The 57,671-nt window shown below is 57.3% G+C and carries 50 protein-coding genes and 1 tRNA gene (1 of these 51 running past the window's edge); 28 read left to right on the plus strand and 23 right to left on the minus strand.

Features of this window, described 5'->3' with window-relative positions; genetic code table 11:
• Positions 1-366: 366 nt before the first annotated feature.
• Genes purT through ACSSVV_RS16690 form a run of 4 tightly spaced genes read right to left on the minus strand, consistent with a single transcriptional unit; the run spans position 367 to position 2,875 of the window.
• Entirely contained in the window at positions 367-1,569 is a 1,203-nt protein-coding gene (purT, locus tag ACSSVV_RS16675; RefSeq protein WP_454106597.1) for a formate-dependent phosphoribosylglycinamide formyltransferase, read from the minus strand.
• A gap of 1 nt (position 1,570) precedes the next feature.
• Complete coding sequence (locus tag ACSSVV_RS16680) at positions 1,571-1,753, minus strand: DUF1289 domain-containing protein (protein ID WP_011785938.1); 183 nt, start codon at positions 1,751-1,753, stop codon at positions 1,571-1,573.
• The gene (locus tag ACSSVV_RS16685; protein WP_011785939.1) at positions 1,750-2,286 is read right to left on the minus strand and encodes a gamma carbonic anhydrase family protein; all 537 of its coding nucleotides are present in this window, start codon (positions 2,284-2,286) and stop codon (positions 1,750-1,752) included. The genes ACSSVV_RS16680 and ACSSVV_RS16685 overlap by 4 nt, the downstream gene beginning before the upstream one ends.
• A gap of 1 nt (position 2,287) precedes the next feature.
• Positions 2,288-2,875, minus strand: a complete 588-nt coding sequence (locus tag ACSSVV_RS16690; RefSeq protein ID WP_011785940.1) for an NUDIX hydrolase — start codon at positions 2,873-2,875, stop codon at positions 2,288-2,290.
• A 95-nt stretch (positions 2,876-2,970) separates the two neighbouring features.
• Between ACSSVV_RS16690 and ACSSVV_RS16695 the strand changes: the two genes are divergently transcribed.
• Positions 2,971-3,519, plus strand: a complete 549-nt coding sequence (locus ACSSVV_RS16695) for an NUDIX hydrolase (protein WP_011785941.1) — start codon at positions 2,971-2,973, stop codon at positions 3,517-3,519.
• Positions 3,520-3,526: 7 nt separating this feature from the next.
• Here the strand turns inward: ACSSVV_RS16695 and ACSSVV_RS16700 are convergent, their stop codons facing one another.
• Together ACSSVV_RS16700 and purL are read right to left on the minus strand one after the other, a co-directional pair.
• Positions 3,527-3,838, minus strand: a complete 312-nt coding sequence (locus ACSSVV_RS16700; protein WP_454106598.1) for an NGG1p interacting factor NIF3 — start codon at positions 3,836-3,838, stop codon at positions 3,527-3,529.
• 452 nt (positions 3,839-4,290) lie between these two features.
• Complete coding sequence (purL, locus tag ACSSVV_RS16705) at positions 4,291-8,196, minus strand: phosphoribosylformylglycinamidine synthase (protein WP_113880553.1); 3,906 nt, start codon at positions 8,194-8,196, stop codon at positions 4,291-4,293.
• A gap of 270 nt (positions 8,197-8,466) precedes the next feature.
• Between purL and mltF the strand changes: the two genes are divergently transcribed.
• The gene (mltF, locus tag ACSSVV_RS16710) at positions 8,467-9,975 is read left to right on the plus strand and encodes a membrane-bound lytic murein transglycosylase MltF (RefSeq protein ID WP_031210107.1); all 1,509 of its coding nucleotides are present in this window, start codon (positions 8,467-8,469) and stop codon (positions 9,973-9,975) included.
• A 1-nt stretch (position 9,976) separates the two neighbouring features.
• On the opposite strand, the gene ACSSVV_RS16715 is transcribed toward mltF, so the two are convergent.
• Complete coding sequence (locus tag ACSSVV_RS16715; RefSeq protein WP_454106599.1) at positions 9,977-10,453, minus strand: regulatory protein RecX; 477 nt, start codon at positions 10,451-10,453, stop codon at positions 9,977-9,979.
• Positions 10,454-10,607: 154 nt separating this feature from the next.
• Here ACSSVV_RS16715 and ACSSVV_RS16720 point away from each other — a divergent pair, with 154 nt between their 5' ends.
• Entirely contained in the window at positions 10,608-13,055 is a 2,448-nt protein-coding gene (locus ACSSVV_RS16720; RefSeq protein WP_454106600.1) for a DUF349 domain-containing protein, read from the plus strand.
• 4 nt (positions 13,056-13,059) lie between these two features.
• Here the strand turns inward: ACSSVV_RS16720 and ACSSVV_RS16725 are convergent, their stop codons facing one another.
• Positions 13,060-13,323, minus strand: a complete 264-nt coding sequence (locus tag ACSSVV_RS16725) for a late competence development ComFB family protein (protein ID WP_014421950.1) — start codon at positions 13,321-13,323, stop codon at positions 13,060-13,062.
• A gap of 186 nt (positions 13,324-13,509) precedes the next feature.
• Here ACSSVV_RS16725 and ACSSVV_RS16730 point away from each other — a divergent pair, with 186 nt between their 5' ends.
• The 4 genes from ACSSVV_RS16730 to ACSSVV_RS16745 all read left to right on the plus strand — a co-directional run bounded on the left by ACSSVV_RS16730 (position 13,510) and on the right by ACSSVV_RS16745 (position 20,094).
• Positions 13,510-14,718, plus strand: a complete 1,209-nt coding sequence (locus ACSSVV_RS16730) for an acetyl-CoA C-acetyltransferase (RefSeq protein ID WP_014421951.1) — start codon at positions 13,510-13,512, stop codon at positions 14,716-14,718.
• A 29-nt stretch (positions 14,719-14,747) separates the two neighbouring features.
• A complete protein-coding gene (locus tag ACSSVV_RS16735) occupies positions 14,748-16,898 on the plus strand; it encodes a 3-hydroxyacyl-CoA dehydrogenase NAD-binding domain-containing protein (RefSeq protein ID WP_454106601.1) in 2,151 nt (716 codons plus the stop codon).
• Positions 16,899-17,142: 244 nt separating this feature from the next.
• Positions 17,143-19,308 carry a carboxy terminal-processing peptidase gene (locus ACSSVV_RS16740; RefSeq protein WP_454106602.1) on the plus strand — a complete coding sequence of 722 codons (2,166 nt, stop codon included), beginning with the start codon at positions 17,143-17,145 and terminating at the stop codon, positions 19,306-19,308.
• Positions 19,309-19,311: 3 nt separating this feature from the next.
• Positions 19,312-20,094: a helix-turn-helix domain-containing protein gene (locus ACSSVV_RS16745; protein ID WP_014421954.1), complete on the plus strand. Its 783-nt coding sequence runs from the start codon at positions 19,312-19,314 to the stop codon at positions 20,092-20,094.
• Here the strand turns inward: ACSSVV_RS16745 and mtnA are convergent.
• Positions 20,087-21,142: an S-methyl-5-thioribose-1-phosphate isomerase gene (gene mtnA, locus ACSSVV_RS16750; RefSeq protein WP_454106603.1), complete on the minus strand. Its 1,056-nt coding sequence runs from the start codon at positions 21,140-21,142 to the stop codon at positions 20,087-20,089. The genes ACSSVV_RS16745 and mtnA overlap by 8 nt on opposite strands.
• Positions 21,143-21,345: 203 nt before the next feature.
• Here mtnA and ACSSVV_RS16755 point away from each other — a divergent pair, with 203 nt between their 5' ends.
• The 8 genes from ACSSVV_RS16755 (at position 21,346) to rdgC (ending at position 27,186) form a co-directional block, all read left to right on the plus strand.
• A complete protein-coding gene (locus ACSSVV_RS16755; protein WP_369611833.1) occupies positions 21,346-22,674 on the plus strand; it encodes a TRZ/ATZ family hydrolase in 1,329 nt (442 codons plus the stop codon).
• 21 nt (positions 22,675-22,695) lie between these two features.
• Positions 22,696-23,412 (plus strand): bifunctional 2-polyprenyl-6-hydroxyphenol methylase/3-demethylubiquinol 3-O-methyltransferase UbiG, encoded by a 717-nt coding sequence (gene ubiG / locus ACSSVV_RS16760; RefSeq protein ID WP_014421957.1) that lies wholly within the window; start codon positions 22,696-22,698, stop codon positions 23,410-23,412.
• A complete protein-coding gene (gene gph, locus ACSSVV_RS16765) occupies positions 23,387-24,067 on the plus strand; it encodes a phosphoglycolate phosphatase (protein WP_158011885.1) in 681 nt (226 codons plus the stop codon). The genes ubiG and gph overlap by 26 nt, the downstream gene beginning before the upstream one ends.
• A gap of 63 nt (positions 24,068-24,130) precedes the next feature.
• On the plus strand, positions 24,131-24,883 hold the full coding sequence (locus tag ACSSVV_RS16770) for a YciK family oxidoreductase (RefSeq protein ID WP_023008813.1): 753 nt from the start codon (positions 24,131-24,133) through the stop codon (positions 24,881-24,883).
• Complete coding sequence (locus ACSSVV_RS16775; protein ID WP_011785957.1) at positions 24,883-25,116, plus strand: glutaredoxin family protein; 234 nt, start codon at positions 24,883-24,885, stop codon at positions 25,114-25,116. Before ACSSVV_RS16770 ends, ACSSVV_RS16775 begins: the two co-directional genes overlap by 1 nt.
• Positions 25,117-25,128: 12 nt before the next feature.
• Positions 25,129-25,899, plus strand: a complete 771-nt coding sequence (gene yaaA, locus ACSSVV_RS16780) for a peroxide stress protein YaaA (RefSeq protein ID WP_022992895.1) — start codon at positions 25,129-25,131, stop codon at positions 25,897-25,899.
• A 60-nt stretch (positions 25,900-25,959) separates the two neighbouring features.
• Positions 25,960-26,160: a DUF2788 domain-containing protein gene (locus tag ACSSVV_RS16785; protein ID WP_011785959.1), complete on the plus strand. Its 201-nt coding sequence runs from the start codon at positions 25,960-25,962 to the stop codon at positions 26,158-26,160.
• Between the two features lie 99 nt (positions 26,161-26,259).
• Positions 26,260-27,186 carry a recombination-associated protein RdgC gene (rdgC, locus tag ACSSVV_RS16790; RefSeq protein WP_022992894.1) on the plus strand — a complete coding sequence of 309 codons (927 nt, stop codon included), beginning with the start codon at positions 26,260-26,262 and terminating at the stop codon, positions 27,184-27,186.
• 12 nt (positions 27,187-27,198) lie between these two features.
• Here rdgC and ACSSVV_RS16795 read toward each other — a convergent pair whose 3' ends face one another.
• Positions 27,199-29,946 carry a bifunctional acetate--CoA ligase family protein/GNAT family N-acetyltransferase gene (locus ACSSVV_RS16795; protein WP_014421963.1) on the minus strand — a complete coding sequence of 916 codons (2,748 nt, stop codon included), beginning with the start codon at positions 29,944-29,946 and terminating at the stop codon, positions 27,199-27,201.
• Positions 29,947-30,149: 203 nt separating this feature from the next.
• On the opposite strand from ACSSVV_RS16795, the gene ACSSVV_RS16800 reads away from it, so the two are divergent.
• Entirely contained in the window at positions 30,150-31,076 is a 927-nt protein-coding gene (locus tag ACSSVV_RS16800) for a histone deacetylase family protein (protein ID WP_022992893.1), read from the plus strand.
• Positions 31,077-31,098: 22 nt separating this feature from the next.
• Here ACSSVV_RS16800 and ACSSVV_RS16805 read toward each other — a convergent pair whose 3' ends face one another.
• Entirely contained in the window at positions 31,099-32,028 is a 930-nt protein-coding gene (locus tag ACSSVV_RS16805) for a flagellar protein MotY (RefSeq protein WP_011785963.1), read from the minus strand.
• Between the two features lie 158 nt (positions 32,029-32,186).
• Here ACSSVV_RS16805 and pyrC point away from each other — a divergent pair, with 158 nt between their 5' ends.
• Positions 32,187-33,218 (plus strand): dihydroorotase, encoded by a 1,032-nt coding sequence (gene pyrC / locus ACSSVV_RS16810; RefSeq protein WP_454106604.1) that lies wholly within the window; start codon positions 32,187-32,189, stop codon positions 33,216-33,218.
• Between the two features lie 37 nt (positions 33,219-33,255).
• The gene (gene rnt, locus ACSSVV_RS16815; protein WP_454106605.1) at positions 33,256-33,921 is read left to right on the plus strand and encodes a ribonuclease T; all 666 of its coding nucleotides are present in this window, start codon (positions 33,256-33,258) and stop codon (positions 33,919-33,921) included.
• A gap of 60 nt (positions 33,922-33,981) precedes the next feature.
• Here rnt and ACSSVV_RS16820 read toward each other — a convergent pair whose 3' ends face one another.
• The gene (locus ACSSVV_RS16820; protein WP_014421967.1) at positions 33,982-35,967 is read right to left on the minus strand and encodes an SDR family oxidoreductase; all 1,986 of its coding nucleotides are present in this window, start codon (positions 35,965-35,967) and stop codon (positions 33,982-33,984) included.
• A gap of 376 nt (positions 35,968-36,343) precedes the next feature.
• Between ACSSVV_RS16820 and ACSSVV_RS16825 the strand changes: the two genes are divergently transcribed.
• Positions 36,344-36,643: a hypothetical protein gene (locus ACSSVV_RS16825; protein ID WP_011785967.1), complete on the plus strand. Its 300-nt coding sequence runs from the start codon at positions 36,344-36,346 to the stop codon at positions 36,641-36,643.
• Between the two features lie 42 nt (positions 36,644-36,685).
• Complete coding sequence (locus ACSSVV_RS16830) at positions 36,686-39,529, plus strand: insulinase family protein (RefSeq protein ID WP_454106606.1); 2,844 nt, start codon at positions 36,686-36,688, stop codon at positions 39,527-39,529.
• A gap of 69 nt (positions 39,530-39,598) precedes the next feature.
• Here ACSSVV_RS16830 and ACSSVV_RS16835 read toward each other — a convergent pair whose 3' ends face one another.
• On the minus strand, positions 39,599-40,171 hold the full coding sequence (locus ACSSVV_RS16835) for a hypothetical protein (RefSeq protein ID WP_011785969.1): 573 nt from the start codon (positions 40,169-40,171) through the stop codon (positions 39,599-39,601).
• A 193-nt stretch (positions 40,172-40,364) separates the two neighbouring features.
• On the opposite strand from ACSSVV_RS16835, the gene ACSSVV_RS16840 reads away from it, so the two are divergent.
• Positions 40,365-40,441, plus strand: a tRNA-Arg gene (locus ACSSVV_RS16840).
• Between the two features lie 8 nt (positions 40,442-40,449).
• Here ACSSVV_RS16840 and ACSSVV_RS16845 read toward each other — a convergent pair.
• The 3 genes from ACSSVV_RS16845 to ACSSVV_RS16855 form a co-directional block, all read right to left on the minus strand.
• Positions 40,450-41,022 carry a glutathione S-transferase family protein gene (locus tag ACSSVV_RS16845; RefSeq protein WP_022992887.1) on the minus strand — a complete coding sequence of 191 codons (573 nt, stop codon included), beginning with the start codon at positions 41,020-41,022 and terminating at the stop codon, positions 40,450-40,452.
• A gap of 21 nt (positions 41,023-41,043) precedes the next feature.
• Positions 41,044-42,162 carry an alanine dehydrogenase gene (ald, locus tag ACSSVV_RS16850; protein WP_022992886.1) on the minus strand — a complete coding sequence of 373 codons (1,119 nt, stop codon included), beginning with the start codon at positions 42,160-42,162 and terminating at the stop codon, positions 41,044-41,046.
• 68 nt (positions 42,163-42,230) lie between these two features.
• Positions 42,231-43,019, minus strand: a complete 789-nt coding sequence (locus tag ACSSVV_RS16855) for an SDR family oxidoreductase (protein WP_052000825.1) — start codon at positions 43,017-43,019, stop codon at positions 42,231-42,233.
• Between the two features lie 131 nt (positions 43,020-43,150).
• Here ACSSVV_RS16855 and ACSSVV_RS16860 point away from each other — a divergent pair, with 131 nt between their 5' ends.
• Positions 43,151-43,825, plus strand: coding sequence for a spermidine synthase (locus tag ACSSVV_RS16860; RefSeq protein WP_022992884.1), 675 nt, complete (start codon positions 43,151-43,153; stop codon positions 43,823-43,825).
• Between the two features lie 144 nt (positions 43,826-43,969).
• Positions 43,970-44,503, plus strand: coding sequence for a hypothetical protein (locus ACSSVV_RS16865; RefSeq protein ID WP_454106607.1), 534 nt, complete (start codon positions 43,970-43,972; stop codon positions 44,501-44,503).
• Here ACSSVV_RS16865 and ACSSVV_RS16870 read toward each other — a convergent pair.
• A complete protein-coding gene (locus tag ACSSVV_RS16870) occupies positions 44,496-45,539 on the minus strand; it encodes a hypothetical protein (protein WP_454106608.1) in 1,044 nt (347 codons plus the stop codon). The two genes, ACSSVV_RS16865 and ACSSVV_RS16870, sit on opposite strands and share 8 nt — an antisense overlap.
• A 160-nt stretch (positions 45,540-45,699) precedes the next feature.
• On the opposite strand from ACSSVV_RS16870, the gene ACSSVV_RS16875 reads away from it, so the two are divergent.
• Positions 45,700-47,544, plus strand: a complete 1,845-nt coding sequence (locus tag ACSSVV_RS16875) for a diguanylate cyclase domain-containing protein (RefSeq protein ID WP_454106609.1) — start codon at positions 45,700-45,702, stop codon at positions 47,542-47,544.
• Between the two features lie 7 nt (positions 47,545-47,551).
• Here the strand turns inward: ACSSVV_RS16875 and ACSSVV_RS16880 are convergent, their stop codons facing one another.
• From ACSSVV_RS16880 to ACSSVV_RS16895, 4 genes are read right to left on the minus strand one after another with little or no spacing between them, the layout of a single operon-like run.
• Positions 47,552-48,175, minus strand: a complete 624-nt coding sequence (locus ACSSVV_RS16880; protein WP_454106610.1) for a condensin complex protein MksE — start codon at positions 48,173-48,175, stop codon at positions 47,552-47,554.
• Positions 48,168-49,595: a hypothetical protein gene (locus ACSSVV_RS16885; RefSeq protein ID WP_454106611.1), complete on the minus strand. Its 1,428-nt coding sequence runs from the start codon at positions 49,593-49,595 to the stop codon at positions 48,168-48,170. The genes ACSSVV_RS16880 and ACSSVV_RS16885 overlap by 8 nt, the downstream gene beginning before the upstream one ends.
• On the minus strand, positions 49,588-52,530 hold the full coding sequence (locus tag ACSSVV_RS16890) for a hypothetical protein (protein ID WP_454106612.1): 2,943 nt from the start codon (positions 52,528-52,530) through the stop codon (positions 49,588-49,590). The genes ACSSVV_RS16885 and ACSSVV_RS16890 overlap by 8 nt, the downstream gene beginning before the upstream one ends.
• On the minus strand, positions 52,523-53,305 hold the full coding sequence (locus tag ACSSVV_RS16895) for a Wadjet anti-phage system protein JetD domain-containing protein (protein WP_286893146.1): 783 nt from the start codon (positions 53,303-53,305) through the stop codon (positions 52,523-52,525). Before ACSSVV_RS16895 ends, ACSSVV_RS16890 begins: the two co-directional genes overlap by 8 nt.
• 71 nt (positions 53,306-53,376) lie before the next feature.
• On the opposite strand from ACSSVV_RS16895, the gene ACSSVV_RS16900 reads away from it, so the two are divergent.
• Genes ACSSVV_RS16900 through ACSSVV_RS16910 form a run of 3 tightly spaced genes read left to right on the plus strand, consistent with a single transcriptional unit; the run spans position 53,377 to position 54,538 of the window.
• Positions 53,377-53,598, plus strand: coding sequence for a DUF4160 domain-containing protein (locus ACSSVV_RS16900; RefSeq protein ID WP_286893144.1), 222 nt, complete (start codon positions 53,377-53,379; stop codon positions 53,596-53,598).
• Positions 53,599-53,642: 44 nt separating this feature from the next.
• The gene (locus ACSSVV_RS16905; protein WP_014421980.1) at positions 53,643-53,900 is read left to right on the plus strand and encodes a DUF2442 domain-containing protein; all 258 of its coding nucleotides are present in this window, start codon (positions 53,643-53,645) and stop codon (positions 53,898-53,900) included.
• Positions 53,891-54,538 carry an MBL fold metallo-hydrolase gene (locus tag ACSSVV_RS16910; RefSeq protein WP_286893141.1) on the plus strand — a complete coding sequence of 216 codons (648 nt, stop codon included), beginning with the start codon at positions 53,891-53,893 and terminating at the stop codon, positions 54,536-54,538. The genes ACSSVV_RS16905 and ACSSVV_RS16910 overlap by 10 nt, the downstream gene beginning before the upstream one ends.
• 23 nt (positions 54,539-54,561) lie before the next feature.
• Here the strand turns inward: ACSSVV_RS16910 and ACSSVV_RS16915 are convergent, their stop codons facing one another.
• Positions 54,562-56,178, minus strand: a complete 1,617-nt coding sequence (locus tag ACSSVV_RS16915) for a methyl-accepting chemotaxis protein (protein ID WP_288589614.1) — start codon at positions 56,176-56,178, stop codon at positions 54,562-54,564.
• A 264-nt stretch (positions 56,179-56,442) separates the two neighbouring features.
• On the opposite strand from ACSSVV_RS16915, the gene ACSSVV_RS16920 reads away from it, so the two are divergent.
• A complete protein-coding gene (locus ACSSVV_RS16920) occupies positions 56,443-57,099 on the plus strand; it encodes a hypothetical protein (protein ID WP_454106613.1) in 657 nt (218 codons plus the stop codon).
• A 23-nt stretch (positions 57,100-57,122) separates the two neighbouring features.
• Here ACSSVV_RS16920 and ACSSVV_RS16925 read toward each other — a convergent pair whose 3' ends face one another.
• Positions 57,123-57,671, minus strand: the 3' portion of a protein-coding gene (locus ACSSVV_RS16925; RefSeq protein ID WP_286895813.1) for an L-threonylcarbamoyladenylate synthase. It continues 75 nt past the right edge of the window; only the last 549 of its 624 coding nucleotides appear in the window; its start codon lies off the right edge, out of view — the gene reads right to left on this strand; it ends in the stop codon at positions 57,123-57,125.

Consider the following 57,671-nt stretch of genomic DNA (forward strand, 5'->3'; position numbering starts at 1 on the left):
AAATACCTCGGCCAGCGCCCACACGAATTACTTGGTTAACTTTTTAAAGAGCGTTTGAGCTGTTGCTCAATCAAGGCCGCGTATTCTACATCGTTCCGCTGCCCTGTCAACCACTTTTTTCGAAGAATTTTTGAAGCAAATTTTCGAACACTTTCAAGTAGTTGCATCCCTCGTGAACCGGCGTTGTCTGCCGTGTCCCTCAGAAGTGGTGCGCATTCTACAGCCCTCAGGAAAACTGTCAACGCCCATTTTCAATTTATTTTGCCGGGCTTCGGTTTCCACCTATCGAGCTGTTCAGAATACAACCAGAACGACCAAAAATCACCCGGATTTTCACCCCTCACCATGGATTCAGGGATCAGGCTTTCAGAATTCGACCTTTATAGAGCTTGCTGCAGTGCGAGCTTTCTCCCGGGCATCCTCTATGGAGCTACCCAACGCCAGCGCTACCCCCATTCGCCTCCTGCCTTGTAATTCCGGTTTTCCGAACAGGCGTAGCTGGGTTCCCGGTTGTGCCAGGGCTTCTTCCAGGCCGGTATAGGAAACTTCTGCGGAGCTTCCCTCCGGCAGAATGACCGCCGACGCACTGGGACCATTCTGTCGAACAACAGGAACGGGAATACCCAGTATGGCCCTGGCGTGGATAGCAAACTCGGACAGGTCCTGGGATACAAGCGTGACCAGTCCCGTGTCATGAGGGCGAGGTGAGACCTCCGAGAACCAGACGTTCTCACCCTTCACAAACAGCTCAACACCATAGATGCCGTAACCGCCGAGATCTTCCACCACAGCACGGGCGATCTCTTTTGAACGCTGTAATGCCAGGTCATTCATCGGCTGCGGCTGCCAGGATTCGCGATAGTCACCATCTTCCTGCCTGTGACCAATGGGCTCGCAGAAGGTTACCCCCTCTTTATGCCTCACCGTCAGCAAAGTAATCTCATAGTCGAAATCGACAAAGCCTTCGACGATTATCCTGCCCTTTCCTGCTCGGCCTCCGGTTTGTGCGTACTCCCAGGCTCTTTCAATATCCGCTTCGGTCTTTACTGTACTTTGCCCCTTGCCAGACGAACTCATCACTGGTTTTACCACCAAGGGAAGCCCGACTTCCGCAACCGCCTGCAAATATTCTTCCCGCGTACCCGCAAACCGATACGGTGACGTTGGCAACCCGAGCTCTTCCGCAGCCAACCGACGAATACCCTCACGATTCATCGTCAGGCTCACCGCCCGCGCACTGGGTATCACCCGATAACCTTCCTGCTCGAGCTTGACCAACTCCGGGGTGGCAATAGCTTCTATCTCCGGAACAATCAGGTTCGGGCGCTCTTTCTCGATGACGCTCCGCAAAGCCACAGGGTCCAGCATGTCGACAACATGGGAACGATGGGCCACCTGCATTGCCGGTGCATCGGCATATCGATCAATGGCGATCACTTCAACGCCGAAGCGCTGGAGCTCAATCACAACTTCCTTGCCCAATTCCCCGGAACCACAAAAAAGCACCCGGAACGAGTTGCTTTTAAGAGGTGTACCCAATCTGACGCTGGTCTTGGTGTTATCGGTCATCTTATAGAGCTACCTTTTGTTCACGTATTGCCACCAGTTTCAAAACTTCTCGGCGTTCATCGTCTGTCATGCGAGTCCAGTGAAGAATCTCGTCACTGGTACGATGGCACCCTATGCAAACATCGTTCTCGTCTAAGGCGCACACGCTTACGCAGGGTGAGCGCACCCGATCGGCCCTGTTCATTTCTGCTCCGGATCACACGCTTTAAGTTTCTCCAGGTAACGCGTGGCATTCTGAACATAATGCGCCGCACTCATTTCCAACATTTTCTTCTGATTGTCGTTCAGTTCACGCTTGATCTTGCCAGGAGAGCCCACAACCATCGAACCATCCGGTATTTCCATACCTTCAGGAATCAGCGTATTGGCACCAATCAGGCAATGTTTGCCGATCTTTGCCCCATTAAGCACCACCGCATTTATGCCAATCAGTGAATAATCGCCGATATCACATCCGTGCAGCATCACCTTATGACCGACAGTAACACCCCGGCCGATCGTCAAAGGCAGCCCCGGATCGGTGTGCAACACCGATCCATCCTGAACGTTGGATTCAGGACCAACCGTGATGCACTCGTTGTCGCCGCGAATAACCACGTTAAACCAGACGCTACTTTTCTCCAGCAACCGGACATTGCCAATGATAACGGCGTTTTCAGCAACAAACTGACCATCGCCAACTACCTGAGGGCGCTTGTCTTCGAGCTCGTAAAACATATCAGCCTCCTTGAGGGGGTTCGAGCAGATCGATTCCGGCATCGTACACGGCGTTCATAAAGTCGACCAGAACAACCGCGGACAGCCCCCAGATCTGGTAACGCTCCCAGCGATAACAGGGCACATAAAAGGTGTGGTTCAGAAAACTGAGGGCATCGGTGCGCTCCCTCCTGTCTTCCAGAAAGAAGGAAAGCGGTACCCGGAACACGCTTTCTATTTCATAGGGATTGGGCACCACCGGATGATCGCCTGGAACAACCCCTACGTAGGGTGTTACAAGAATGCCGTAGCGTGACATGACCTGGCTTAATGGTGCGATGACGTCCACCTGGTCGGGAGGCAACCCGATTTCTTCATGGGTCTCTCTCAACGCAGTGGCCGCAAGCGACGAATCTTCGGGATCCCGCTTGCCGCCCGGATAAGACACCTGGCCACGATGGGTTTTCAGGTTGGCAGACCTCAGGGTGAAAATCATTTCCGGATTATTTTCATCATCCGTTACCGGCACCAGAATACCGGCTTCCGGATAATCCAGTGCCAGCTGTCGAGGGGCATAATTGGATAATTTTTTAGTTAATAGGTCTCGCACTCGCTACTCCAGTGGCATCCCGATTTTGCATGAGACACAGACAGCCGGGATCGTTAAACTGATCATCAACAGACACTCAGTATACGGGGAAACTAATGAAGTATTGCAGCACATGCGGCCATCCGGTCGAACAACGCATTCCGGAGGGTGACAACAGGCACCGCTACGTATGTGTCAGCTGCGAGACCATACATTACCAGAACCCGAGGATTGTGGCGGGTACAGTTCCGGTCTGGGAAGGCCAGATACTTTTATGCCGGCGCGCGATCGAGCCCCGTTACGGCTATTGGACCCTTCCCGCCGGTTTCATGGAAAATGCCGAGACAACCATTGAGGCTGCAGCGAGGGAAACGCTGGAAGAGGCCCTTGCCGACGTCACCATCGAAGGCCTTTACTCCATCATCGATGTGCCGCATATCAACCAGGTTCACATGTTCTATCGCGCCAGCCTTAAAGACGGGCAATTCGGCGCCGGAGAAGAATCCCTGGAGTCCCGCCTTTTCTCCCCCGGCGAGATCCCATGGGACGAGATATCGTTTCCAACCGTACGCAAAACCCTTGAGCTTTTTCTTATCGATATGGAGACAGAGCGGTTTGGCGTTCACGTCAGTGATATCCGCCACCCAATGGGAAAAAAAGCCTGACCGGCCGTCAAAGATCAACCAGCCGAAAGATCTCATAAGCCGGCTCTTCATAAGGATGTGCTTGCTTCAATGCGGCTAGCGCATCTCCTATGAGGCTGTCGTCGCACACTAACTCCACCTTATATTCCCGCACCGTTTCTAATTGCCCCTGCTGCCCCAGAAACGGATCGCTTCCCGCCAGCGGCCGGAACTGCCCCTGGCCTTCACATTGCCAGGCACAACTGTCGTACTCTCCAATTTTTCCGGCACCAACATCGAACAGTGCCTGCTTGGTTTGTTCCAGATGACTCTCAGGTACGAAGTAGCAAAATTTATACACGGACACCTCCCTGACTGATCAAATATCACCCAGCATTAGAGAATTCAAACTTACTCACAGATTCTGTGGATAACTCTGGGGAAAGTTTTTGGGAATCGTCCCCAAAGCCCCATGAATACTGGACTTCTCTTAAATTGCCGACATTTTCACCCATGATTTTATTTCCTTTATTATCAATAGGTTAAAGGTTTCGCACAAAAACTGAACTTAGTTCTCAATGTTTGCTCACAGAACCGGCCAGGGCGGCACCGGAAATGTGCATAAAGTTGTCTAGTCAAGCCCCGAGACAGCAAATTTACAGACTATTTTAGGGCATCAGGGGTTGAATTTGGGGTTGACATCAAAGGTACCGGCTTAACCAACCTACAATAAAAAAAGCCAGCCTCGACTCTCTTGGAAACAGAGACCGGAGGCTGGCTTTTCACTTCTCTTTTCAGCTGCGATTCAGCGAATCAACCAAACCACTTTCTGGCGTTGCGGAACATGCGCAACCAGGGACCATCTTCTTGCCAGGTATCCGGGCGCCAGGAGTGCTGAACGGCCCGGAACACCCGCTCTGGATGGGGCATCATGATGGTCACGCGACCATCCCGTGTGGTAATACCGGTAATACCAGACTCTGAACCGTTGGGGTTATAGGGGTAACGGGTCGTTTCCCGGCCACGGTTGTCGACATATCGGAGAGCAACCAATTCGTTATCCGACAGCGCCTTGGCTGACGTGCCGGAAGCGAACTCAACCCTCCCCTCACCGTGGGCAACCGCGATCGGCATACGGGAGCCAGTCATGCCATCCAGGAAGGCGGATGGTGAGGAAGTAACCTCAACCATCACCAAGCGCGCTTCGAACTGTTCTGACTGGTTTCGAACAAAGCGGGGCCAGCCCTCACTGCCCGGAATCAGCTCGTGCAGATTGGATAGCATCTGGCAACCATTGCAGACACCAAGGGCAAGGGTATCCTGGCGATTAAAGAACGCAGCAAACTGATCACGCACCCGGTCGTTGAACAGGATGGACTTGGCCCAGCCTTCACCAGCACCCAGCACATCACCGTAGGAGAAACCGCCACAAGCCACCAGACTCTGGAACTTCTCCAGGCTGATGCGACCGGATAGCAGGTCACTCATGTGAACGTCCGTCGCTTCAAAGCCTGCTCGGTCGAAGGCTGCCGCCATCTCAACCTGCCCGTTTACGCCCTGCTCCCGCAACACCGCCACTTTCGGCCGTTTGCCGGTATTGATAAATGGTGCCGCGACGTCTTCATTCAGATCAAAGGTCAGATCAGCACTCAGCCCCGGATCCTCGGCATCGAGCAGGTTCTCGAATTCTTCCCGGGCACAGTCGGCATTGTCGCGAAGAGACTGAATGCGGTAGCTGGTTTCTGCCCAGAGGCGCTGCAGATCTGTGCGCGCCTCATCCAGAACCGGCTCTCCGGCAAACAACAACCGAACCCGATCCTTGTCATTCAGAGTACCAATGACACTGGTGTGATCTCCCAGCCCGGCACCGGAGAATTGCTGGAGAACGAAATCAGTGTCTTCACGGCGCACCTGGATAACCGCACCCAGTTCCTCATTGAAGAGTTCGCGGGCAAATTGGGATTCGTCTTCCGCGAGGCCATCCAGCTTGATATCGACACCGGTTCTGCCAGCAAAGCTCATTTCCGCAAGGGTGACGAACAGACCACCATCGGAACGGTCATGATAGGCCAGCAACTTGCCATCGGCATTGAGGCCCTGAATAACCGCGAAAAATGCCTTGATATCCTCGGGGTCGTCCAGATCCGGCGCCACAGCACCCACCTGACGATAAACCTGCGCCAGCGCAGATCCGCCAAGACGGTTCTGACCAGCGGCCAGGTCAACAAGAATAAGATCCGTTTCACCGGCATCCGTGCGCAGCTGAGGTGTCTGGGTGCGGGCAACGTCGGTCACCGGAGCAAAACCGCTGACGATCAGCGACAGCGGCGCAGTGACGCTCTTCTGCTCGCCATTGTCTTCTTCCCAGGCGGTTTTCATGGACATGGAGTCCTTGCCCACTGGAATGGTAATACCCAGCGCCGGGCACAACTCCATACCCACAGCGCGAACGGTCTCGTAAAGGTTCTCGTCCTCACCCGGATGACCTGCAGCAGCCATCCAGTTGGCGGAAAGCCGGATATCCGACAGCTTTGCGATCGGCGCCGCCGCGAGGTTGGTGATGGTTTCGCCCACAGCCATTCGGCCAGACGCCGGCGCATCAATCACCGCAAGCGGTGTGCGCTCACCCATCGCCATGGCTTCACCGGTGCGCACATCAAAAGATGCTGCGGTTACCGCCACATCACTGACAGGAACCTGCCAGGGGCCCACCATCTGGTCCCGGGCCACCAGCCCGGTGATAGTCCGGTCACCGATGGTAATCAGGAAACTCTTGGAACCAACCGAGGGCAGACGCAGAATCCGCCGAACGGCATCGTGAAGATCAATTTTCGTGGAATCGAAAATCGGCTTGGTAAAGGAGGAACGGCTAACACTGCGATGCATGCGTGGGGGCTTGCCGAAAAGCACTTCCATCGGCAGATCCACGGGCTTGTCGTTGAAGTAGGAATCACCCAGCTCCAGATGATGTTCCTCGGTCGCCTCACCAATCACTGCATACGGGCAGCGCTCGCGACGACACAGAGCATCGAAAAGATCCAGGTTTTCAGGCGCAACCGCCATAACGTAACGTTCCTGAGACTCGTTACACCAGATCTCCAGGGGCGACATGCCCGGTTCGTCACTGGGAATATCCCTAAGCTCAAATTTGCCGCCACGGCCACCGTCCTTGACCAGCTCCGGCATGGCATTGGACAAGCCGCCGGCCCCGACATCGTGAATGAAGCAGATCGGGTTTTTGTCGCCCATCTGCCAGCAACGGTCGATAACTTCCTGGCAACGCCGTTCCATTTCAGGGTTGTCGCGCTGTACCGAAGCGAAATCCAGATTCTCATTACTGGAACCGGAGTCCATGGAAGAGGCTGCGCCCCCGCCAAGGCCAATCAGCATGGACGGACCACCCAGCACGATAAGCTTGGCGCCGACCGGAATATTGCCCTTCTCTACGTCCTGCTCGCGAATGTTGCCCAGACCACCGGCAATCATGATCGGCTTATGATACCCACGGACCTCTTCACCGGCGGCGCCAGGCACCTTCTCTTCAAAGGTCCGGAAGTAACCGGCCAGGTTAGGACGGCCGAATTCGTTGTTAAAGGCCGCCCCACCAATGGGGCCTTCAATCATGATATCCAGGGGAGAGGCAATCCGGTCCGGCTTGCCATAGCCGATTTCCCAGGGTTGCTCGTCGCCGGGAATATTCAGGTTGGAAACGGTGAAACCGGTGAGACCGGCTTTCGGCTTGGAACCACGACCGGTCGCGCCTTCATCCCGGATTTCGCCACCAGAGCCTGTGGCCGCGCCGGAAAAGGGGGCAATCGCAGTCGGGTGGTTGTGGGTTTCCACCTTCATCAGGATATGCACCGGCTCCCGGTTATAGCCGTAGACACCCGTGTCCGGATTCGGGAAGAAGCGACCGGCTTCGCTGCCGGCGATCACCGCGGCGTTGTCCTTGTAGGCCGACAGCACGCCCTCGCTGTTCATCTCGAAGGTATTGCGAATCATCGCGAACAGGGACTTTTCCTGGCCTTCCCCATCGATATCCCAGGACGCGTTGAAAATCTTGTGGCGGCAGTGCTCAGAGTTGGCCTGAGCAAACATCATCAGCTCAACATCCGTCGGATCCCGCTCCAGGCCGACAAAGGATTTGACCAGGTAATCAATCTCATCGTCCGCCAGCGCCAGGCCCAACCGGCCATTTGCTTCCACCAGGGCATCCCGGCCACCAGACAACACCGGTACCCGTCCCAGAGAGCGAGGCTCTTCGTGGCTGAACAGAAGTTCTGCGCCGCCCATCTCGTGGAACACTTTCTGAGTCATACGATCGTGGAGAAGTGCTGCGATCTGCTCGCGCTGCTCCAGGCCAAGTTTCTTGCTGGCCTTTACATAGTAGGCAATGCCGCGCTCAATTCGGCGAATCTGCCGGAGGCCACAATTACGGGCGATATCCGTCGCCTTGCTGGACCATGGCGATAACGTGCCCGGCCTCGGAACCACCAGGAATAAAATCCCATCCGGCTGCTCAACCTGGACACTGGGACCATAGGTAAGCAGGCGATCCAGGATGGCCTGTTCCGAATCGGAAAGGTCGGCATCAAGATCCACAAAGTGCATGAACTCGGCATACACATGTTCTACACCCGGCACCATTTCCTGTATACGGGAATGCAGTTTGCGGGAACGAAAAGGCGAGAGCGCTGGCGCGCCGCGAAGTTCAAGCATGATATCAACCTGTATCGCGCGAATCGGGGGACGTCTGAAAGGCCGCAATGATACTTGAAACCGACTTCAGGTTACAGCGGAAGCTGGCCTCTTTCCGCGGTGTAAAATTGACATTCTTTTGCACAGTTATTAACCAGACCAATTGACCATTTCGCCCTCAGCAGTGATCATTGAGACTATGCATGGAAAGCAAGAAGCATCAAAAAGCAGGAGCATGGGAGCACCTCCCGGACCATCCTGACCATTGAGCGTGTAGCGGAGAGCAGGGATTTGTCACGATTTATCAGCACTTTCCGACGCAGTAGTGCGCAGTTGAGCATTGTATTGGCAGTTCTCCTTGCCACAGGCTGCTCGCAGCCCACAACGCTGCAGGAAATCCGGGAAGAAGGCGTTTTGCACGTCATCACCCGGGTTGCGCCTTCTATCTATTACCAGGATCGGGAACAGGACACCGGCTACGATTACGAGCTGGCCAGACTGTTTGCCGACGAACTCGGGGTTGAACTGCGGGTTCGGGTCGCCGACGATAATTCTGAAATCCTCTCTGTCCTGTCCAGAAACTACGCGCACATCGGTCTGGCCGGCCTGACACAACGGCCCGACTTTGGCGAGCAGTACCGCTCGGTGCCCATAGGTGTCGCCGCGCAATCGGTTATCGTCTATAACAAAGAAGTTCCTGCACCGGAATCACTGGAAGATCTCGCCTCCGAAACCATCCATATGCTGGCCGACAGCAACCATGAGCACCTTGTTGCTGATCCCGGGAACGAGGCTGGCCCCATCATCCAGAAACATCCGGGGCTGGATGCTGCCGGTCTTCTGGCCCGGGTGGAAAGCGGGGAATTCGGCTATGCGGCGGTGGCGTCCAATGAGCTGGATCTGAACCACGTCTTCTTCCCAAAGGTTTACGAAGCGTTCGCACTGAACGAGCCCACTGATCTTGTCTGGCTGTTTCCAACCGCTCAGGACGATACCCTGGTGCAGGCCGCCGAAGCCTTCATGGAAAGGATGAACAACAACGGCACCATGGCCCAGCTCGCGGAACGGTTCTACGGCCACCTGGACAGACTGAATTACGTCGGCGCCCGAACCTTCATGCACCATGTTGAGAACCGCCTGCCCCGCTATCAGTCACTGTTCCAGGATTATGCCGAGGAATCCGGCATGGACTGGCGCCTGCTGGCCGCCATCGGATACCAGGAATCCCACTGGCGCCCCAACGCCGTCTCCCCCACCGGAGTACGCGGTCTGATGATGCTCACCCGCACCACCGCCAATTATATCGGCATTAATAACCGACTGGATGCCGAGGAAAGTATTGAGGGCGGGGCCCGCTATTTCCGGATGGTGCACGGGCGCATCCCGGAACGAATTCCGGAGCCGGATCGCACCTGGTTTGCGCTTGCGTCCTACAACGTCGGCTTTGGACATCTTGAAGATGCCCGACGCCTGGCTGAATCCGCCGGAAAAGACCCGGACCGATGGATGGATGTGAAGGAATTTCTGCCGCTGCTGGCACAGAAAGAGTGGTACACCAAAACCCGGTTCGGGTACGCACGCGGGCACGAACCGGTGGTTTACGTGCAGAATATCCGACGGTATTACGACGTTCTGGTCCGGATTACCGAACCGGACGCACCTTCAGCGCCCGGGCTTGAAGATCAACTGGCCTGGCTTGGCGACAACGAAGCTGGCTCCGATGCCCCGGCCAGCGAGTCTCAGCCGGATCTTCGCGCTGATCTGCCTCCGGAACTACGGTTGATACCGCCGACACTCTGAATCAGTCATCATCCGGTCCCGCGCTCAAGGCATGCTCGGATTGAGATGATGAAAATCCACGCCGGGCCAGAAATCGGGCCTGGCGGAGCTTTTCAGGCAGATCCCCCTGCACATCAGCCAGTCCGAACCGTTTATCACGGGCCCGGACCGCTCTCCGGCACCACTCTTCTTCTGCGACGGACGACAGACACGCCGGAGTCTGATTCACTCCACGCTGCTGCAGTTCGGCCAGTATTCGCAGCGGCCCGTAACCCGTCTCGATGCGTTGGCGGGTATAGATCTCCGCGAACCGGTCGTCATCCAACCAGCCTTCACACTCATACTCATCCAGCACCGGATCAAAAACATCCGGTGGAATCCTGCGCTGCCGCAGCTTGAGCGCCAGTTCATACCGGCTGTGCTCCCGGCGGGCCAGCAGGCGCAGCGCTACCGAACGAGCCTGGTATTCCGGATCGTCATGTTTTTGATCTTTTGCCATACAGGCCCTTTCCGCGATGACTTGCAAAACGATAGACTTAGCGTCCCGGGGCACCCCCGCAAACACACTACCCGAAACAGACACCTGATCGGGCCGGAAGGCGGAGATACTCTGCCGCCACCGCAAACTGGTTGCAATCCCAAGGATACCGTTTATGGCTGCATTCATTCAGAAATTGTTCAAGAACCGCAAAACCCTCTCATCCGTAAGCGACAAGGCATCCGAAAAACAGCAAAGCAACCAGCCAACCGAGGAAGACAACCGACAGCAGTTGCGCCAGCAGCAGGAACGCCAGCTTGACGCCAGCCCTGAACAATCGGAACTCGCGGCTCTGGCAATAGAAGGTGTGACCTCCGCCATTCGATTACAGGCAGCGAGCCAGATTAACCAGGAAGAGCACCTACAGGCGGTGCTGAAACAGGCAAAAGGCCGCGATAAAAGTGTTTACCAGACTGTCAAACAGTCACTTCAAACCCTGAAGGAACAACAGGCCAGCGAAGCGGCCATCCAGCATCGCATCACTGAACTGGTCAGCCAGGCACAGGAGCAGGCCAGAAGCGAAGACACCAAGCTCTACGAGGCCCGACTGAACGCTCTCCAGGACCAGTGGCAAAGCGTTGAAAACAAGGCCAGCGCCGAGCAGACCCAACAATTCCTGCAAGCGGTCCACCAGATTCGTGAACGCCAGAAGCAACTGGATGAGACGCGACAGGAAGAGCAGCGGCACCTCGATCAGAAGCAGCAACGGCAGGAAACACTGGAACTGCTGAAGCAAACCCTGAACCAGCTTAAAGCCGCAGCGCCCTCTGGACTTCCCTCGGAATCTGCCCTCGATGCGTTGCAGAAAACCCAGGAAAACCGATGGCTGGAAGCCACGCGGGACACCCAGGTGGACAAACAGGAGCAGAAGCAATACGAACAGGCCATGCTGGCTCTGCGCAACTACCTTGGTGCGGTGCGGCGCCTGAATCTGGCACGACCACAAATCGGTGAGCTGGAAAGCAACGATATCGACAGCCCTCAGGCTGTCGCAAAAGCACTGCTTCAGGAAGTGGCCTGGCCGCAGGATTTCCCGCTACCCCAGGCCCTTGCAGAACTGCGGGCCCTGGCCGGCAAGCCGCGCGCCCAGCCCACGTCAGACGGAACCCGGGAACAGCAGCAAGCAAATGCGGCCGCTCTCAATACCACACTGCCCAAACTGGAAGCCGCCCTGGAAGCAAAACAGTTCCGTGAATCCCGCCAGCTCCTGAAAACAGCCCAGAACCAGTTTCAGGCGCTTGATGATCGCCACCGCAAGAACGTCCAGGCCAAGATGCAGTTACTTGCCGGCCAGTTCCGGGAACTGAGCGATTGGCAGGGATTCGCCACCGAGCCCAAGCAGGTCTCTCTGTGCGAACAGATGGAATATCTGGCGGAACAACCGATGGAGCCGGAGGCCAAGGCAGAGCGAATCAAAGAACTGCAGAACGAATGGCGAGAACTCGGCGGCTCGTCCGACCGAACCCTCTGGAATCGTTTCAAAGCGGCGTCCGATCAGGCCTATGAGCCCTGCAAAGCCTACTTCGAGGCAAAAGCCGATCTCAAACAGGCCAACCTGCAGAAACGGGAAGCCATCTGTGAGGAACTTGAACGCTTCCTCGCGCAGGCAGACTGGACCAGTATTGACTGGAAAGGTGCCGAACGGATTCATCAGACCGCCCGTCAGGAATGGAAAGCGGCCTGGCCGGTAGACTTCCGGGATAACCGCCAGGTACAGAAGCGGTTTGACGACCTGCTGAAGAACCTGGAGCGGCCCCTGGACGAGGAGCGACAGAAAAACGAGGCCGCCAAACAGGCGATTGTCGAGCGGGCTCAGGCGTTGATTGACCATGAACCTCTTCAGGAGGCCATGGTTCAGGCCAAAGCCCTGCAATCGGAATGGAAGCGTATCGGTATCACCCGCCACCGCGAAGATCGCAAGCTCTGGCAGGCGTTCCGCCAAGCCTGCGACCAGATCTTCGAGCGACGCGATGCCCAGCGGTCTGCACAGCAACAAGCGACCGAGAAGGCTGACGCCGACGCTCGCGCAGTGGTTGCCAAATACCGCGATCTCGGCACAGAGGCTGACGATGCGCTGATCAATGAAGCCAAAACCGAACTCAGGCCGTTAGCCGATATGCCGCTTTCACGACCGGTTCGGGGCGAAGTACAAGACCTTCGTCAGCATCTGACAGAGCTGGGGCAGCGCAAAAAGCTGAAAGCCAGACTGGATAACTGGAAGACTCTGATCAAAGAGCGTGTGAGTGGCGCCCTTGCCCCGGAACAGGTTCCTTCAAACTGGCAGAATCTGGTTAACGGCGCGACCTCTCTTACAGGTAGAGACCTGGTGATCAGGGCGGAGATCGTTGCCGGCCAGGAGACTCCGGACTCAGACCAGGGACGGCGTATGGAAATCCAGGTTCAGCGTCTGGCCGAAGGTCTGGGTGGTGGCGATCAAACCACACCTGAGCAGGAACTGGAAAGGCTGATCGCACTCTGGTGCCTGCACCCGGAGATGAACGACCAGAGCGCAGAACATGCTGGTCGACTGGTTCAGGCTTTGGAAAGCCGCCTGCAGCACTAAAGCATCATTCTCTCTGATGCTGCCTTACAAAATCCCTGGCTTGCCTGACCGCAGCCAGGGATTTTTCTTTCATCTCCTTTAATTCCTCATCGGCAAGGTAGAACATCATATCGATGGTGTGCCGATAGTACCTGGCTGGCAAACGATTCAGAGCCACACACATCACGTCGGTCAGATAATCCGCTGTGTCCGACTCCTCCCGGGTTGCATCGATCGCATCCAGCACCAGCCTTTCGTAGAAATTATCGATAGCATCTCTCAGAGACATGGTTACACCTGCCTGCTTTATAGGATCAATCTTTATTCAAGATAGAAGTCACAAGCGTTTGTGTCATTGTCCCTGAGCAATTTCGCCAATGGGATTGGCAGCGGCTGTCATTACCGGGGACTACACTGAACCGCTATGGTTATCACTCTTTGAAAACAAGCCCGGATAACAATCAGAGGAACAGATATGACCACCGAGGCGTACATTTTCGATGCCGTTCGCACCCCCCGCGGCCGCGGCAAGAAAGATGGTTCACTGCACAGCGTTAAGCCGATCACGCTGCTCACTACCGTGCTCAAGGCTCTGGAAGAGCGTAACCGGCTCGACACTTCTCAGGTAGATGATGTCGTCATGGGCTGCGTCACCGCCGTGGGTGACCAGGGCGCGGATATCGCCAAGACGGCGGCACTGGCCGCTGATTGGGATGAGAAAGTCGCCGGCGTAACCCTGAACCGCTTCTGCGCCTCCGGCCTGGAGGCCGTGAACCTGGCCGCCATGAAAGTGCGCTCCGGGTGGGAAGACATGGTGGTTGCCGGTGGTGTAGAGGCAATGTCGCGCGTACCCATGGGTTCCGATGGAGGTGCCTGGGCGACCGACCCGGAAACCAACCTGCATACAGGTTTCATGCCTCAAGGTATCGGCGCCGACCTGATCGCTACTCTGGAAGGCTTCACTCGTGAAGATGTCGATGGCTTTGCCGTGAAGTCCCAGCAAAAAGCCGCCAACGCCTGGGAAAAGGGTTATTTCGCCAAATCCATCGTGCCGGTTACTGATCAGAACGGCGTGGTCATACTGGACCGGGACGAGCACGTGCGCGGCAACACTACCGTGGAATCCCTGGCAGGCCTCAAGCCCTCGTTCCAGATGATGGGCGAGATGGGCTTTGACGGCGTCGCCCGGGAAAAATACCACTACGTGGAGAAGATCAACCACGTGCACCACGCCGGCAACTCTTCCGGCATTGTCGACGGTGCCACCGCCATGCTGATTGGCAGCGAAGCCAAGGGCAAGGAGCTCGGCCTCAAGCCACGCGCCCGCATCGTTGCCACTGCGGTTACCAGCACAGACCCCACCATTATGCTCACCGGCCCTGCCCCGGCTGCCCGCAAGGCACTGGAGAAAGCCGGTATGACGGTGGACCAGATCGACCTGTTTGAAGTGAACGAAGCCTTCGCGTCAGTGGTGATGCGTTTCCAGAAAGAGTTGTCCGTTCCGGACGAGAAAGTGAATGTAAACGGCGGCGCTATCGCCATGGGCCACCCACTGGGTGCCACCGGCGCCATCATCCTCGGCACCCTGCTGGATGAACTGGAACGCCGTGAACTGCGCTACGGCCTGGCCACGTTGTGCGTGGGCGGCGGCATGGGCATTGCCACCATCATCGAGCGCGTCTGAACGCCACTTTCATATAAAAGGAACCGACCATGAGTGCCATCAAATACGACCTGGGTTCAGACCAGATTCTGACCCTGACCATCGACATGCCGGGCCAGTCCGCCAACACCATGAACGGCGAGTTTCGAACTGCACTGACCGAAGCCGTCAATAAGGTCAAAAGCGACCTGGATAATGTCAAAGGCATTATCATTGCCTCCGCCAAGAAAAGCTTCTTTGCCGGCGGCGACCTGAATGAGCTATACACAGTGACCCGCGAACAGGCCAAAGAGTTTGAAGACATGGTCAACGGCCTGAAAGCCGACATGCGGGTGCTGGAAACCTGTGGCAAACCTGTGGTGGCGGCTATCAACGGCACCGCTCTGGGTGGTGGCCTGGAACTCGCCCTGGCCTGCCATCATCGCGTTGCCATTGATGATGACCGGACCCAACTGGGCTTGCCGGAAGTCACCCTGGGCCTGCTGCCCGGCGGTGGCGGCACCCAGCGACTGCCCCGGATGATTGGCCTGGAAGCCGCCTTCCCGTTCCTGATGGAGGGTAAGAAGGTAAATCCAAAAGCCGCTCTGAAGGCCGGTATCGTGGATGAGCTCGCCAACTCACCGGAAGACATGATCGCCAAGGCCCAGGCCTTCATCGAAGCCAATCCCAAGTGCCAGCAACCCTGGGATCAGAAAGGCTTCCGCTTCCCCGGCGGAGCTCCGCATCATCCGGCCATGGCCCAGAAACTGGCCATTGCACCGGCCATGCTCAAACAGAAGACCAAAGGCTGCTATCCGGCACCGGAACGGATTCTGGCAGCAGCGGTGGAAGGCGCCCAGGTGGATTTCGACAATGGCAGCCTGATTGAAACCCGTTACTTTGCCGAGCTGGCCACCGGTCAGGTGGCCAAAAACATGACGGGCACCTTCTGGTTCCAGCTCAACGCCATCAAGGCCGGCGGCAGTCGCCCGGATGGCGTAGAAAAGGAAAGCTTCAAGAAAGTCGGGGTACTGGGTGCAGGCATGATGGGCGCCGGTATCGCCTACTCCACTGCCAGCCGCGGCATTGAGGTGGTGCTGAAGGATGTCTCGGTTGAAAACGCCGAGAAAGGCAAAAGCTATTCCGAAAATCTCCTGGCGAAGAAAGTCAGTCGCGGCCGCATGACCGAAGCCCAGAAAGACGAAGTGTTGGCCCGCATCAACGCCACCGCCTCTGCCGACGACCTGGAAGGTTGCGACCTGATCATCGAGGCAGTCTTTGAAGACAGTGATCTGAAGGCAAAGGTTACCCAGGAATCTGAGCCGAAAATGGTCGCTAACGGCATTTTTGCCTCCAACACCTCCACTATCCCCATCACCCAGTTGGCCCAGGCCTCGGCCAAGCCGGACAACTTTATCGGCCTGCACTTCTTCTCCCCGGTGGACAAGATGCAACTGGTGGAAATCATCGTCGGCGAGAAAACCTCCGATGACACCCTGGCCCGGGCGTTCGATTACGTGCAGCAGATAGGCAAGATTCCCATTGTAGTGAACGACAGCCGCGGCTTCTTTACCTCTCGGGTATTTGGCACCTTCGTGAACGAAGGTATCAGCATGCTGGCCGAGGGCATTCACCCCTCAAGCATCGAGAATGCCGGACTGCTGGCCGGCATGCCGGTAGGACCGCTGGCCATCTCTGACGAAGTCAGCATGACCCTGATGCAGCACATCCGCGCCCAAAGCAAGAAAGACACGGAAGCCGCCGGCGGTACCTGGCAGCCGCATCCGGCCGAAGCCGTCATCGATGCCATGGTGGATACACACGGACGCAAGGGCAAAGCCGCCGGTGCCGGTTTCTACGAGTATCCGGAGAAGGGCAAAAAATACCTGTGGCCGGAACTGGAGAACCTGTTCGTGGACCAGGACAAGGCACGCCGTGTGAAGCTGCAGGATCTGAAAGATCGCATCCTGTTCATGCAGGCCATCGAGACCATCCGCTGTCTTGAGGAGGGTGTGCTGAGAACCGTGGAAGACGCCAACATTGGCAGCATCTTCGGTATTGGCTACGCGCCCTGGACCGGCGGTGCCATCCAGTTCGTCAACCAGTATGGCGTTCGGGCCTTTGCGGAGCGGGCGCAGCAGCTGGCAGACCAGTACGGAGAGCGATTCACGCCGCCATCCCTGCTGCTTCAGAAAGCCGAACGCAACGAAAACTTTAGCTGACCCTGCCGGCCGGAGGGCCTATACCCTCCGGCCACCTCTACCCTCACACTGCCGACAGTTTACTTCCGGTCACACGCCCCCATAGTTAGCCTCAGGCTGAAACGTATATGGACATATTGTCACGAAGCTATACCCCTGGCCTATGGCAACAGGTGTAGCGGTTGCCTACAATAAATTGAACAGTCACGGGTATTCACCCCCATTGTCATTGGTGGCGATTCCCAGCAGCTTCAGGTATGCATTTATGACCATTGCGGAAAATTCCATGCAGCGCCCGTCCCTGACTTCCCTCACCCGGAAAGCAGGCGCGGTCACGGCTCTGGCCCTGGGCCTCCTTGTCTCCGGCGCCTACGCAAAGATTGACGACTCCGCCAGGTATGAGCCGGTTGCGCCCACGATTGACCAGGCCCGCGCCAATATTCTGATTGCCCGGCAGCTGCAGTTCACGCATTTCCGCAATCTCGGCATCAGCGACGAACTGTCCGGCGATGTTTTCGATGCCTACCTGAATTACCTGGACAGCCAGAGAATCTACCTGACCCAGGAAGACATTGATGCCCTCTCCCGGGTCAAGAAACACCTGGGGTCAGCGCTCAAAACCGGCCAACTCCAGCCGGGCTTTGATATTTACAACCTGGTTCAACAGCGGGTTATCGAACGCCTGAAGTTCGCCCTGGGGCTCATTGACAACGGTATTGAGCAACTGGACTTCGCTGCCGATGACAGGATTCGCGTCGACCGTTCCGAGGCGCCCTGGGAGGCAAACCAGGCCGCTCTGGACGAGCTCTGGACGAAGCGTATTAAAAACGCGGTTCTGGCCCAGAGACTGAACGGCGCAGACGATGAAGCGATCGAAGAGACGCTGCGCCGCCGCTATGAAGGGCAACTCAAACGCGCGTACCAGGCCCGCAGCGAAGATGCATTCCAGGCTTACATGAATGCCTTTACCGGTATGTGGGACCCTCACACGTCCTACTTTTCGCCCCGAACCTCCGAGAACTTCAACATCAACATGAGTCTCTCGCTGGAGGGCATCGGCGCGGTACTGCAATCCGATAACGAGTACACCAAGGTAGTGCGCCTGGTACCCGGTGGCCCGGCCTCCAAGCAGGGTCAGCTGCAGCCTGCCGACCGCATCGTCTCGGTTGCCCAGGGCGAGGAAAAGCCTGTAAACGTGATCGGCTGGCGCCTGGACGAGGTGGTGGATCTGATCCGCGGCCCCCGTAATTCCACCGTAACCCTGGAAGTAATACCGGCCAACGCCAGTGACGAGACCATCACACGCACCATCGCCATCAAGCGCGACGAGGTGAAGCTGGAGGAGCAAAGCGCCAGCAAAGACGTGATTGAACTGGACCGAAACGGCGAGACCTATCGTATCGGGGTCATCAATATCCCCACCTTCTACGCCGATTTCCAGGCCATGCAGGCTGGCGATCCAAATTACAAAAGCACCACCCGCGATGTGCGTAAACTGATTGAGGAACTCAAGGCCGGCGGCGTGGATGGCGTGGTCATGGATCTTCGTAATAACGGCGGTGGCGCACTGCACGAAGCCAACGACCTGGTTGGTCTGTTTATCGACGAAGGCCCCACGGTCCAGATCCGTAACGCCAACAACGATGTCCAGGTACTGGAAGACGAGGATCCGTCCGTGGTCTACGACGGCCCTCTGGTGGTGCTGGTCAACCGGATGAGCGCCTCCGCCTCTGAAATTTTCGCCGGCGCTATCCAGGATTATGGTCGAGGCCTGGTGGTTGGCTCCCAAACCTTCGGCAAAGGCACGGTTCAGGCCGTTCGGCCACTGAACCACGGTCAATTGAAAATCACACAGTCCAAGTTTTACCGGGTTTCCGGCGGTTCCACCCAGCACAAAGGGGTGATTCCAGACATCGAAATCCCGTCGCGCATCGATAAAACCCGAATTGGTGAGGACGCTCTGGACCACGCCCTGCCGTGGGACCAGATTGAGGCCGTTCCCCATGCCCGCTATTTCGACTTTACCGGCGTGATTGACGAACTGCGGAATCGCCACGAAGAGCGGTTCGCCACCAACCCGGAGTTCAAGCTGCTGCAGAAGGAAATCGAGTTCCTTAACCGCCAGCGGCAGATGGATTACGTCAGCCTTAACGTGGACGAGCGCAAGAACCAGCACAACCAGATCGAGCAGACCCGCCTGACCATCGCCAATGCCCGCAGGGAACTGAAGGGCGAAGAACCTTTTGAAGACCTGGAAGCTCTGGAAGACTGGCAGGATCAACAGGCGGCAGATCTGGACAACACCGACGAAGAACTGGATTTCGTCATCCAGGAAGGCGGGCACATCATGGCCGACCTGCTGGAGCTGGATCAACGTATGGCGTCCATTCTGATGCCCACCCAGTTTGCGGCCAAGACTGAGGCACCATAAATCATGGCTGGGCAGCCGTCCGGGGAAAGCGGTCAGAGTACCCAACAGCGTGCCCGGGTGTTCCGGGACATGCTACTGGACGCCCTGCACGCCATGTATTCCATGGACGAAGCTGAGGGCCTGGAATCCTCTGGCCCGAAAGATAAAACCCCAGACGGTATGCTGGAACGTATAGCCGGGTTGACGGGTTCGGCACTTCGCCTGGGCGCCCGGGCAACCGACACCTCCCTGCGGGTCGGTCGGGCCCTGATTAACTCTCAGGATCAGTTGCGGGCCATGCTGACAGCCGGCCAATCGCTGAAAGACATACGGGAAGTTGCGGGCCTGACGCTCTCGGAAATGAGTGAAGCCCTGAACCTCAAAGACAAGTCTTTGCTGGAAGCCATTGAAAATGGCACCTCCACCCTCTCCTTCGAGCTGATCCTGAGACTCGCCGCCCTGGTGGCCCGCAACGATCCGATCCCGTTTATCATGCGCACCACCCGTAACTATAACCCCGAGGTGTGGCAGATACTCAACGATTGGGGCATAGGCCGGATTCCGCTCCAGTTCGAGCGGGAACGGGAATTCATCAACATCTTCCGCCGGCACGACGATGCCAGAAACCTGTCGGATGAAGGCTTCCGCAAAGTGCTGGAATTTACCCGCCAGAGCTTTGAAATGTCGCTGCATTTTATAGAACAGCAGGAAAAGGAAGTGGCAGAACTGAAAGCTGGCATGAAGACCGCCGAGCCAGCGCCGGACAAGCCGGCAACCAGCTCCGGGGCAAAACGGAATATCAGGTAAACAGCGCCCGCATTCCGGTGATGTTGGGGTTACGCACTGCGCCCTTCTCGGTCACGATGGCATCAATCAGGCTGGCCGGTGTCACGTCGAACACCGGATTGAAGACCTGAACGCCGGCGGGCGCCAGGGGAATCCCGCGGATTTCACGAACCTCGGTGCCCTCCCGCTCTTCGATCGGAATATCCTTGCCGGACTCCAGCGACATATCCACGGTGCTGGAGGGAGCCACCACCATAAACCCGATCTTGTGGTGCCGAGCCAGGACCGCCAGGTTATAGGTACCAATCTTGTTCGCCACATCACCGTTGGCAGTTATCCGGTCGGCACCCACAACAATCCATTTAACCTTGCCGGAAGCCATAATGGCCGCTGCCGCGCCATCGGCATTTAGCGTAACGGGAATATGGTCACGGGTCAGCTCCCAGGCGGTTAACCGGCTGCCCTGAAGCCAGGGCCGGGTTTCATCGGCATAGACCCTCTTCAACAGTTTTTCCTCGTGCAAACGGCGAATCACCCCCAACGCGGTACCGTATCCTCCGGTGGCAAGTGCACCGGTGTTACAGTGGGTCAGCACTGCGACAGGCTTGTCGGGATTCATCACCTCCAGCGCATAATCCGCCATGGCCAGGTTGGCCGCCAGGTCATCCTCATGCAGACGAACAGCCTCTGCCGCCAGCCGATCAGTGGCTTCGTCCAGAGAATGGCAGGCGTGGAACACCTTTTCCATGCGCTCCAGCGCCCAGAACAGGTTCACCGCCGTAGGCCGGGATTTCGCCAACACTCGAATAGCCTGTTTGATCTCGGCCTGCCAATCGCCTCCGCCTGCGTGGCGGGCTGCCAGGGCCACCCCGTACGCAGCACTGATGCCAATGGCTGGTGCCCCGCGCACCACCATATCCGTTATGCACTGGGCCACCGCCGACGCGCCATCCGCAACAATCCAGTGCTCTTCCGCCGGGAGCAGGCGCTGATCCAGCAATTCAAGCCTGTCTCCGTGCCAGCGCATTGCTACCGTCCCGATGGAACGATTGGAAGATCGACCTGACATAAACAACTCCCGAACCAAAGAAAAACAGCGAGTATAGCCCTATCAAACCAGATTGACTGCCCTGATTTGAAGAGGCTTGATGAATGTCTGGAAAATCGCAGCACAGCGGCCACCACCGGGGTAGTTCTGCCTGACCGCGCTGGTTATACTTGCCCATTGAATTTCAAGGCGCCTCCGGTGCCCCGAACCCGCAAGGCAGGTTAATGACGGCAGAAACCATCACCGCAGCCGATACCCGAATCAACGCCCGCTGGCTGATTCCCGTCGAACCCTTCGGGGTTGTTCTTGAACACCAGGCCGTGATCCTTCAAGGCAGCCGAATTCTGGCGATCGTGCCGCAGGCTGAGGCAGACCAGAATTATCGCACCCGGGAAACCCTCGACCTGAACCAGCATGTTGTCCTGCCCGGGCTGATCAACCTGCACGGCCACACCGCCATGTCCCTGTTCCGGGGCCTGGCTGACGACCTGCCATTGATGACCTGGCTGAATGATCATATCTGGCCTGCAGAGGGCAAGTTTGTCAGCGAGCAGTTCGTGGCAGACGGCACGCGCCTGGCCATGGCAGAGATGCTCCGCACCGGCACCACCACGTTTTCGGATATGTACTTCTTCCCGGAAGTGACTGCCCAGGCAGCCCACGACACCGGCATGCGTGCACAGATCTGCTTTCCTCTGATGGATATGCCAACGGTATGGGGTTCAGGGCCAGAAGAATACCTGCGCAAAGGTGCGGACCTAATTGAACAATGGCAGCGGGATGACTACATCATGCCTGCCATTGGGCCCCACGCCCCTTACACCGTTTCCGACGGTCCTCTGGGTGCCGCCGTGGAATTAGCGCAGCAAACCGGTGCCGCCATTCAACTGCATTTGCACGAAACCGCCTTTGAAGTAGCGGAAGCGGTAAAAGCGAGCGGGCAGCGACCACTGGCGCGTATGGCAGACCTGGGTGTTCTCGGCACCAATACGCAGTGTGTACACATGACCCAGATCGACGAATCCGACCTGGCTCATCTGAAAAAGACCGGCGCCCATGTTGTCCATTGCCCGGAGTCCAACCTGAAACTGGCGAGCGGGTTCTGTCCGGTGCAGAAACTGCTGGATCACGATATCAATGTCACCATCGGGACCGATGGGGCCGCGAGCAACAACGATCTGGATCTGTTCGGCGAACTGAAAACCGCCGCAATGGTAGCCAAGGCTGTGGCGGACGATGCGGCAGCCCTGTCGGCTCACAAAGCGCTGGAGATGGCGACCCTCAGTGGTGCCCGAGCCCTGGGGCGGGACCACGACATCGGCTCCCTGGTGGCGGGCAAACTGGCAGATCTGATCGCCGTCGACTTGAGCGACCCCTATCTGCAGCCTGTCTACGATCCCGCTTCGCACCTGGTCTACAGCAACCACGGCCGGGCAGTAAGCCACAGCTGGATTCATGGCGTACCACAATTACAGGATGGCAGGCTAACCCGCATAGACGTACCAGATCTGGTTCTGCGGGTGAACGAATGGCGCAAACAGATTCTCAGCTGATTATCCGGAGTAACCCCGAACATGAACAACCAGAACGTAGACCAGAACGAGATTGCGAAATTCGAGGCGCTCGCCAGCCGCTGGTGGGACCCGACCAGTGAATTCAAACCCCTGCACGACATCAACCCGTTGCGACTGAATTACATCGACGAGCGCGTCTCGCTGGCCGGCAAACGGGCTCTGGACGTTGGCTGCGGCGGCGGGCTGCTGTCCGAAGGCATGGCACTTCGGGGCGCCCATGTTACCGGTATCGACATGGGCGAGGCGCCATTGTCGGTGGCCAAGCTCCATGGCCTGGAGTCCGGCGTGAAGGTGGACTATCGACAGACCACCATTGAGGAACTGGCGCGGGATCCTGAACATGCCGGCCAGTATGACGTGGTTACCTGTCTGGAAATGCTCGAACATGTACCCGACCCGGCATCGGTTATTCGAGCCTGCGCCAGTATGCTGAAACCCGGCGGCCACCTGTTCGTGTCGACCATCAATCGCAACCCCAAGTCGTTCCTCTTTGCCATTGTCGGTGCCGAATACGTTCTGAACTTATTGCCCAAGGGCACCCATGAGTGGAAGAAGTTTATCCGTCCATCGGAGATGTCCGACCATCTTCGCCATGCCGGGCTGGAAGTCCGCGAACTCACCGGCATGACCTACAACCCTATCACCAAGGTGTACAAGCTTGGGCGGGATGTAGACGTCAATTACCTGATGCATGCCCGGGATACCCGTGAAGACTGAGCAGACACCGGCGGCGGTGCTCTTCGACCTGGACGGCACCCTGATTGACACCGCCCCGGATTTCATCCGCTGCCTGAACCAGCTCCGACAGCAACACGGCATGCCGGCACTGCCCGCAGAACAGATCCGGCGCTCGGTTTCCAACGGCGCCCGGGCGATGATTCGGGTGGGATTCGGGCTGGAGCCCGAACACGAGGGTTATCCTGAAAAGCACACGGCCTTTCTCGATCTCTATGAAACCGGTGTGGCCGTTGAAACCAGCCTGTTCCCGGGCATGGACGAGTTGCTGAGCAGCCTTGAGAGCCGGGGCATTCCCTGGGGGATTGTCACCAACAAGCCCGCACGCTTCGCAGTGCCCCTGATCGAAGCCCTGGGCCTGGCGCAACGCTGTGCCGCCCTGATTTGCCCGGACCATGTGGCTGAACGCAAGCCGCACCCGGAGTCACTGCTGCTGGCCTGCCGTCAGATTCAGGTGGAACCGATAAAATCTGTTTATGTCGGTGATCATGAACGGGACATTGAAGCGGGCCGGAACGCTGGAATGCACACCATCGCGGTGCGTTACGGCTACATAGAGCAACCGGAGACCGTTGACCTGTGGCAAGCCGACCGCATCGCCGATACCGTCAGCGACCTGACAAAGCTGTTACAATAGCGCCCAATCATTTTCGACCGGGCTGGCCAAGGCCCGGTCCGGCCTGATTTACGGAGACAGGTTATGCAAGATTACCAGGCACCCGCCGATCTTCTGAAAGACCGCATTGTCATGGTAACCGGTGCCGGCAGTGGTATCGGACGCGCTGCCGCCAAAGCCTATGCTGCCCATGGCGCCACCGTCATCCTGGTTGGGCGCACGGTCTCGCGGCTGGAGGAAGTCTACGACGAGATTGAAGCCGCTGGCCACCCCAAACCTGCCATCGTGCCTATGAACTTTGAAGGGGCGGCGGTCAAGGATTATGAAGAGCTGGCCATGACCCTGGAAGACAATTTCGGTCGCCTGGATGGCCTCCTGCACAATGCCGGCATTCTGGGTGCTCGCAGCCCGGTTGAGCTGTACGATCCGGAAACCTGGAACAAGGTCATGCACGTGAATGCCACTGCGCCATTCCTGCTGAGCCGGGCGATGATTCCGCTGCTGCGCAAATCCGATGACGCCTCCATGATCTTTACCTCTTCCGGCGTTGGCCGGCAGGCACGGGCATACTGGGGCGCCTACGCCGTCTCCAAGTTTGCCGTTGAGGGCCTGGCCCAGTTACTCGCCGACGAACTGGACGACGAGCGCCACAATATCCGGGTAAACAGCCTGAACCCGGGCGCGACTCGCACAGGCATGCGGGTGCTGGCCTACCCGGCGGAAGATCCGAAGAAAAACCCGGACCCGGAGCAGCTGATGCCCGTTTACCTGTATCTGATGGGCCGGGACAGCAAAGGCGTTCATGGCCAGCAAATTGACGCGCAGCCGAAAAAATAATGGAACTGCTTTTTTACACCACAACCCAGTGCCATTTGTGCGAACTGGCAGAGGCGCTGCTGGTCAGCACCCCGATGCCCGAGCCCATTCCGGTGGATGTGGTGGACATTGCCCAGTCCGAAGCCCTGGTGGAGCGCTACGGCACCCGCATCCCGGTGCTGCGCCGCAACGACACCGGGGCGGAGCTGGACTGGCCGTTCACCAGGGACCAGTTACTCACGTTTCTGCAATGAGGATCCTCTGACATGCTGATGATCATCTCCCCTGCCAAGACTCTGGATTATGAGAGCCCCCTGGCAACGGAAACCCATACCCAACCGGACTTCCTGGACGATGCCTGTGAACTGATTGACCAGCTCAAGGAGCTGGAACCACATCAGGTCAGCAACCTGATGAGCATCAGCGACAAACTCGGGCAACTGAACGCCGAGCGCTTCCAGAGCTGGCGCACACCGTTTACGCCGGATAATGCCCGGCAGGCCGTTCTGGCGTTCAAGGGCGACGTCTATACCGGTCTGGATGCCGAGAGTTTCAGTAGTGAGGATTTCAGTTTTGCCCAGAAACACCTGCGGATTCTCTCCGGCCTCTACGGACTGCTGAAACCGCTGGACCTGATGCAGCCCTACCGACTGGAAATGGGCACCCGGTTTGAAAATACCCGGGGCAAAGACCTGTACGCGTTCTGGGGCAGCAAGATTACCGATGCCCTGAACCAGCTACTGGCCAGCGACGACAAGGTGCTGGTGAATCTGGCCTCCAACGAATACTTCAAGAGCGTGCAGAAAAAACACCTGGACGCCCGCCTCGTTACCCCCCAGTTCAAGGACTGGAAAAACGGCCAGTACAAGATGATCAGCTTCTACGCCAAGAAAGCCCGGGGGCTGATGTGCCGTTACGCCATCCAGAATCGAATTACCCAGGCTGATGATCTCAAAGGCTTCAACCTGGAGGGGTACTATTTCAGCGAAGACCAATCCGATAACAACAACTGGGTTTTCCTGCGGGACGAGCAGTAGTCAGGCGGTTTTCCGACCTGTGTTTAACACCTTCAGACATCTGTTGATATCGGAGTAGCAATGAACGAAGCAGTATTTTCCCAGATCGCCATGCTGGTGTTTCTGACCGGCCTTATTGCCTGGATGGGCTTCATTGTTTGGGATCTGGCCAAGAAATCCCAGGCCGGCAAATTTGGCACTATCGCGCTGTTTACCGTACTTGGCGCCGGCGTTGTCGGCTTTATCGTGAAAACCGTGTTGGTGGAGGTTATGCAGATCTGACCGGCCTGCCGTCACTTTACGGCTACCGCCTGGTAGCCGTATCATCCCTCCCCCTTTTTCGATTCGACAAGCTCCGACCTGACGCAAGGATTCAGACCCATGTGGTTTCGTAATGCCCGTGTTTTCCGTTTCACCAAACCTTTCGATATTTCCGCAGAAGCGCTGGAAGAGAAACTCCAGGCGGACGCGTTCAAACCCTGCGGCCCTCAGGAAACCAACCGCCAGGGCTGGGTTCCGCCCCTGGGTAAACACGGCGACCAACTGGTGCACAGCGCCAACGGTTATCACCTGATTGCCCTGAGAAAGGAAGAGAAGATCCTGCCCGGGCCGGTGGTGAAGGAGGCTGTGGAAGAGCGTGCCGAAGCCATTGAGCTGGAGCAGGGCCGAAAGGTGCGCCGGAAGGAAAAAGACGAACTGAAAGAACAGGTGATGCTGGAAATGCTGCCACAGGCATTTTCCCGCAACCGCCGTTGCTTTGCTTACCTGGCCCCTCAGGACGGCGTGCTGGTGGTTGATGCCGGCTCTGCGAAACAGGCCGAAGATCTAGCCTCGACCCTGCGCAAGAGCCTGGGATCACTGCCTGTGCGACCGCCGGCGGTTGAGCAATCCCCCGCCTTCACCTTCACCGGCTGGCTGAACGAAAGCATTGATCACCCTGCCAACATTACCCTGGGCAGCGAATGCGAACTGAAAGACCCGTCAGAAGATGGCGGCGTGGTACGCTGTAAAGGTCTTGATCTCAAAGCCGACGAGATCCGCAACCACCTGGAAGCTGGCATGCAGGTGACCAAGCTGGCCCTGACCTGGGACGACAATGTCTCGTTCGTACTGGACGAAGAGCTGGGCATACGCCGGCTGAAATTCGGTGAAACCCTGCAAGAGCAATTGGACGACGTCGATGTCGACGACGCCCTGGCCAAGTTTGATGCAGCTTTCACCATCATGACTCTGGAGCTGTCACGGCTGATTCCCGGGCTGCTGGAAGCCCTGGGCGGAGAAGATCGCTCCGCCATCGTCGAGGAGTAAAGGAACGGGGGGCTACAGATGCCCCCCTTTGCCCAGCCGTTCCTTCTGCCAGTCTTTCTGCGGCTCGTTCAGTACCAGTCGCAGATCCATCACTTCTTCCTCCGGGTTGTATTTGATTTCAAACCCCAGATGCTCGGCCAGCTGCAACATCGGCCGGTTGTCCGGCAACACATTGCCGATCATTTCCATGGTGCCCCGGGCACGGCAATAATCAATCATCTTCTGCATAAGGGCCACGCCCAGGCCTTCGCCTTTCATCCGGTCATCTACCATGACGGCGAACTCGCAACGCAGATTGTCGGCATCGGTCCAGGTACGCACCGTACCCAGGGTCTCCTCGCCTTCACCATCTTCACGGGGCGCATTGGCGATGAACACCATTTCCCGGTCATAGTCGATTTGCACCATCTGGGCCACGTCTTCCCGGGAAAAATGCTTGCGGTACTGGAAGAATCGGTAACGGATGGATTCCGGAGACTGATGCTCGTGAAACAGCCGATGAGCAGGCTCATCCTCCGCCAGCACCGGGCGAATAATCACGCGGCGACCGGATTTGGGCAATACCAGCCACTCCTCCAGCTCTCGCGGGTAGGGCTGGATAATGGGCTTGATCGGATGTTCATCCAGGTCAATAGCGATGTTTACAGCAACGGCGCCCTGCTCATTGAATAGCAATGGCGAGATTTCCAGGCCCTTGATCTCTGGTATATCGATCACAATCTGTGACAGCGTCACCAGGGTTTCGGACACCGCCCGGATATCCTCTTCCGGCTTCAGGCTGTGTTCTTTAAGCAGTTTGTACATGTAAGTACGCCGCAGCAGCTCGCGGGCCAGCACCATGTTCAGGGGCGGCAACGCAATCTGGCGATCGGTCATGATATTGATCTGGGCACCGGCTGCCCCGCAAACCACCAGCGGCCCGAACACCTCATCACGAGTGATCCCCACACTGAACTCGATGCCGCCAACATGCTGGTAGGAACGCTGGACGGCAAAACCCAGGAACCCGCTTTTCGGGAAATGCTCCCGATATTCGTCCATCAGGAAGCGGCAGCTGTCGATGATCACCTGTTCGCTGTTGAGCTTTTTGACCGTGCCCTTATAGCGGCGCTGGGTCGGGCTCAGATCCAGGAACGGATAACACACATCTTCGTGGATAACAGTTACATCAATGGGGCGGCGCTCGACTGCGAAGACCTCCAGCACCTCTTCCACGTCATCACAGTAGACGGTTTCAATGGTATTGATGCCATAGTCGCAAATCACCCGCCGGGCTTCCCGGTTGGACAGATGCCGCCGGCCATCCCGCAAGGCCCTGGCGACCAGTTTGCGGGTGTTGGCCCGGTCGGCGAAGTGGTCTGTAAACGATTCGGGCGTCTCGGTCAGCAGCCGCTGAATGCGCTGATGCCGAACATGCTGCATGAACGCCATCACCGCTTTTTCCGGGTTAAAGAACGATGGCAACCCCGCCCGGTAAAACTCTTCCCGGGAATCCATCACCGTGCTCTGCCCCAACCAGCAGGTAAAGATGTTCAAGCGGGTGCCCTTGGACGCCTGCACCACGGAATCGGCAATCTGCAGGCTGTCTTCGATCAGTGTGGGTGCGTACATCACCAGTACGTTAGCCACGTTAGGGTCCTTCGCCAGAATCTTGATAGCCTTGCCATATAGCTCGGGCGTGGCATCATAGTTAAGGTCAATGGGGTTCTTGCGGGTCCAGTACGGCGGCAGCAGTTCTCCCAGCTCCCTGACCGTATCTTCCGACAGCTCCGCCAGTTCACCGCCGAGATCCGCCAGCCGATCCACCGCCAATACGCCGGGGCCCACGCCGTTGGCCATGATGGCCAGGGATTCCCGACGCAGCGGGCGCATCCGGGTCAGGGTTTCCAGGGCATCAAACATCTGGCCAAGCCCGTCCACCCTCAACACACCGGCGCGCTGAAGCATGGCATCGTAGACCGGGTCACTGCGTTTGATACCAGCGGGCAAGGCATGGGTAAACCACTCGGATTCGGGCACCCGTCCGGATTTCACCGCAATCACGGGCTTGGTCCGGGAGGCCACCCGGACTGCCGACATGAAGCGCCTGGGGTTGGGGATGTTTTCAATGTGCAGCAGAATGGCTCGGGTCTGGGTGTCCTGGGCCAGATAATCGATCAGGTCGTCGTGATCGATGTCCATACCATCACCCAGGGTCAGGAAGTAGGAGAATCCCACCCCCCTGGCAAAGGCCCAGTCCAGCACCGAACTGGCAATGGTGCCGGACTGCCCCACGAAGGCCACCCGGCCGGGAATGGCCCCCATATGGGCATAGGTGGCGTTCAGATGCCGCGCCGGCACCATCAAACCGATAGTGTTGGGGCCCAGTACGCGGATGCCGGTCTCCCGGGCGGCATCGCGTACTGAATACATCAATGGCTGGCCGGTTTTACTGTGAGTCCGGGACATGCCCCCGGTCATTACAATGGCGGTACGCACGCCACATTCACCCAGCTTGCGGATCATTTTCGGCACCGTGTCCGGCGGGGTACAGATGATCGCCAGGTCCGGACTGAAATCCAGTTTGGACACTTTGCGCACACAGGGCACCCCGTGCACGTTTTCGTAGTCGCTCTGGTTGACCACCACGAGCCGGCCCGGATAGCCGCCGCCCAGCAGGTTCCGCAACACCATACCCCCGAGGTTGTCAGCGCGTTCCGAGGCGCCAATAACGGCAATGGATTCAGGATTGAACAGGCTTTCCAGATAGCGGGTACTCAACGCGGCTCTCCCAGTGGTGTGCGCGACAGGAATGTACAAACTTCAATAAAACGGCTTGCTTATCAGTGTATACCTTATCTTAGGTGGCGATTTCATGATGTAAATCGACTAACGAGTTATTAGACCAAAGAAATACGACAGGCTTCGGTTATCCCTGATAACATGAAAGCGATAATAAGCATACTCAGGTTCAGGCATTACCCATGACCACGGCATTTTTTTCCCACGACGACTGCAAGAAACACAACATGGGCCCGGAGCACCCGGAAAGCCCTGAGCGTCTTTCAAGCATTCTCGCCTACCTCGCGGATACCAACCTACAACAGGAACTGGACTGGGTTCGTCCGGAAGAAATCACCCGGGACCAACTGCTGACCGTGCATCCGGAAAGCTATCTGCACCAGCTGGACCTGATGCAGCCAACCCGGGGCCGGGTGTTCACCGACCCGGACACCGCGATGATGCCGGACACCCTGAGAGCGGCGAAGCTGGCCGCGGGGGGCAATGTGCAGGCTGTCGATATGGTGATGAGCAGCCAGGTAACCAACGCTTTTGTCTGCGCCCGGCCACCGGGACACCACGCCGAACGTGCCAAGTCGATGGGGTTCTGTTTCTATAACAATATCGCCCTGGCGGCGATGCGGGCGCTCACCTTCCATCACCTTGAGCGGGTGGCCATTGTCGATTTCGATGTGCATCAGGGTAACGGCACGGTAGATATTGTCAGTGGTGATGAACGCATACTGATGTGTTCCAGCTTTCAGCATCCGTTTTATCCGCATTCCCATGTGCACCGGCAGGCCGACAATATTGTCAATGCGCCGATTGCAGCCGACTGCTCAGCGGCTGAGTACCGCAAGACGGTTGAAGCCGCCTGGCTCAAGAAACTGCAGGATTTTCGTCCGCAACTGGTGTTGATCTCGGCAGGCTTTGACGGGCATCGGCTGGACCCCATGGCGGAGCTGAATCTGGAAACCGAGGATTATCGATGGTTAACGGAAATGCTGGTGAGTGTCGCCCATGACCACTCCAACGATCGCATCATCTCCACGCTGGAAGGCGGGTATCACCTGAAAGCCCTGGCAGAGGGTGTGGCCGCGCACCTGGAAGTCCTGAACGCAGTATATTGAAACTCGGGATGGCGTGTTCCGGCTATCCCGAAAACTCGCTCCCCATACCGTTAGCCTGCAGCAGTTCCGGGCGCTCACCCTGGCGTTGCAAACGAATGGTGGTGCGGCGGTTATCAGCCGGCCGGCGGGAAACCGGATACTGATCACCGTGGGCCCGGACCGTCAGCATAGTCTCATCGATTCCCCTGGATTTGAGATACTCGGCCACCACGTTGGCTCTTTCCTCCGACAGCGCGCGGTTATCAATCCGGCTACCAATACTGTCGGAATGGCCGTCCACGAAGATTCTTTCTACCGTGCTGTCGGCCATCACGTAGGTCACAATATTGTCGAGCAAGTTCATGTCTGCCTGTGACAGGCTGGTACTCCCGCTGGCAAACGGAACCCGGCTGCGCCGAACCTGGTCGAAGTTAACCGGCAGCAGACTGGCAACGCATTCACGATAGCCGGCGTACGGGCCGGAAAAATTCACATTCGACAACTGCACCCGCACGGGCTGGCCGCTGTATACCGCGGCTCGGGTTACTGTCGGCTGCATACCTCGGGACAACCCCTGGGCAATCAACACCGCTTCCCGATTCCCCAGGTTCACCGAGCGCGGACTATCCGTTACCTGCACAGCACCAATGGGGCTCGGTGGAACTCCTGGCCGCCAGGGCGGCGCTTCAACCACTAACTGGCCCTGGCCGGGGCGCATCACACTCAGATCCGATTCGAGATAGAAACGCAGGTCTTCCCCTGCCCGGTGCCTGAGCACGGCGCGGCCAAAGCCAGGAACCTCATGGACAAGGGAACACTCAAAGACCGACTCGGAGAGATACCACTGGCTGTTTTCAATACCGGCACCATAACTGGATGACAGCACAGGCGCAGAGGGCAATGACATCAACCCTGCCGTCGCCAGCAATTTCAGCAATCTGCTCTGCCTGAAGAACCAATTGGGTGAAACCATAGGAATGCCCCGTGGAGCCTTTAAACCAGTGAACTAACCGGTTAACGGCGACCCGACCGGGAACTTGAGCCGGATAACTTACGATCAGGTTAAAAACATCTGCTTTTCGCTTCTGATATAATCCGCGAAATTTTGCGCTCGCTTTCGGATACCTTCTCATGACCCGACAGATAACCATCACACGCCCGGACGACTGGCACCTGCACGTGCGCGACGGCGACATTCTGAACGATGTGGTGCCCGCCACCGCCGCCTGCTTCGGCCGCGCTATCATCATGCCTAACCTGGTGCCGCCGGTAACCGATGCCAGCGCAGCCATGGCGTACAGGGATCGCATTCTGGCCGCGGCCCGGGGAACGGACTTCCAGCCCCTGATGACCCTGTATCTGACCGAGAGCACCACCGCCGAGACCATTCGTGAAGCCAAAGCCGCCGGCGTAGTGGCAGCGAAACTGTACCCGGCTGGCGCCACCACCAACTCTGCCTCCGGCGTAACGGACATTCGCAATATCTACCCGGTGCTGGAGGCGATGGCGGATTGCGGCATGCTGTTGCTGGTACACGGCGAGGTGACCGACAGCGACATCGATATTTTCGATCGGGAAAAGGTGTTTCTGGAGCGGGTTCTGGCGCCCACGCTGACTGCGTTCCCGTCGCTCCGGGTGGTTCTTGAGCATATCACCACTGCCGATTCGGCCGAGTTTGTCCGTAACCATCAGGGCAATAACCTAGGGGCAACTCTCACACCGCAGCATCTGATGTATAACCGCAATCACATGCTGGTCGGCGGTATTCGCCCACACCTTTACTGCCTGCCCATCCTCAAGCGCAACAAGCATCAGGAAGCGCTAAGAGAGGTCGTGGCCAGCGGCGATCCCCGCTTCTTCCTGGGCACGGATTCTGCCCCACACGCGAAAGACAAGAAGGAAGCCGCCTGCGGCTGTGCTGGCTGTTACTCCGCCTACGGCGCCATCGGCCTGTATGCCGATATCTTCGAGGAACTGGGCATTCTGGACAAGCTGGAAGCCTTTGCCAGCTTCAACGGCGCCGATTTCTATGGCCTGCCCCGGAACACCGACACCGTGACGCTGGTGCGGGAACCCTGGACCATGCCGGAGATCCTGCCTCTGGCCGGCGGCGGCATTGTTCCGTTGAAGGCCGGCGAAACCGTTAACTGGCGCCTGGCGTAAACCCTATTCATTCACTACCACGAACATCGGAGTTCGAGTGTCAGACGAAAACAAACAGCCCCACCCCATGTCCCAGCGCTTTCGCGGCTTTCTGCCGGTGGTGATCGATGTGGAAACCGCCGGCTTCAACCCGGAACGTGATGCTCTGCTGGAAATCGCCGCCGTAATGCTGACCATGGATGAGGATGGCTGGCTGCGCCGGGGCGAAACTCACGTGCAGCAAATCGACCCGTTCGAAGGCGCCAATCTGGAGCAGTCGGCCCTGGATTTCACCGGCATCGATCCCTGGAACCCGGAGCGGGAGGCGGTACCAGAACGGGAAGGTCTGAGCGAGATTTTTTCTCCCATCCGCAAGGCGGTAAAAGAACACGACTGCAAGCGAGCGGTACTGGTGGGCCACAATGCCACGTTTGACCATAATTTCGTTTTCGCGGCAGCGCTGCGAGCCGATATCAAACGCAACCCGTTCCATCCATTCTCGACGTTTGATACCGCTACCCTGGCGGGCCTCGCCTACGGCCACACCGTGCTGGCCCAGGCCTGTAAACTGGCGGGCATTCCCTTCAGCAACAAGGAAGCCCACTCGGCCGCCTACGACGCGGAAAAGACAGCAGACCTGTTCTGCGGCATCGTCAATCGCTGGCGTGAACTGGGCGGGTTTCCGCCGCCGCCAATCGAAATTGCAGAAGAACCCCAGGAATGAAATCTCCAACCTGAAACGAAAAAACCCGCCGAGGCGGGTTTTTTTGGCTTATAACGACGATTACCAGTATATCCCCCGCATAATCGCCGCAAAGGCTACCTGCTCGGTAGAGACTTTCGGCTTTTCGCCGGACTTGCTGCCAGCGGCTGCTGGAGAATCCGGGAACATCCGGTAGCCAGTGTTCATAATGATCTCACCCATCTTCGGTGCCAGCGCATGCAGAACCTGTGCGAACACGCCAAGACGGGTGGCAATGCGCTTGGGCCGGTACACAATCGCATCCGCCACCATCTGCGCGGCTTCATCCGGTGTCAGCGTCGGCACGGAATCGTAGATCTTGGTGGGCGCGATCATCGGCGTTTTCACCAACGGCATGTTGATGGTGGTGAAGGTCACGTTGCGATCCGACCATTCCGCAGCGGCACAGCGGCTGAACGCGTCCAGTGCGGATTTCGAGGCGACATAGGCCGAGAAACGCGGAGCGTTGGTAAGTACCCCGATGGAAGAAATATTCACCACGTGCCCGCGGCGACGCTCCAGCATGGCTGGCGCAAAGCCCATGATCAGCCGAACGGAGCCAAAGTAGTTCAGCTGCATGGTCCGCTCAAAATCGTGGAAGCGGTCAAAAGACAACGCCAGGGAGCGGCGGATGGAGCGACCCGCGTTATTCACCAGTACATCCACGTGGCCGTGATTATCGAGCACCGTCTTCACAAAGCGGTCGCAGTCGTCCATGTCCGAAAAGTCGCACTGGTAAGCATGCACGTTGCCACCTTTGGCCTCCAGACTGGCCGCCACTTCATCCAGAGTTTCCTTGGTGCGGGCACCAATGACCAGAATGGCACCGGCCTCTGCCAGTTTCTCTGCCGTTGCCAGGCCAATACCCGAGGTCGCGCCGGTGACCACGCAAACCTTACCTTCAACCGTGCCCTTGAGGGTGCGGTCCTTGAACAGATCCGGGTCCAGATTTCTCTCCCAGTAGTCCCAGATCACCGGGGCATAGGACGGCAGTCGCGGCACCTCAATGTCTGTACCCTTCAGTACCCGCTCCAGCTCCCGGGTATCAAAACGGGTCGGATAATTAATGAAAGACATCACCGAGGGCGGAATGCCCATGTCATCCAGAAGCGCACCAGTAATGCGCTTGACCGGAGGCAGATTCTTGATGCTCTGGCGAATAAACGGCGGAATAAAACCGAACATCCGGGAATCGATGCGCATACCCATGCGGGGGGCATGGCCGGCCTCGCAGAAGATATTGAGGATCTCACCCACCTTGTACGGATCGGAGTCCACCAGATGGAAACAGTTGCCATCTTCGCCTTCCAGATGGGCAATGTGATCCAGTGCATCGACGACGAAATCCACCGGCACAATGTTCAGCCGGCCACCTTCAATACCGATGGTGGGTACCCACTGGGGCAACGCATGACGGATCTTCTGAATCATCTTGAAGAAGTAATAGGGCCCGTCAACCTTGTCCATTTCGCCGGTTTCCGAATGGCCAATGACCATGCCAGGGCGGTAGATGCGGAACGGAACCTTGCATTCTTCACGCACAACTTTTTCGGATTCGTGCTTGGTGCGCAGGTAAGGATGATCAAGCTTCTCGGCTTCTTCGAACATATCCTCCCGGAAGATACCCTTGAACAGACCCGCTGCCGCGATGGATGACACATGATGGAAATGCTTGGCGCCCATGGCTTCTGCAGCCTGAACAGCCGCCCTGGTGCCTTCGATATTGGTGGCCGCCTGGGCTTCTTCGTCTGCGCCCATGTCGTAGACCGCGGCAAGATGGAATACGTGGTCAATATTTCCTTTCAGTGATTTCAGCGTTTTCGCGTCAATACCAAGGTTTTTGCTGGTGAGGTCGCCGATCACAGCCTTCACTTGCTTGTCGTCTGCACCCCAGCGCTCCCGGAGCCGCTCCAGCTTGTCCTGGGACTGCTCGCGAACCAGAACATACACGGTGCCGCCGCGCGCCAAGAGTTTCTCAACCAGAAAACGACCGATAAAACCGGTGCCGCCTGTCAGGAAATAATTCATAGGTACTCCATTCTGCCTGTTGTGTTTTTTGTCTTTAACCGACACAGATACGACTAAAGTCGTAGCTGATTCTATCGGTCGGCAATTCTACTTAATTGCAACCCTCATGTATCGAACTTTTTTAGAGTTTTTACTCTGTAACCCATTGTTTTTGTTAGAGTCATTACTCTAAAAGCAGCCAACTCCACCTCACTCCCTGTCCGGTTTATCGACACAATGTGATTGAGATTAGCACAAGAAACCGCGACCACCGCATTGGGTCATTTAATTACGACCAGGCAATGCAAGAGGTTCTTACCAATGACATAATCGGGAACTTCCAGCGCCATCCGGCGTCACTAACCGAGCCATACATCAAGGTTTAAAAGAAACTGCCATGCCGAAAAACAATCCGAACACCGAACGCTATATTGCCATCGCCCGTGCCTGCCTGAAGGCCATCAACGACACCGCCGCCGACAGTGGTTCCCGGGAAGACAAGATCCAGGCCGTATACCAGGCCATCGACAAGGCGTTTCAGGCCGAGTTTGCCGATTATCGACAGTCCGTTGCGATCATGGCGACGGTGCTGGAGCGGATCGCCTCTGGTGAACTCGACGCTGACCAGGCGGCCAAACTCGCGCGCCAAACCATAGAACAGAAGCCTGACAGCGCCAAAAACAACCAGATGCACTGATCCCTTTTCCGACCTGAACGCCATTCCGGAACCCGAGGCCCCATGACTTCGAAACATCCGTTACCTGTTCGATCTCGCTACGCTCTGCTGCAGAGGCTGTTGCTGGTCGTCACCGTGTTACTGGCTCCACTGGCGACAGCCAGTGTGTCACCTACCCAAAGTCCCAATGATCCGAACCAGTATCGGTTCATCGAACTCGACAATGGCTTGCGGGTGATCCTCGCTTCGGACCCGGAAACAGACAAAGCCGCCGCCTCCATGAACGTTGCTGTGGGCAGCGGAAACGACCCGAAAGAGCGGGCTGGCCTGGCGCACTTTCTCGAGCACATGCTGTTTTTGGGCACCGAGAAGTACCCGGAGGCAGGCGAATACCAGCAATTTATTCGCAGCCACGGCGGCAGTCATAACGCGTTCACAGCGTTTGAGGACACCAACTATTTCTTTGATGTCGAAGCAGAGTTTCTGGAGCCGGCACTGGACCGGTTCGCCCAACAGTTTTCTCATCCGCTGTTCACGCCGGAACTGGTGGATCGTGAGCGCAATGCCGTCCACTCCGAGTACAGTTCCAAGCTTAAAGATGACGGCCGGCGCCTGCTTTCTGTCAGGAAGGCGGCGGGCAATCAGAAGCATGCCTTCAGCCAGTTTGCGGTCGGCAACCTGGAGACCCTGGAAAATACCGAAGGCAACCCGCTTCGGCCTGACCTGATTCGTTTCTGGGAAGAAAACTATTCGGCGAACATCATGACCCTGGCAGTCTACGGCCCACAGCCGCTGGATGAGCTGGAACGCATGGTGCAGGAGCGCTTTGGCGCCATCGCCAACCGTAACCTTGAACCCAAGGTTCACCCTCACCCGCTGTACGACACCTCCCGGTTGCCAGAGAAAGTGACAGCCGAGACGCTGAAAGACAATCGCAGCATGACGCTGTCTTTCCCGATCCCCTCTCAGCAGCGTTACTATAAAAGCAAACCCGCAGCCTACGTTGCCAACCTGCTGGGCCACGAAGGCCCCGGCAGCCTGTTTGACGTTCTGAAACGCGCAGGCATGGTAGAAAGCCTTTCCGCAGGCACAGGGATGGACACCGGCGAACACGCCACTCTCGACATCAGCATGTCGCTCACCCGGGAAGGCCTGGAACACCAGGATGAGATCATTGCCCTCACCTTTGAATATATAGATCGTATTCGTGACAACGGCATCAGCCAGCAACGCTTCAACGAGATGCGACAGCTGGCCATGATTGATTTCCGTTTCCGGGAACGCGCTGAAGCGCAAAGCGAGGCCATGCGACTGTCCAGACTCCTCAAGGACTATCCGCCTGAAGATGTTCTAAGCGCCCCCTGGCTGCTTGAGCGGTATGCCCCAGAGCAATACAGGGCGATCCTCAATCAGCTGAAACCAGCCAACCTTAAAGTCTGGATTGCTGCGCCCAACCTGGACGCGAGCGAGCCGAACCTCACGCGGTGGTATCAGACGCCCTGGGTCAGGACACCCCTGAACCTCGATAATCCGGCAGCTCCCAGCCTGGCTGAACAGCTTGCCCTGCCCGAATCCAACCCCTTTGTTCCAGAAGATCTCGAACTGGTGGGGGGGGATAGCATGGCTCACCCGGAGAAAATTGCCGAACTGGACGGACTGGATATCTGGTACGCCCGGGATACCCGTTTCGCCACTCCGAAAGCCAATCTGTTTGTCAGCCTGAGAACGCCGGCAGCGCGGGAATCCGCCCGGAGTTCAGTGCTCACACAACTGCTGGTGGACGCCATTAACACCAACCTCAACGCCTGGGCCTATTCTGCCCGGCTGGCCGGGCTGGACTACAGCGTCTACCCCCATCTTCGTGGTGTTACCATCCGTGTCGGCGGTTACAGCGACAAGCTGCACAAGCTGGCTAACCAGATACTGCTGGAGTTCGCCAATCCCGCCCTTACCGAACAGCGATTCAGGATCGCGCGACAGAACCTGATGGATGCTCTGGAAAACAAGAGCAAAGAACGGCCGGTGCAGCAGACTTCGGAATTTGTCCAAACCGCCTTGCTGGAAGGCACGTTTCCCGTGGAGGAGCGCCTGGCCGCTGCGCGCGACGTCACACTGAATGAGCTGAGGGGGTTTGCCGGCAGTTTCCTCGCCCGCACTGATCCCGTCATGCTCGCCCATGGCAACCTGACACAGGCCAGTGCCCTGAATATGGCCAGACAGGTACAGGCTCTGGTGCTGAACGATCACCAGCGTACCAACGTGGATCGGGCGCGAATTCGCCAGCTGCCGTCGGGCCAGACCGCCGCGCATCTGGCGGTTGAGCACCCCGATACTGGTTACACCTTATACCTGCAGGGCAACAACACTTCCTACGCGGAGCGAGCCCGGTATCGGTTGCTGGCACAAATCATCAGTAGCCCGTTCTATGAGGAAATCCGGACCACGCGCCAGCTCGGATACATCGTCTACGCGACCGCGTTCGAGATTCTGGAAACGCCCGCGCTCGGGCTGGTTGTGCAATCCCCATCCGCTGATGCATCTGCCATCGACTCGGCCGTCAAGGAATTCAGCCAAATCTTTGCGCAACAACTGGCGGAGATGGATGACACCCGGCTTAAGCGGGAAAAACAGGCGGTGATCAGCCAACTGCTGGAGCGTGACCGGCAACTGAGCGAAGTCTCCAGCCGATACTGGCGGGAGATCGACCGGGAAAATGCCGAGTTTAACAGCCGACAAGCCCTGGCCGACGCTATTCGGAACGTATCGCTGGAGGAACTGAAAGAGACCTTCGAACAGGCCATGCTTGAACGACAACGTGCTCTGCTGGTCACCACCGGAGGCGATGCCGTGAATGATGAGGCGATCCTTCAGATCCTGCGGGACCTGGGCCCTGTACCGAAGGATTGACGAGAGATACTACGAACCTGCCCGGCGATCATTCGCCTGCCGGGCAGGTTGTCGGGTTAACAAAGCCGGTTACAGATCCACCGCAAACTGATTGAAATACACCACAGACCCAGTGCCGGTCCCCACATTCAGAATGCTGAATGCCACCTTGCCCTTCTCCTGAATAAAAGCAAACTTGTCGCTTTCATTCTTTACTTCGTAGTTCTCGGTGTCGTTTTTCTTCTCGTTATACACAGACAAGGCTCCGTCCTGGCTGCCATGACGAATCTGGGCCATGGAGACAATAATCTGGGGAATATCCTTTGCCTTGTTGAACGTCAAAATCCAGATGCCCGAGTCGTTGGTGGGCAACATCACCTGCACAAAGCCTTTCTCGGCGCCATCCTGGTATTTAGAGCTGGCCAGGTCGTTCATGCCAACCCAGTAGGAGTACCAGTTGCCTTCCAGAGCAACGTCAATGGTGTCAAATACCTTGACCTTCACACTGTTGTCGGGATCACTGACACCCAGCTGTTTCACAACGGTAGTCAGCAGGGATTTCGTGCCCTCGCCGTAGGAGTCAAAGCCACCAAAACTCTGAGCCAGACTGGCCTGGGAGAAAGACACGACCAGCAACAGCGCAAGCAACTTATAGAACTTCATGCAGATTTCCTTTTTATCCGGTACTTGATCCGACGGCTCCGCGCCATCCCCTGCCTGAAAACAGGCCGAGCCTATGATAGTCAGCGACTACCCACGTGATCTACCCGGAAACGGCAAGACAGTGTGAACAAATGAAAAATGACGCCCTTGAGCCCGCTGCCTCAGGCCGTTATCATACCGCCTCCTTTACGAAGCCCCCGTAGCTCATCTGGATAGAGCGTCCCCCTCCTAAGGGGAAGGTAGCAGGTTCGAGTCCTGCCGGGGGTACCATTCTATTTTCAGGCTGCCCGCGGATCCGTTTCCCCTACCCCGGGCTGACCTCGGTGCCCGTCGCGAAATGCCACCAGACTATCCACTTCGGAAAAGTCCACCAGGTCACGGAAATCCAGCCAGTCCACCAGACAATAGAGACAGATGGCGGGATAGTTCCACTGTTCAAACTGCCCCGCTTCCACCATAGCTGCCAGGGTTCGCAACGTTGTCATGATGCGTTCGCGCTGAAGGTTGTAGAACATCGCATCCTGGCTGGTATCGATTCCGGACCTCTCAGAAAGCAGCATAGTTACCGCAGAATCGTTGGCGCCATCAATCAGCGTTAACTGGTTCTCCTGGTCCCAGGTGAGGGCGTCAAGCCCAAGCTTCTGACCAAGATAACGGGCGATAACCCGTGAGTCATAGAGCTCCTGATCGCCATCAATCAGTACCGGGATTTTCAGGGTGGGATTAGTACGCCGCAGCTCATCACGGCCTTCACCATAAATATCGAGATTGATGAACTCGTACGGTTCATCGCTCAGCAGGAGCCGAATGCGGCGTACGTAGGGCGACGTGGTAGATCCAATCAGTTTCATGATACCTCCAGGGAGCCAGGGTCAGGACCCCAGTAAGGATTCAGGGTCTGTATAGGGGTGCCCGGTAGCGTCTGCGACTTCCCGATAGGTGACTTTCCCCGCAGCGACATTGAGACCGGCCTTCAGGTGCGGGTCTTCCTTCATTGCCCGGTCAGCCCCCTTGTTGGCCAGCGCAACAACATAAGGCAAGGTCACGTTGTTCAAGGCCAGCGTGGATGTGCGCGCGACGGCGCCGGGCATGTTGGCAACACAGTAATGCACAACGCCATCAACAATGAAGGTGGGATCATCGTGCGTGGTTGCCCGCGAGGTTTCAGCACAACCTCCCTGATCAATGGCCACATCAACAATCACGCTGCCCTCGGGCATCCGGCGAATCATATCCCGGGTAATGAGTTTCGGAGCCGATGCACCCGGAATAAGCACGCTGCCAATAACCAGATCGGATTCAGTGACCGCCTGGTCAAGCGTCTGAGTAGTTGAGAACAAGGTGGTCAGACGATTCCCATATCGATGATCGAGTTCCCTGAGCACGTCCATATTGCGATCCAGTACTGTCACCTGGGCCCCCATACCGATGGCCATGGCAATGGCATTCTGACCAACCACGCCCCCGCCAACCACCGTTACTCGCGCCGGTGGGACACCGGGCACACCTCCCAATAAGACGCCGCGACCTCCCATGGCCTTTTCCAGGCAGTGAGCCCCCGCCTGAATGGCCATTCGTCCGGCCACTTCCGACATGGGTGCCAACAAGGGCAAATGGCCGGTACGGTCAGTCACGGTTTCGTACGCGATACAAGTGGCCCCAGAGCGCACCAGGTCGTCAGTCTGCGGTTTGTCCGGCGCCAGATGCAGATAGGTGAAAAGGGTGTGCTCCGGCTTCAGCATCGCCCGCTCTTCAGACTGGGGCTCCTTGACCTTCACGATAAGCTCGGCCAGCTCGAAAACTTCCCTGGGGCTTTCCACAATGTGTGCCCCTGCCTGCCGATAATCCTCATCGGAAAAGCCGATGGCGACACCTGCACCAGTTTCGACCAAAACCTTGTGTTTATGGCCACACAATTCATGAACCGCCGCTGGCGTCAAACCAACCCGATATTCGCGGTTCTTGATCTCCTTCGGTACACCAATCTTCATGCGCTACCTCCTTACGGCCGGCCCAAATGGACCTCTGTTGCAGTGTAGTCAAGGCTATCGGTCAGCACTCACTCCTGATAAATCATCTTGCGCGTCATGCCTCCGTCCACCACAAAATTCTGCCCGGTGACGAAGCCAGCCTCGGAGGAAATCAGGTAAGCCACCAGTGTAGCGATGTCTTCGGGCCTGCCAACGCGGCCGGCCGGATGCTGCTGGTGATCCGCTTCTGACAGAGGCTCGACAGCCTGCTCGCTTCCCTGCCAGTCGCGGGTATCTATCCAGCCCGGGCTGATACAGTTCACCCGTATTTCTGGTCCCAGGCTAATGGCCAACGCATGGGTCAGTGCCACAAGGCCGCCCTTGGTGGCGGCGTAGGCTTCAGTATCCGGCTCTGATTGCAGGGCCCGTGTGGAGGCCATATTCACAATCACGCCCCTCGCCTTTCGGAGATGCGGTATCGCATGTTTGCTCACCAGAAACGGCCCGGTCAGATTGACATCCATTCGACGCTGCCACTGTTCAAGGCCCAGTTGTTCTATCGGGCCGGTATGAGGGTCCGCAATGCCAGCGTTGTTAATAACGGCATTCAGGCCACCACCCCAGTGCACCGTTTGGGAAATGATATTCTCAACATCCGCTTCGCTGGCAACGTCGCCTGCCAGAAACACGACTTCACCCTCTGCGTTGGCAACCAACTGTTCACCTACGGCTTGGTCAGTATCACAGAATGCCACTTTCCAGCCCGCCGCCGCCAGGTGCAGCACTATGCCTCGGCCAATTCCCTTCGCGCCTCCTGTCACCAGGACTACCTTTTGCATTCGTTCCAAGTCTGCCTCCAACGGTTTCGGTTCCGTCATTACTATTCGGCGGGCTTTGCGCCGGACGGATTGATTGCTGCAGTTTAGCAGCAACTGATTGATACGGTTTTCGCCGAAGGCTGTATCAACAGGTTAGAATGCCCGCCTGCCCACACTACCGGAAACCAACCATGGCCCGCTTTAACGAAATTGGCACCGCAACCATCCCCGGCAACGGCACCTGCTTGCGACTGCTGCAACGTAATGACGAGTTTTCCATCAAGATTGCAGGCGCCCCGGGTGAACTGATGAACAGCCGCTTACATGGTTCGGAGGATGCACTCGCCACCCTCGCCTGTGAACGCCTGAGCCATCTGCCCGCGCCACGGATCCTGATTGGCGGGCTGGGTATGGGCTTTACCCTGGCGGCAGCGCTTTCGGCTACAGGCGATCAGGCTCAGGTGACGGTGGCAGAGCTGGTTCCCGAGGTAGAAACCTGGAATCGCGGACCATTGGGCGCAGCCGCCAGCTACCCTCTGGACGATCCCCGAGCCGCCGTTCACATTGGCGATGTGGCAGAACTTTTGCGGCAGGGCGATGGCAACTGGGACGCCATCTTGCTGGATGTGGATAACGGTCCGGAAGGTCTTACCCGTAAAGAAAACAACTGGATCTACTCTCCGGAAGGCATCGCCGCCGCCCAGAAATCCCTGAGCAACGACGGCATTCTCGCCTACTGGTCGGCCGGTCCGGAACAGGCCTTTACCGAACGCTTGCGGCGCGCTGGCTTTTCGGTGGAACCCGTTGTTGTGAGAGCCCTGCGTCCGGGTAAAGGCGCCCGTCACACAATCTGGCTGGCGTGGTAATTTAGGGGATGGCGGGCGATTCCCGATCGGTTTGTTGCCATACGGTCATTCGAAATACAGGTTCAGGTGTACTAGGGTTACTGATGAAGCCGCTATGTTTTGACGAGGATCTGGTCCTCGGCGAAACACTCAGGAGGTCTTTCCATGAAACCCTCAGTGAGTATTACCGGTGAACAGGAAGCCCATAAAGTAGCCGCAATATTCGAGACAGAAACCGATGCCAACGGCGTTGCAAGGGTGCTGTCGCAGGAAACCAGTCTGGATCACGAGCAAGTCATTGTTGTAAGCCCCCAGGACCAACACTCGGGTGAAGAGCTGGAGCCAGAGAATCAGGGCATATGGCAAACGCTGGTGCGTTCGCATCTCTGGCTCGGTATCGGCGGTGCAGTCGCAGGCTTTATTGTGTTCCTGATACTGAGCGCTATCGGCGTGGGGTTTATTGCCCAGAATGGCGTGGTTGCCGCAGCCGTTCTTGCGGCGCTCGGCCTGATACTTGGACTGTTGGTGGCTGGAGGCGTTACGCTCCGGCCTGATCACACACCCTATGTTGCCAAAGCGCAGTCAGCTCTGCGGGAGGGTAAGTATGTACTGACCGTGCATGCCTGCAGTTCTGAGCAACTCAAGGAGGCCACCACCGTTCTGAAAAACCGGAACGTCCAGTTAGTGCGCACTATCTGAGCCTTCTATCCCGGAGCCACGTCGTTGGTAGCAACCAGGCCACGGTGGCCAGTAGCCAGCGGACCAGCAACAACAGAGGCAGGAGTACCAGGAACCATCCTGGTATCTGCACCATCCAGGCCGGCACACCCAGTGCCCGGGCAGCGCCGGCGAATACGTCGTTCAGTAAGGCGGGGTGTTTGACAACCACGTAAGCCAGCGCAGCTATGGCCGGCCACTTTGCGTTGCTAACCATCACCGAAGCCATGCGCCCGGCCCGGGCCAATCGGAAAGAATAGGCAGCTGAGCGGGCGGTGACACTGGAGGCTCTTGCGGTACTGGCCGCTGCCCGACCCGCTTTCAGGAATTTCACCGCGCTGCCAATAATCAGCGCGTCTACGGCGGCCCAGCCGACATCTTCCATGCGGATCGGCTGATCGGTACGGTACCGGGATTCCAGTGTCCGGATGCCACTGGTGAAGAACTGAGTAACGCCCTCTGTAATCCGCTCCGTCCAGATCCACTCTATGTTATTGCCATCGGCCCCCACCACGAACTGGCCGGTGAAATCCTGCCCTTCTTTATTGGCGAAGTTGACGGCGTACCAGGCTCGCTGCTCCGGAGTCAGGGCTTGCCCGGTGCCTGCCACCCGGTTCACCATTTCAATCGATCCAACCGGGTTCTGATAAAAATGCATCACCGGGGGAATCAGATACTCGCCATGGGCTCGCAGGGCCTGCCGAAATTCCGGTTCTTCACCAAACAGATCCATTACAAACCTGGTCCACTCGGGGTATACCTGCAACGCGGCCTGAGCTTTCAGCAACAGCAGGCGGTCGTCCCGGTAATCCAGCAGGAGCGCCTGCAGAGCCAAGGCTTCGTCCAGCAGCGGTGATTCTGTACCGAATACGTTCTGTGCATGCAGGCGCACCAGCCGTTCTTCAACCGGTTGCGGTTGCAAGCGTACTGACACCAGAACTGCCACAACCAACGCGAAGAGCGCCAGCCACAATATTCGCCGTCTGGGCCGGGAACGGAACAGTGCGGACTCTGTCATTCAGTACTCCTGCAGCAAAACCTCAGTCTACATGGAAAAGCTCCGACATGAAGGCTGACACATGTCAACATCGGTTACAGAAAACAACTCTAGATGGGTATACCCATTGCAAAAAACGGATACCATACCCTTATAACCTCGCTTTCGTCCGACGGCACCTATGGATATCTTCGAGCAGAAACGGCGCATCATCACCACCGCCATTGTTGCGGTTGTCCTCACGGGAATCAGTATTGCCGTGGTGGTCTCCACGCCCCTGATCAATCAGATCCATACCCAGGCCGCAGACGCGGCGAGCCAGGTGGCCGATGCCAAGGCCGAGAACGTTCGGGCGGTTTTCGATCAGCATCAGGATCTGGCCCGACAAACCGCCAGCCGCTCTGAACTGGCGCGGGTTATGGTCGAATACAACAGGGGAAACCTGGCACTCGCTGACTTGCGGACCTTTTCTCGCCCCAGGCTTGACGATGCCGCAAAAAACATCGACAACCTTGCCGCCATCGTCCGGTTTGATGCCAGTGGCGCCGAAGTTGTGCGCGTCGGGCCTCTGGACGATCAACTTCCCGCTGACCTGCCTATGCCCTCCGGGCTTGATATCCAGTCCTACCCGGTAGGGGTAAATAACGAAGCGAGGCCGTTACTGCACGTCATCGCTGCGATACGCGTGGATGAACAGATCGTAGGCTATGATCTTCTGCTGTTCGAACTCTCCTCACTGATTCCCATCTTTCGCGTGGATGCGGACTCCAGTCTGTGCCTGCTTGATGTCGAGAGAACGCGGCGACTGATCTGGACCGAGGGCAGTCATCAGTTTCAATTGACAACACCCAATGGTTGCCTGGCCGAACAGGAAGGTATCGATTACAAACCAGACCTCGACTTTTTCCGGGCTTCGCTTCCAGACGGCACCCGTGTGCTGGCATTCATAAGACTAGTGGAAGGATATGGCTGGGAAATCCATATGAATGCCAGGACTTCCAGTGTGTTCGGTAAAGTGATCGAAGACATTGTTATCAGCGTTGTGCTGATACTCATGCTCTCCGCCCTTGCCGGCACAATGGCCTGGCGTTCACTGATGCCGATTGTGCATGCACTGGTCAACCAGGCCTCCCAGATTGCCCGGTCTACCGATGAGCTTCGGCTGGCCCAGCAGGTCTTTAACCACACCCACGAAGCCATCGTGATTTGTGACACCGGTTTACAGGTTATTCGTGCTAACCCGGCCTTCAACGAGATTACCGGCGCAACAACGAAGACACTTCGCAATACAAACCTGATGGCATTTATCGACAGTGACAGATGCAAGGAGATAGACCGGGAAGAAATCCACCGGCATCTTGTCGCAGAAAATGCCTGGCAAGGCGAGGTCTGGCTGACCGGGCCCGATAATGATCCGTTCCCCAACCTGCTGACGGTTTCGCCGGTACGCAATGCCCGGGGACAAATCCAGCAACTGATCCTGACCTTCAGCGATATTACCGCACGGGTACAGGCAGAAAAGCAGATGTTCCGGCTGGCACATTTCGACAAACTCACTGGCCTGCCAAATCGCACGGCCCTGGAAACCCACCTGGAACAAGCCATCGAGCAGGCACGGCGCCAGCATCATCACTTCGCCCTGATGTTCCTGGATCTGGACAAATTCAAACCGGTAAACGACACCATGGGCCACCAGGCTGGCGATGAGCTGCTACGGAATGTCGCGAGAAGGCTCAAGCACAGTATTCGGGCCAATGATGTGGTGGGGCGCCGGGGTGGGGATGAGTTCGTGATCATAACCGGGCCATTGACCAACGATGCCGATGCCCAACCCATTGCTCGCAAAATGATCCAGGTGCTGAATGAGCCGTTTCACATTCAGGGCCAGACTGTGCACATTGGTGCCTCGGTGGGTATCGCCTTGTACCCGGACAACGGCCAGACCGCTGAGCTTCTACTGGCCACCGCCGACAAGGCCATGTATTCCGTGAAAACCAGCGGCAGGAACAACCTGGCGTTTGCCTGACCGGCAACTAACTCTGCTCATACTCCTGTACCAACTGGTGCAGGAAATAGCTGCCGGCGGAACTGAGGAAATAGCGCCCCGCCCCGGAGCGAAACAGCAGGTTCCGTTTTTCCAGGTAATCCAGCGCTTCGCTCAACCCTTTCTCGAAACGGGCGGCCCGAAGGATGTCCTGATACTCCTCATCCGCCCCCAGATTTGCCAGATCCTGCTCGTTTAAACCGGCTTCCGGCCGCCCCAGGTAATCCAGATCTCTGCCGCTTCGGGCAAAGTAACGGCCGATCAGAAGCAATACCACCTGCACCCGGAAGGCATTTTCGTCGTGCTCTTCGCTTTCATCGTCGCTGCTTTCTTTCAGGAAGAAAAACGCGCCGGTTTCGTTGAACACCAGTTCGCTGCCCAGGTGTTCATAGAAGGTGCGGAAATGCGAAAGATGATTGTATAGCAGGTTGTATAACGGATTGGCCCGCAGTTCGGAACGGTTGGCATCCCATACATCCCGAACGATCACGCGGCCAGCCTGGAATTCCCGGTAGATAGCAGCACTGTGAGCCGGCAGGATCTGCTCAAAGCTGCTGGCTTGTGGTTCGTTCAGGTTGTTTTCTGCATCCCGGGTTTCTACGAAATCAGGCATGTTCTGGCTCTTGTTCGGTGTGGGTCGTAGTGGTTTCTAGGCGGCGTTTTCGGTAAACAAACTGCTCGCTGTCCGGCGCCTGTTCCAGGGTGCGGAAGCGGTTGGTCGTCGTCACCTGCATACCCTCGGGCGGAGAATTAACCAGCCGGTTCAATGCCGCCAGCAGGTCCGGGAAGCGATAGCCCGGAATAAAACCGTCCAGCCGACCATGAAGCTCCCGTACCAGGTCCGCCGTGGGCCGTAGTTCCAGCGTTTCCAGCCACTTATACAATTGGTTGATGCGCTGAAGGTCTACCCGGCTTTCGCGGCCGCTTCCGGCCACTTCCTGCAGTACCGGCACTTCGGATTGGCGGCGCAGATCGCTCAGGCGCAGCTCCAGTTCGCTGAACAACAACTGGTAGTAGCTCGACGACTGGCCAAAGGCATAATGCTTGGGCCGCTGCTGTGCCCGCAGGCCCACCAGGAAGCCGGTGCTGCGGGCAAAATCGCCGCCTTCGAGCCATTTTCGGCGCAGGCTGAGGGTTTCGGTGTCGTCTTTGAGCGCACGCAGCTTGCCGTAGAAATGCTCCATGGCGTTGTACTGAGCCATACCCCGGCGGGTTTTGCGCAGGAAGTGTTCGACCTCCTGGGCCACCGCCTGAATGGGCTTGTACAGGGCGTTCAGGCTGATAGAGGAACGGAACAGCTGATCCGCCAGGCTGTGGTCATCGTGGCCCTCCAGCAGGCGCACCATGGCTTCCAGGGTTTCGAACAGATTGCTGCCGTCAGGCAGCCGGGTGTCCGGGTTCAGGAACACCAGCGTGGGTTTGATATGGCGTTCATAAAGGGTCACGATCTGCTCAAACAGATTCTGGCGGAACTCCAGGTACTTCTCCGGCGCCCGGCTGGCATCACCGGACAGGTCCGCCAGCTGGGCACTGATGGTCTGCATGCGCAACACGTTCTGGCGCAACAGGCCGATCAGTTGGCTGACCCGCTCGTTCAGATCGTCCCGCAGCTCGGTGTAATCCGGATCAGCATCACTGAAACTGCTGGTTTCCAGGCGATTGCGCACATCCCGAAGAGTCACCAGATGGCCGCGCAGGCGGGCGTCAGTAAGCTCCTGGTAGAGCGAGGCGTTACAGGCCCGCATCAGATTGATCAGTGCGTCCTGAAATACCAGCCGGCGTTCGCCGTCGGCCTTGATGATGTCGATGATCAGCCCACTGCGAAACAGATTGTCGGTGTTCAGGGCCAGCCGCACGCGCTCCCGATCGGCCTTGCCCAGGCCTCGAGTGTAATCCATCACCTCGGCCACCAGGTCGCTTTCCCGGATGAACCGGGCTTCATTGCGGTCCATGCGCTCGATCATCCGGAACAGGATTTTCGGGTGCTCAAACAGCAGCCGGGTGGTGTCCAGGGTGCTGAAGCGTTTACTCATCCACCGGCTCCAGCAAGCTGTTCTGGGTCTGGTCTGCCCAGTGGCTCAGCGGTTCACCACCAGTAAAACCTTCCGCGCCGCCCCAGAACACCAGAGTGCGTTCCTTGCTGTAGGGCCGCGCGGTGCGCATCTGCCCCACTTCCAGGTGCCGGCCAATCAGGTAGATCACTTCTGCGCTGGCGCTGTGGGTAGCGGCAGAGAACAGGTTGAATCCCTGCTTGCGCAGCCGTTCCAGCAACGACGGCATCTGGCTGATATCCACGCTGGCAAGTTCGTCGAGCACCATGGGGAATGACAGCTGCACGCCAGGGTACAGCACCCGCTTGAGCAGGCGGTAAACCAGCTCCAGGTTGATCAGCGCGGTAGTAGAGGTGGATTGGCCTTTCTTGTCCAGATTGGCGGCGTTCTCCTTGCGGGTGCGGTAGGAAATGCCGGTGATTACCTTGTCCATGGTGAGGCGCTTGCTGCCGCCCTGCTCCCCGAAAAAGTCCGCTACAAACACCCTAAGGCGGTCGTAGAAAGCATCGGACTGAAGCTTATTGCCATACGGATCAATGTTGTTGGCTTCTTCCACCAAGTTACGGAATTTCGGATCGGTGTGAATATCCACCCGGATTTCCACCAGATCGTTGATGCGAACGCCGTCCAGCTCCCGATTGAGCTGGGCCTCAAAGCGGGCGATGTGTTCATGATTGGATTTCAGGGCCTGACGATAACTGGCCACAGTTTCGTTATGGATACCAACCTGCTGCTCCAGTACACTCCAGCGCTCGGCCATGCCGGCGAACAGATCTGAAAGGCTCTTGAAGGTGCTTCGGATAACAGATGATGCCGGGCTGTCTTTCTGCAATTCGCCTTCGGTGTCTTCATGGATACCCAGGTACACAAACTGGCGAAGGTGGTCGAGAATGTTGCGGCGCCGCTCTTCCAGATCATCCAGTTGGCTTTGCAGGTTGTCGAAGGCGGCCGCCGATACGCGATCAATGTTCAGCGGCTGCTCCGCTTCCACCGCTCTCAGGTGCGGGAAGCGGTGTTCCACAGTGCCGACACTTTTACTCAGGGCCGCCAGCTCGCGCTCCCGCTCTTCGATGCGATCTTTCTCCGCTTTTGCTTTCGTGGCTTTCGCCTGAACCGCGTCCTGTTTTTCCTGCTCCAGTCCGGCCTGCTCGTCGAGCTTGGCAAGCTGTTCTTCCGCCGCCTGTTTCTCCTCGGTGGCATCCCGCAGGGTGGTGGCCGCCGCCGGGTAGCGCTGGAGCGTTTCCAGATCTTTCTCGATAGACCGGATTTCTTTCTCCGTGCGCTCGATCAACTGAGGTCGGTCGTGTTCCTGGTTGGCGGTGTCGGCCAGCTCTGAGCGTTCTTTCTCCAGGCCGTGCAGCTCACCTTCAATATGATGGCGTTGCTCGGCAAAGTTGGTGTGCCGGGCCGGCTGGCTCTGGTACTCAGTATCAAACCAGTCAAAGCCGCGATCGTTGGGGGCAAACAAGCGAGCGAAGGCTTCAATGGTGGCTTTGCTATCGGCATCCAGATCCTGGCCGGGGCTCGCCATCATCAGCCGGGGATCAACCGCCCGCAATGGCGCGGCGGTGGCTTCGTCCAGCTGGTTCTGCAGCTGCCACTGCTGTTTGCTTTCCCGGTCTTTCAGAGTATCCAGCTTGCGCTCCAGCTCCTGCTTCTTGCGCTGAATCTGCTCCAGTCGGATCTCCGCCTGGGCGGCGCTTTTCAGGGCAGCAAGGTGGCCTTTCTTGCTTTCCAGTTCTTCGGTCTGGATCTCGGCAATTTCCTGCAGGGTCATGTCGCCATACTGCGAGATCAGCAGCTCACCGTCTTTCTGGCTCTGTTCGGCCTGCTTGATACGCCGATCTGCGGAGCGAATCTCGCCCTTCAAACCGCTGGCATCCTGCTCCAGTTTTTTCAGGGTTTGCAGCACGTGGCGCAGAGTTTCGTTCTGTTCGTTATACGCCTCCAGCGCTACCCGGCGTTTGGCAGCAATATCAGCCAAGGCGTTGGTCACCCCGTCCCGGAAGGCGGCGAACTCGTGCTGGCTGCGCAGCAGATTCTGGTAGGCCTGGTAGTCCCGGTTCAGCTTCTCAAACCTTGGTCGCTCCTTCTCGATTCGGTTGAGCTGGCTTTGCTGCTGTTTCAGTTGGTCGTGGCGGTTCAGGAAATCGTCGATGTTGAAATCAAAGGCGTCATCGGCGAACTTCTTGTCCGCCTCGATGATGCTGGCCACCGCATTGGCCATGGCCTGGTCGTCGGCTTTCATCTCGAACAGCAGCAGAATCAGGGTGCGCAGGGACTGCACCCGGCGCTCATCCGATTCCCCCAGCGGCAATACAGAATAGCGAACCGCGTCGGCGTTCATCAGCTCACTGCTGTAGAGCATGGATTTGAGTTTGGCCGGGTCGCTGACCAGTTTCGTGTCTTTGGAGAGCTTTTTCAGGGCTTCCGACAACCGGCTGAACGACAGCTCCGGCACAGCCTGGCCAATGCCGTCTTCATCGTCGCCGTCCCAGAACAGCGGCCGTAGCTGGTCGTAACTTACCGGTACAAAGGCACGGCCATAGCTGAGCTGACTGGCGTTGTCCCGGTACAGAATCTGGCAGTGGGTGCCGGCCGGGTTCTCCGCTTCCATGATCAGGAAACTGAACTGACTGGGGAAATAGTGCTGGTAGCTTTCCTCGTTGGTGTAGAAGCTGCCGGCGCTGGCGTTTCGGAAGGCAAATTTCTTGCGGCTGTTCTTGAAGTTGTTTTCCGGCAACAGGAACAGGCGCAGGCTGTTCAAAAGGCTGGACTTGCCCAGGTTGCCCGGCCCCAGAATCAGGCCGTGGTTGTCCACCGGAATTTCCACGTAACAGAAGCCGGCGGAATCCACCAACACCAGGCGGCGAATGCCGAAGTTAAAGGTGCTCGCGCTCGCCTGTGAATCACTCATCCAGAATCATCTCCTGCTCCATGAATTTGCCGGTGGCCCGGAAGGCCTGCGCCAGCGACACAAACCCCAGATCTTCCGCCAGCGACAGGGCCTTTGTAAACCTTTCGGTGGCGTCCGGGGTTTTGCGGAAACGGCTCAGCCAAGGTTGCCAGTCAGCCGGCTGCAGATAGCAGGCCTTGTCGCCCAGTGCCGATCGCACCGATGAAAACATCTGCAGGCCGCCGGCATCGTAATCAAAGGCGCAGAGCACCTCATCGTAACCGGTCAGCCAGTTCAAATCCGCAGTACCGGTAATCCGATTGCCGCCACCGAGCACGACATCGCTGTTTGTGAGATCAACTGTCTGGCCCAGGCAGTCACCGGCAAAGGCCAGCATCTGGCGGTAGTAATAGAAATTTCGCTCGTTCTCCACCACCAGCACCCGGGGCGCTGGCCGAAAACCGATATCCACCGAATCTCCGGTAATCACCACCGAATCCGGCCGGTTGCCTGTCAGGGCGTGATGATACACCAGCAGAAAACTCACATCGGTGCCGTGGCGGTGGGAATCGCCCTTCTTCGCCGCATCTACTCTGCTAACGGGCGAAGCGGCCTGTTGCTGCAGCGCCGCAAATGCAACTTCATCAAGGATAGTTACCCGCCAGCGACTAACGCCAACTTTCTCAGTGGCGAAAAGTTCCCGATGCCGCCGGCGCAAGGCATCCGGCAGTTTTTTCAGAAAGGCCTCGTAGTTGATCGCCTGGCCCTTAAGGATTTTCGGGAGGTAGTTCTTCAATAGCTCACCTGTTCGCAGATTGTTATTATCGGTCTACCAAAATATGACACCTTATGAGCCACGGAGGGCCCATGCCAACCATCAGTGAATTCTTCGGCATTCTGATACGGATGTATTACGATGACCATAATCCTCCCCATTTTCACGCTTATTATGGGGAACACGAGGCCATCATTCTGATCGAAACGCTGGAGATTGTTGAGGGCAAACTGCCCAAAAGAGCCAAAGCGATGGTTATCGAATGGGCCTTTGAACACCGGCAGGACCTTATCGCAGACTGGCGCCTTGCCTAGCTGCACCAGCCACTGAAGAAGATAGAGCCATTGGAATGAACAGCATGCCCAGAGTCACCCATGTGGAAGCCAAGGCCGATTACGTACTGGCCGTCACCTTCGATGATGGTACTCACGGCGAGATCAGCCTTGCAGATCGTTTGTTTGGCCCGATGTTCGAGCCCCTGAAAGACCCGGCATTCTTTGCTCAAGCAAAGGTTGATGAGTTCGGAGCCATCTGCTGGCCCAATGAAGCAGACATTGCCCCGGATGCTCTCTACCGCAAAATCAAATCTGAACAAACTGGAACAGTATGTCGCTGAAGTACAAGATCGTACCCGTCACCCCCTTTGAACAAAACTGCACCCTGCTCTGGTGTACCGAAACCCACAAAGCAGCGGTGGTGGACCCTGGCGGGGACCTGGATCGCATTCTGGCGGCAGCCGAGGACGAAGGCGTGATTCTGGAGAAGATCCTGCTCACCCACGCCCACATAGATCACGCCGGCGGCACGGCGGAGCTGGCCAAATCCGCGGGGCTGCCCATTGAAGGCCCACACAAGGACGACAACTTCTGGATTCAGGGCCTGGCCATGCAGGCACAGATGTTCGGGTTTCCGGCGCCGGAGGTGTTCACGCCCAATCGCTGGCTGGAAGACGGCGACACCGTCACCGTGGGCAATGAAACCCTGGAAGTACTGCACACGCCGGGCCACACCCCAGGCCATGTGGTATTTTTCCATCGAGGCTCAAAACTGGCCCAGGTAGGTGACGTGCTGTTCAATGGTTCCATTGGCCGCACGGATTTCCCGAAAGGCGATTACAACACCCTGATTCACTCCATCCGGGAAAAGCTGTTCCCTCTGGGGGATGACGTGAACTTCATCTGTGGCCACGGGCCCATGTCTACGTTCGGCCAGGAACGAGCCACCAATCCGTTTGTGTCTGATCACCGGGGCTGAACGCCCCGGTAAAATCGCCCACTTCAGCTCTGGGACAGGCGGAACTGCTCGATGGTTTTGCGCAGGGTTTCCGCCATGGCCAGCAGATCCCCTGCAATCCGCGCGGTCTCCTGGGCATCGCTGGAAGTCTGCTCGGCAGAGCGGCTGATCTCAATCACGTTCTGATTGATGGAGTCAGACACCTCACTCTGCTCGTTAGCCGCACTTTCCATTTCTTCATTCAGGCCAGTGATTTCACGCACGGCTGCAGCAATGGTTTGCAGCTCGGTTTCCACTTTCAGAATTGAATCCACCTGGTGCTGGGCGAGTTCCGAGGCATGGCGCATGGTACCGACACAATCCACCACCTCTTTCTTCAGTCCCTCAATGGTGTGGCGAATCTCCTCAGTAGACGCCTGAGTGCGCGAGGCAAGCGCCCGGACCTCGTCCGCGACCACAGCAAAGCCCCGGCCCTGCTCACCGGCTCTGGCCGCTTCAATCGCCGCGTTCAGGGCCAGCAGGTTGGTCTGGTCTGCAATCTCGGAAATCAACTCCAGCCGTGAGGCCATTTCCGTGGTCCGTTGATCCAGCTGCTCAATTCGCTGGGCTCCGTTCTGCACTTCTGCATTCAGAGACTCAATACCCTTCACGGCATTTCGCACCAGATTCTCCCCGGTTTCTGCAGATTTGGCGGTATCAGCAGATTTCCGTGCGGTGGTCACCGCATTCTCGCGAACCTGCACGGCGGAAGCCGCCATCTCAGTGGTCGCACTGGCCACCTGGTCGGTGTTTTCTTTCTGGGCAAGAACTTCCCTTTCTGTGGTCTCTGCTTTACCGGCAATGGTACGGGCCGCCGCTTCCACCTGCTCTGCGCTATCCATCACGGTATGCATGCTGGCGCGAATCTTTGCAACCATCCGATTGAAAGCACGGGAGACCGAGCCGATCTCGTCGTTTCGGGTTACGTCCAGTTCAATGGAGAGATCCGAATTACGGGAAATTTCATCCATTCGGTCGTGCAGCCGACGCAAGCGGGAAAACACCAGCCGCCCCAATACCACGGCAGTCAGTATGAAAATAACCACAAAGATCAGAATCTGAATACCGCCACTCACCATCAACTGCTGCTGCAGGCGCGCGTCACTTTTCGCCAGAGAATAGTCGACTCGAATAGCGCCAAGCACGTCCCCTTCCTGGGCCTGGTGACAGCCGAGGCAGTTCACGCCCTGATAGTTTTCGCTGGCAATGACCGGCTCGATCAGCGTGTAGACACGACCCGCGTCGTTCTCGGAATAGTGTTCTACCCGCTCACCATCCAACGCTTTCATGTCCAGTGGCTCACGGCGTTGTTCGGCGGCATTCCCTGCACCGTACATGGCATTCAGCTGATCGCTGCGGATCACCCGGACATCCAGTACGTCCTCGGGAGCCATCACCTTCTCCCGCAGAACATCGCGGTTATTAATGGTACCTGTCACCATCATGGTGTTCAGGCCATCGAAAAAGGACTTTGCCAGACCGTCCACATATTTGTGGCTGTACTCTTCGAGGTGGGCTCGCTGGGACTGGGCGCTGTAAACAACCGTAAACACGAGAATGACGGTGAAAGCCGCTGCCAGTGCTGCCAGCAACAGAAAACGGATTGAGTATTGTTTTTTCATGTGACCCCGACAACGGAAGATGATCTGGACATCCAAGAGTAATGACGGCGAATTGGCGCATAACTTTATAGATATGAATCAATTTTTTTATGACGCAGATCATCCCGACGCCCGCTCTATGACATTCGTTGCAATGTTTTACATTCGTCCCGGCACACTCAAACCAGAAGGCAAGTCAGGTTGGCCCGAAACCTGCTAGGTCTGATGCATCACGGGCTAATTCCGATATATCCGGCAGAGATTTTCCGTTCAGGGGAGATAACCATGTCATTGCTGACATCACTATTACAGGCCAGCACGCGTTTTCAGCAAGCCATGGACAACCGTGCGCCGCGCACTGACGCACCCGCCGGTAAAACCAATGAAGGCGCCGCCGCAGGTGAGCCCCAGAGCAGCAACGACGACCGATTCACACCATCCCAGAGGCAGGATCGCAACCCGGCCAGTCAGAAAACCCGGCAACTGCCACTGACCCAGTACAAACAGACGGTTGCCCAGGATTTGTCCTACGTTCGAGAAACCCTGCGGCACAAACTTGCCGAGTACAACGTGCACCCGGCAACCGCATTGAGCGTAAGCAAAACCGAGCAAGGCAGTATTCAGCTGGACGGTAAAATACCCGACCAGGTGCGGGAGAGGATACAACAGGATCTCAACAACAACCGGGGCTTTGGAGAGGCGCTGAGCCGCTTGAGTGTGACCGAACCCACCCTGCATTTCATGGATAACGCACTCAAGCTCAATCAGGCTTATGGGGTGAACAATTCCCTGCTGGATTCACTGCTCAGCGAGAACCAGCAGTTCAACGGGCTGCAAGACGTCATTCACCGCTACGACAGCCTTCGCCGCACCGCCACACCCGCCGAGACGGGTATCACAGCGCAGCAACGCTACGCCTTCAGCCTGAACACCCGGGCCTGAAGCCCGGGTTCAAAGCAGCGATTTCACACCTGAAACGGCGCCGGATCGCCCTTGCCCACCCGCGTAACTTCGGGCACATCACCGGTAAAGTTAACCACCGTGGTGGCTTCCATACCGCAGAAGCCGCCATCGATAATCAGATCGAGCTCATGCCCGAGGATCTCGCGGATGTCGTAAGGGTCGGTCAACGGTTCGGTTTCGCCCGGCAGAATCAGGGTGCTGCTCATAATCGGCTCACCCAGCTCACCCAGCAACTCCCGGACTATCTCATTGTCCGGAACCCGGATACCGATAGATCGACGCTTGGGATGCAACAAACGGCGAGGCACCTCGCTGGTCGCGTCCAGAATGAAAGTGTACGGGCCCGGGGTAAAATTCTTCAGCAACCGGTATTGGGTATTGTCCACCTTGGCATAAACCCCGATGTCTGACAGGTCACGACACACCAGGGTGAAGTTGTGCTTGTCGTCCAGGCGCCGAATCCGCTTGATACGGTCTGCCGCCTGCTTGTCACCAAGGTGACAGCCCAGGGCGTAACCTGAATCGGTGGGATAGACAATCACCCCACCCTT

It is taken from the genome of Marinobacter sp. MBR-105, assembly GCF_053628895.1.

Coding starts and splice junctions, on each gene's coding strand:
- ACSSVV_RS16775 (WP_011785957.1), top strand. CDS start 24,883: ATGGAACTGCTTTTTTACACCACAACCCAGTGCCATTTGTGCGAACTG.
- ACSSVV_RS16885 (WP_454106611.1), bottom strand. CDS start 49,595: ATGAGTAAACGCTTCAGCACCCTGGACACCACCCGGCTGCTGTTTGAG.
- ACSSVV_RS16890 (WP_454106612.1), bottom strand. CDS start 52,530: ATGAGTGATTCACAGGCGAGCGCGAGCACCTTTAACTTCGGCATTCGC.
- ACSSVV_RS16715 (WP_454106599.1), bottom strand. CDS start 10,453: ATGGCAAAAGATCAAAAACATGACGATCCGGAATACCAGGCTCGTTCG.
- ACSSVV_RS16870 (WP_454106608.1), bottom strand. CDS start 45,539: ATGACAGAGTCCGCACTGTTCCGTTCCCGGCCCAGACGGCGAATATTG.
- gph (WP_158011885.1), top strand. CDS start 23,387: ATGCCCGGGATACCCGTGAAGACTGAGCAGACACCGGCGGCGGTGCTC.
- ACSSVV_RS16725 (WP_014421950.1), bottom strand. CDS start 13,323: ATGTCTCTGAGAGATGCTATCGATAATTTCTACGAAAGGCTGGTGCTG.
- ACSSVV_RS16805 (WP_011785963.1), bottom strand. CDS start 32,028: ATGGTTTCACCCAATTGGTTCTTCAGGCAGAGCAGATTGCTGAAATTG.
- ACSSVV_RS16860 (WP_022992884.1), top strand. CDS start 43,151: ATGGCCCGCTTTAACGAAATTGGCACCGCAACCATCCCCGGCAACGGC.
- ACSSVV_RS16825 (WP_011785967.1), top strand. CDS start 36,344: ATGCCGAAAAACAATCCGAACACCGAACGCTATATTGCCATCGCCCGT.
- ACSSVV_RS16900 (WP_286893144.1), top strand. CDS start 53,377: ATGCCAACCATCAGTGAATTCTTCGGCATTCTGATACGGATGTATTAC.
- ACSSVV_RS16800 (WP_022992893.1), top strand. CDS start 30,150: ATGACCACGGCATTTTTTTCCCACGACGACTGCAAGAAACACAACATG.
- ACSSVV_RS16755 (WP_369611833.1), top strand. CDS start 21,346: ATGACGGCAGAAACCATCACCGCAGCCGATACCCGAATCAACGCCCGC.
- ACSSVV_RS16735 (WP_454106601.1), top strand. CDS start 14,748: ATGAGTGCCATCAAATACGACCTGGGTTCAGACCAGATTCTGACCCTG.
- ACSSVV_RS16730 (WP_014421951.1), top strand. CDS start 13,510: ATGACCACCGAGGCGTACATTTTCGATGCCGTTCGCACCCCCCGCGGC.
- ACSSVV_RS16905 (WP_014421980.1), top strand. CDS start 53,643: ATGCCCAGAGTCACCCATGTGGAAGCCAAGGCCGATTACGTACTGGCC.
- ACSSVV_RS16915 (WP_288589614.1), bottom strand. CDS start 56,178: ATGAAAAAACAATACTCAATCCGTTTTCTGTTGCTGGCAGCACTGGCA.
- ACSSVV_RS16820 (WP_014421967.1), bottom strand. CDS start 35,967: ATGAATTATTTCCTGACAGGCGGCACCGGTTTTATCGGTCGTTTTCTG.
- ACSSVV_RS16770 (WP_023008813.1), top strand. CDS start 24,131: ATGCAAGATTACCAGGCACCCGCCGATCTTCTGAAAGACCGCATTGTC.
- mtnA (WP_454106603.1), bottom strand. CDS start 21,142: ATGTCAGGTCGATCTTCCAATCGTTCCATCGGGACGGTAGCAATGCGC.
- ACSSVV_RS16830 (WP_454106606.1), top strand. CDS start 36,686: ATGACTTCGAAACATCCGTTACCTGTTCGATCTCGCTACGCTCTGCTG.
- ACSSVV_RS16740 (WP_454106602.1), top strand. CDS start 17,143: ATGACCATTGCGGAAAATTCCATGCAGCGCCCGTCCCTGACTTCCCTC.
- ACSSVV_RS16880 (WP_454106610.1), bottom strand. CDS start 48,175: ATGCCTGATTTCGTAGAAACCCGGGATGCAGAAAACAACCTGAACGAA.
- ACSSVV_RS16845 (WP_022992887.1), bottom strand. CDS start 41,022: ATGAAACTGATTGGATCTACCACGTCGCCCTACGTACGCCGCATTCGG.
- ACSSVV_RS16910 (WP_286893141.1), top strand. CDS start 53,891: ATGTCGCTGAAGTACAAGATCGTACCCGTCACCCCCTTTGAACAAAAC.
- ACSSVV_RS16835 (WP_011785969.1), bottom strand. CDS start 40,171: ATGAAGTTCTATAAGTTGCTTGCGCTGTTGCTGGTCGTGTCTTTCTCC.
- ald (WP_022992886.1), bottom strand. CDS start 42,162: ATGAAGATTGGTGTACCGAAGGAGATCAAGAACCGCGAATATCGGGTT.
- ACSSVV_RS16720 (WP_454106600.1), top strand. CDS start 10,608: ATGGCTGCATTCATTCAGAAATTGTTCAAGAACCGCAAAACCCTCTCA.
- ACSSVV_RS16865 (WP_454106607.1), top strand. CDS start 43,970: ATGAAACCCTCAGTGAGTATTACCGGTGAACAGGAAGCCCATAAAGTA.
- ACSSVV_RS16685 (WP_011785939.1), bottom strand. CDS start 2,286: ATGTTTTACGAGCTCGAAGACAAGCGCCCTCAGGTAGTTGGCGATGGT.
- purT (WP_454106597.1), bottom strand. CDS start 1,569: ATGACCGATAACACCAAGACCAGCGTCAGATTGGGTACACCTCTTAAA.
- rdgC (WP_022992894.1), top strand. CDS start 26,260: ATGTGGTTTCGTAATGCCCGTGTTTTCCGTTTCACCAAACCTTTCGAT.
- ACSSVV_RS16855 (WP_052000825.1), bottom strand. CDS start 43,019: ATGACGGAACCGAAACCGTTGGAGGCAGACTTGGAACGAATGCAAAAG.
- ACSSVV_RS16920 (WP_454106613.1), top strand. CDS start 56,443: ATGTCATTGCTGACATCACTATTACAGGCCAGCACGCGTTTTCAGCAA.
- yaaA (WP_022992895.1), top strand. CDS start 25,129: ATGCTGATGATCATCTCCCCTGCCAAGACTCTGGATTATGAGAGCCCC.
- ACSSVV_RS16785 (WP_011785959.1), top strand. CDS start 25,960: ATGAACGAAGCAGTATTTTCCCAGATCGCCATGCTGGTGTTTCTGACC.
- ACSSVV_RS16695 (WP_011785941.1), top strand. CDS start 2,971: ATGAAGTATTGCAGCACATGCGGCCATCCGGTCGAACAACGCATTCCG.
- ACSSVV_RS16680 (WP_011785938.1), bottom strand. CDS start 1,753: ATGAACAGGGCCGATCGGGTGCGCTCACCCTGCGTAAGCGTGTGCGCC.
- ubiG (WP_014421957.1), top strand. CDS start 22,696: ATGAACAACCAGAACGTAGACCAGAACGAGATTGCGAAATTCGAGGCG.
- purL (WP_113880553.1), bottom strand. CDS start 8,196: ATGCTTGAACTTCGCGGCGCGCCAGCGCTCTCGCCTTTTCGTTCCCGC.
- ACSSVV_RS16745 (WP_014421954.1), top strand. CDS start 19,312: ATGGCTGGGCAGCCGTCCGGGGAAAGCGGTCAGAGTACCCAACAGCGT.
- pyrC (WP_454106604.1), top strand. CDS start 32,187: ATGACCCGACAGATAACCATCACACGCCCGGACGACTGGCACCTGCAC.
- ACSSVV_RS16875 (WP_454106609.1), top strand. CDS start 45,700: ATGGATATCTTCGAGCAGAAACGGCGCATCATCACCACCGCCATTGTT.